Genomic DNA, 56,358 nt, shown 5'->3' with positions numbered 1-56,358 from the left:
GCCAGCGAACCCTGCTTCACGCTGCCGTCGTCGTTGCGCACCATCTCGTTGAACAGCTTCGGGTTGGCGAAGGTGGCGCGCTGCGCGGTCAGGTGGTCACCGCGGTGGGTGGCGTAGGAATTGAAGTCCTCTTCCGGCAGGCCCATCTTCGCCAGGTACTCACCGGCGGCACTGGACGCCAGGATCGCGTTGGACGGCGACAGGTGGTCGGTGGTGATGTTGTCCGGCAGCACCGCCAGCGCGCGCATGCCAGACAGCGTGCGCTCACCGGCCAGTGCGCCCTCCCAGTACGGCGGACGGCGGATGTAGGTGCTCTGCGGGCGCCAGTCGTACAGCGGGCTGACCGCCGCACCGTGCTCCACGCGCACGTTGAACATCGGGTTGTAGACGCGGCGGAACTGCTCCGGCTTCACCGAGGCCTTCACCACCGCGTCGATCTCGGCATCACTCGGCCAGATGTCCTTCAGGCGCACCTCACTGCCATCGGCATCCACGCCCAGCACGTCCTTCTCGATATCGAAGCGCACGGTGCCGGCGATGGCATAGGCGATCACCAGCGGCGGCGAGGCCAGGAAGGCCTGCTTCGCATACGGGTGGATGCGGCCATCGAAGTTGCGGTTGCCCGACAACACGGCGGTGGAATACAGGTCGCGATCGATGATTTCCTGCTGGATCTTCGGGTCCAGCGCACCGCTCATGCCGTTGCAGGTGGTGCAGGCGAAGGCAACGATGCCGAAGCCCAGCTTCTCCAGGTCCGGCAGCAGGCCGGATTCTTCCAGGTACAGCTGCACCGCTTTCGAGCCCGGCGCCAGCGAGGACTTCACCCACGGCTTGCGCAGCAGGCCACGCTCGTTGGCCTTGCGCGCCAGCAGTGCGGCGGCGATCACGTTGCGCGGATTGGACGTATTGGTGCAGCTGGTGATGGCGGCGATGATCACCGCGCCATCCGGCATCAGGCCCTGCGCCTGTTCGGCTTTGCCCGCTTCCAGCTTGGCCGCATCAGCAATGCCGCGCTCGACCAGTTCGGCCACCGGCAGGCGACGGTGCGGATTGCTCGGGCCGGCCACGTTGCGCACCACGCTGGACAGATCGAAGCGCAGCACGCGCTCGTACTGCGCGGTGGCCAGATCATCGGCCCACAGGCCGGTGGTGCGGGCATAGTTCTCCACCAGCGCCACCTGCGATTCCTCGCGGCCAGTCAGGCGCAGGTAATCGATGGTCTGCCCGTCGATGTAGAACATCGCGGCGGTCGCGCCGTATTCGGGGCACATGTTGGAGATGGTGGCGCGGTCACCGATGGTCAGTGCCGCGGCACCCTCGCCGAAGAATTCAAGCCACGCACCGACCACGCGCTCCTTGCGCAGGAACTCGGTCAGCGCCAGCACCACGTCGGTGGCAGTGATGCCCGGCTGCGGCCTGCCGGTCAGCTCGACACCGATGATGTCCGGCAGACGCATCCACGAGGCGCGGCCCAGCATCACGTTCTCGGCTTCCAGGCCGCCAACACCAATCGCGATCACGCCCAGTGCATCCACGTGCGGGGTATGGCTGTCGGTACCCACGCAGGTATCCGGGAAGGCCACGCCGTCCTGCACGTAGACCACCGGCGACATCTTCTCCAGGTTGATCTGGTGCATGATGCCGTTGCCCGGCGGAATCACGTCCACGTTCTCGAAGGCCAGCTTGGTCCAGTCGATGAAGTGGAAACGATCTTCGTTGCGGCGATCTTCGATGGCGCGGTTCTTCTCGAACGCCTGCGGATCGAAACCACCACATTCCACTGCCAGCGAGTGATCGACGATCAACTGCACCGGCACCACCGGATTCACCTTGGCCGGGTCACCGCCCTTGTCGGCGATCGCATCGCGCAGACCGGCCAGGTCGACCAGTGCGGTCTGGCCGAGGATGTCGTGGCACACAACGCGCGCCGGGAACCACGGGAAATCGAGGTCGCGGCGGCGCTCGATCAGCTGCTTCAGCGAATCGCCGAGCGTGGCCGGATCGCAGCGGCGCACCAGGTTCTCGGCCAGCACGCGCGAGGTGTACGGCAGGGTGGCATAGGCGCCAGGCTGGATCGCATCGACAGCGGCGCGCGCGTCGAAATAGTCCAGCGTGCTGCCGGGGAGGTTCTTGCGGTAATCGGTATTCATGGGCTGGCGGAGTGCTTGAGGCGGGCCGGGTGCCGGCGGTGCGGCGGCGAAAGCATCCGGCCGGCACGGGGCCGGCCGGATGGGTACAGCAGGGGGATCAGACGCGCTTGTCGATGGCGACGAAGTCGCGGTCTTCCGGACCGATGTAGTTGGCGCTCGGGCGGATGATCTTGCCGTCGATGCGCTGCTCGACGATGTGCGCGCTCCAGCCGGCGGTGCGGGCGATCACGAACAGCGGGGTGAACATCGCGGTCGGCACGCCCATCATGTGGTAGCTGACGGCACTGAACCAGTCCAGGTTCGGGAACATCTTCTTGATGTCCCACATCACCGATTCCAGGCGCTCGGCGATGTCGTACATCTTCATGCTGGACTGTTCTTCGGACAGCTCGCGGGCCACGTCCTTGATCACCTTGTTGCGCGGATCGGAGACGGTGTAGACCGGGTGGCCGAAACCGATCACCACTTCCTTGCGCTCGACGCGGGCCTTGATGTCTTCCTCGGCTTCATCCGGGTTGTCGTAGCGCTTCTGCACTTCGAACGCCACTTCGTTGGCGCCGCCATGCTTCGGGCCACGCAGCGCGCCGATGCCACCGCAGATCGCGCTGTACATGTCGCTGCCGGTACCGGCGATGACGCGGCAGGTGAAGGTCGAGGCGTTGAACTCGTGCTCGGCGTACAGGATCAGCGAGGTGTGCATCGCCTTCACCCACGATTCCTGCGGCTTCTCGCCGTGCAGCAGGTGCAGGAAGTGGCCACCGATCGAGTCATCGTCGGTTTCCACGTCGATGGCGCGGCCGTTGTGGCTCCAGTGGTACCAGTACAGCAGCATCGAACCGAGGCAGGCCATCAGCTTGTCGGCGATGTCACGCGCGCCCGGATGGTTGTGATCGTCCTTCTCCGGCGCCACGCAGCCGAGCACGGACACGCCGGTGCGCATCACGTCCATCGGGTGTGCCGACGGCGGCAGTTCTTCCAGCGCCGCCTTCACCGCGGCCGGGATGCCGCGCAGCGACTTCAGCTTGGCCTTGTACGAAACCAGCTCGGCGCGGGTCGGCAGCTTGCCGTGCACCAGCAGGTAGGCGATTTCCTCGAACTCGCTGGTGTTGGCCAGGTCCAGGATGTCGTAGCCACGGTAGTGCAGATCGTTGCCACTACGGCCCACGCTGCACAGCGCGGTGTTGCCGGCGGCGGTGCCGGACAGGGCGACGGACTTCTTCGGCTTGAAGGTCGGGGTTGCGGTCGTATCGTTCATGTTTCCCTCCGAAAACTTGATGGTGCAGGGTACTGCTTATTTCTTGGCGGCGAACAGTGCATCGAGCTGCTGCTCGAAGGCGTGGTAGCCGATGCGGTCGTAGAGTTCTTCGCGGGTCTGCATGGTCTCGACCACGTTGCGCTGGTGGCCATCGTGGCGCACCGCCTGGTAGACGTTCTCGGCGGCCTTGTTGGCCGCACGGAAGGCCGACAGCGGGAACAGCTGGATGGCGACGCCAGCCGATGCCAGTTCATCGCGGCTGAACAGCGGGGTGGCACCGAATTCGGTGATGTTGGCCAGCACCGGCACCTTCACCGCGTCGACGAAGCGGCGGTAGGTGTCCAGGTCGTAGGCGGCCTCGGCGAAGATGCCGTCGGCACCCGCCTCGACACAGGCGATGGCGCGCTCGATAGCCTTGTCCACGCCGTCCACCTGGATGGCGTCGGTGCGCGCGATCAGGAAGAAGTCCGGATCGGTCTTGGCATCGGCGGCCGCCTTCACGCGGTCGACCATTTCACCCTGCGAGACGATCTCCTTGCCCGGACGGTGGCCGCAGCGCTTGGCGCCGACCTGGTCCTCGATATGGCAGGCCGCGGCGCCGGCCTTGATCAGCGACTTCACGGTGCGCGCGATGTTGAACGCGCTCGGGCCAAAGCCGGTGTCGATGTCGACCATCAGCGGCAGGTCGCAGACATCGGTGATGCGGCGCACGTCCACCAGCACGTCTTCCAGGGTATTGATGCCCAGGTCCGGCAGGCCCAGCGAGCCTGCGGCAACGCCGCCGCCGGACAGGTAGATGGCACGGAAGCCGGCGCGCTTGGCCAGCAGGGCGTGGTTGGCGTTGATCGCGCCGATCACCTGCAGCGGCGATTCGGCAGCCAGCGCCTCACGGAAGCGGGCACCGGCAGAGAAAGGGGCGGAAGCAGTCATGCGGCAATCCAGGTTGAAGAACGGATGGGTAGGCGCAAGCACCATGCCAAGCTGCAAGCGGTTGATTTCACGGGGATGACCGACACGCAACCGCGAAACAAATGAAACATTGAAACAGATGTATCATGAAACACCCCGTCTGAACCCATCGCCATGTACCTGCCCCGCTCGCCCCTGCGCCATGCCGATGCCGACCCCGGCCGACCGGTGATCTGGACGGTCAGCGTCTCGCGGCTGACCGGCCTGCTCGGTGACGTCATTCCCGAGTTCGACCGTCGCGCGCGCATCGAACAGATCAACCTCGGCTTCGAGGAAGCGGTGGATGTGATCGGCCAGCGCCTGCGCCGCGAGCATTGCGATGTGGTGATTGCCGGCGGCTCCAACGCCGCCTGGCTGCGCGGCCGGCTGGAGCTGCCACTGGTGCCGATCCAGGCCAACGGCTTCGACCTGATGGAAGCACTGGCCCGTGCCCGCCGCATCGCCAGCCGCATCGGCCTGGTCACCCACGCCAGCGACGTGCCGGTGTTCAGCAACTTCCAGCAGAGTTTCGGCCTGGATATCGAGCATCGCCGTTTCGTAACCCGCGAGGACGCACGCGACTGCATCGCCGATCTGCGCGCCAACGGCATCGAAGTGATCGTCGGCACCGGCATGGCCATCGACCACGCCGAACAGGCCGGCCTGCCCGGGGTGCTGCTGTATTCGGCCGACTCGGTGCGGCAGGCGTTCGAACATGCGCTGGAACTGACCCAGACCCTGGCACGTTCCGGCAGCAACCGCCCTGCCCCACGCCGGCGCCCGGCAGCGCGTGCCGATGCGCATGAACTGCTCGGCGACAGCGATGCGATGGCGCAGGTGCGCGCACAGATCGCGCTGTATGCCCCGCATGACAGCACCGTGCTGGTCACCGGCGAAACCGGCACCGGCAAGGAACTGGTTGCGCGCCAGCTGCACGCGGCCAGCGGCCGTCGAGGCCGCTTCGTCGCGTTGAACTGCGGCGCGATCAGCGAATCGCTGCTGGAAGCGGAGCTGTTCGGCTACAGCGATGGGGCCTTCACCGGCGCACGCCGTGGCGGCCGTGTCGGCCTGGTCGAAGCCGCAGACGGCGGGACGCTGTTCCTGGACGAAATCGGCGAACTGCCGCTACCGCTGCAGACCCGCCTACTGCGCGTACTGGAAGAACGCGAGGTACTGCGCGTGGGCGCCACCGAACCGACCCCGGTGGACCTGCGCGTGGTGGCCGCCACCCTGCAGTCGCTGGAACAGCGCGCGGCAGCCGGCAGCTTCCGGCGCGACCTGTACTACCGCCTGGCCGCGCTGCGTATCGCCCTGCCCTCGCTGCGTGCGCGGCGCGCGGATATCCCCTTGCTGGCACAGCACTTCTTCCGCCAGCTGCGCGGCATCGATGCGCCACTGGATGAGCATGCACTGGCGGTACTGACCACCGCGGAGTGGCCCGGTAACGTGCGCGAACTGCGCAATCTGGTCGATCGCCTGCGCATCCACTGGCAGCCCGGTGAAGGGCTGATTGATGCGGCGCGACTACTGCAGCTGGCGCCCGAACTTGTGAATGAGGGCGTTGCAGCATTGCCGGTGGAAAGCAACGGCAAGCGCCCACCGCGCGCGCAGCTGGAAACGCTGTTGCAGGAACACCGCAATGATCGCGAGGGGATGGCGCAGGCGCTGGGCGTGTCACGCACCACGCTATGGCGCTGGCTGCGCGCGGAGGGGTTGTAACCACTCGTTGCCTGGTGGGTGCGAACCTTGGTTCGCACCGCTCTTCCGTCAAGCATCTCATCCACGCATGGCGTGGATCTACCTGGCCAGCAGCAGCTCGATTTCCTCCACCTGCACCACCGGCACCTGCCACGGGTGATGCGGCACGATGCCCTGTTCGAAGATACGCTGCAGCCGCTGCAGATTCCGAGGCAGGCAGAACTCCAGACGCACGCTGTCGACCACCTCGGTGCGACCGGCCTCCCCCTGCACGGGTGACGCACCCACGCGCGGACGGAACTGTTCGAACCCCGGCGCCGACCACCACATCCCGTGCTCGTAGTCGCCGGCCGACAGCGCGTCCACCGCGAGGATGCCCTGCTTCACTGCATCCAGTGCTGCCGACGGCACGAACACCACCACACGGTACAGCGGCAGGCGTTGCATCAGGTTGCCTTACGGATACAGCAGGCGCTTGCTCCAGCGCCCTTCGGCACCAGCTTCATAGCACCAGCGTTCGTGCAGGCGGAACTGCGCGCCATACCAGAACTCGATGCGGTCAGGCACCACGCGCAGGCCGCTCCAGCCCTCCGGGCGCGGCACGTCCTTGCCCTCGAAGCGGGCTTCGACCTCGGCCACGCGCGCATCGAATTCCTCGCGCGTCGCCAGCGTCTTCGACTGCTGCGAGGCCCAGGCGCCGATCTGGCTCATGCGCGGGCGGCTGGCGAAATAGGCATCGGCTTCAGCATCGGCGACCTGCTCGACACGGCCTTCGATGCGCACCTGGATACCCGCCTCGCGCAGGCTGCGCCACAGGAACAACAGCGCGGCCTGCGGATTGGCCTGCAGCTCCTGGCCCTTGTGGCTGTCCAGGTGGGTATAGAAGACGAAGCCACGCTCGTCGAAGGCCTTCAGCAGCACGGTACGCGCCGAGGGACGGCCCTGCGTATCGGCGGTGGCCACGGTCATCGCATTCGGCTCGACCTCGCGGCTCTGCTTGGCCTCGTCGAACAGGCCGGCAAACGTGGACAGGGCTTCGGCGTACAGGTCGCTCATGATTGCGTTCTTCTCACACGGATTGGGCTATTGTGGCTGCATGGCCGCTGCTGCGTATATGCCCCAGGTGAAAGGATTCCCCGAAACATTGGCCGAACAGGCGCTGGATGATGCGCTGGGCAGCGGTGCAGCGATTCCAGTATTGGCGATCAGCGGCCTGCAGGGGAGCGGCAAATCGACGCTGGCCGCGCAGGTGGTGGCGCGCGCCCAGGCACGCGGCCTGAACGCGGCCACGCTGTCGATCGATGATGTCTACCTCACCCGTGCGCAGCGCCAGCGACTGGCCCGCCAGGTGCATCCGCTGCTGATCACCCGCGGCCCGCCCGGCACCCACGACCTGCCGTTGGCCCATGCCGTGCTGGACGCGGTGGCCGCACGCCAGCCCTTCGCCATGCCGCGCTTCGACAAGCTGGCCGACGAACGCCTGCCCGAAGCGCAATGGCCGCAGCTGCAACAAACGCTGGACCTGCTGGTATTCGAAGGCTGGTTCCTCGGCACACCGGCGCAGGATGACAACGCACTGGACAGCCCGCTGAACGCACTGGAGCGCGAGGCCGACGCCGATGGCCGTTGGCGCCGCTGGTGCAACCAGGCGCTGGCCCGCGACTACCCGGCGTTGTGGCAGCGCTGCGACCGCCTGTGGTTCCTGCAGCCGCCGGATTTCTCGGTGGTACCACGCTGGCGCTGGCAGCAGGAGCAGAACCTGCAGGCCGCGCAGCCGGGCCGGCACGGCATGAGCCGGCCTCAGCTGGAACGCTTCGTGCAGTACTACGAGCGGGTCAGCCGGCAGGCACTGCGCGCCCTGCCCGCCCTGGCCGACCACGTGGTGGTGCTGGACGGCCAGCGCCAGGTGCAGGACGTACGCTGAGCGCGCCTATTCCACCAGGAAGGTCACCCGCAGGTTGACCCGCCATTCGGTGATTTCGCCGCTGCCATTGGTGACCACCTTGGTCTCGTTCACCCAGGCGCCCTGGATGCCCTTGACCGTCTCGGAAACCTTCTTCAGCCCGCTGCGCACGGCGTCTTCCACGCTTTTGGGCGAGGAGGCGGTGATTTCGATGACCTTGGCGACCGTCATGGCCTGTACTCCGGCTGGCGCGGGAGACCCCGCAGGAACGCCTACCCTGACGTGAAGAACGTAAAGGCAAGGGCACGGAGGTGTTAGCATCAGAGGGCATGAATCCTGCTCCGAACCTGATCCTGATCGGCCCGATGGGCGCCGGCAAAACCTGCATCGGCCGCCGCCTGGCCGAGCGCTTCACGCTGGACTTCGTCGATGTCGACCAGGCCATCGTCGATGCCGCCGGCGCCAGCATCCCGACCATCTTCGAGCACTCGGGTGAAACCGGCTTCCGCAGCCATGAGCGCGAAGCCTTGGCCCGTGTGCTGGAAGGCCGCGGCCAGCTGGTTTCCACTGGTGGAGGCGCCGTACTCGATCCGGATAACCGCGCCCTGATTGCCCAGCGCGGCTTCGTGGTCTACCTGCGGGTCAGCGTGGCCGCGCAGCTGGAACGCCTGGCCCGCGACAAAGGCAGGCCACTGCTGCAGCGCCCGGACCGCGAGCAGGTGCTGCACGATCTGGCTGCTCACCGCGACCCGCTGTACCGCGAACTGGCCGACCTCACCCTCGATACCGACCCGTACACCGCTGCCGACGCGACCGCCCACCTGGTGGTCAAGCTGGCCACGCAATGGCAGCGCCAGGACCTGACCGCATGACTTCCCCCGCCCTGCTGCAGGTCGCCGTTGGCGGCGACCGCCCCTACTCCATCACCATCGGCGCTGGTGCCCAGACCGACGGCACCGCGCTGGCCTCGCATGTGCGCGGCCGCCACGTGCTGCTGCTCAGCGACAGCGAAGTGGCTCCGCGCTACCTGGCAGCCGTGAAGCAGACGCTGCTGGCCGCACGCCCCGACCTGATCGTCGGCGAGCACGTGCTGGCCGCCGGCGAAGCCTCCAAGACCCTGGCCGAATTCGGCCGCGCGATCGAAGCGCTGGCCGCGCTCGGCGCCACCCGGGATGCCTGCGTGTTCGCCCTCGGTGGCGGCGTGGTCGGTGATCTCGCCGGTTTTGCCGCGGCCTGCTGGATGCGCGGCGTGGACTGCGTGCAGCTTCCGACCACCCTGTTGGCGATGGTCGATTCGTCGGTGGGCGGCAAGACCGCGGTCGACATTCCGGCCGGCAAGAACCTGGTCGGCGCATTCCATCCGCCGCGCGCGGTCATTGCCGATACCCGCGTGCTGGCCACCCTGCCGCCGCGCGAGCTGCGCGCCGGCCTGGCCGAAGTGGTGAAGTACGGCGCGCTGGGCGATGCAGTGTTCTTCGAATGGCTGCAGCAGCATGCCGATGCGCTGCTGGCCGGCGAAGACAACGTGCTTTCTGAAGCCATCGCGCGCAGTTGCCGGCACAAGGCCGCCATCGTCGAGCGCGATCCGTTCGAGAAGGGGGAACGTGCCCTGCTCAACCTGGGACACACCTTCGGCCACGCCATCGAGACCGAACAGGGCTACTCCGCCCCCGGCCGCGATGCGCTGAACCATGGCGAGGCGGTGGCGGTGGGCATGGTGCTGGCGGCGAAGCTGTCCACCGACCTGGGCCTGGCCGACGATGCCGACCGTGCGCGCCTGCAGGCCCTGCTGGAACGCCTCGGCCTGCCGGTGGCGATCCCGGCGGGGCTGGACCCGCAGGCCCTGCTCGGCCGCATGCGGCTGGACAAGAAGAACGTGGCCGGCCGCCTGCGCCTGGTGCTGTGGCGTGGCATGGGCCGCGCCGAAGTGGTGCCGGACGTGGATGAGGCAGCGGTGCTGAAGGTGCTGTCGGTCCGGTAGTGCCGGCCAACGGCCGGTACGACCGCGTTGCGGCCGGGGTCACCCTGGCCCCGCTACAATCGGCGCCATGCACGTCTACCTGCAACATCCCGACGCCGGTGCGCAGGCACCGCGCTTCCTGCGCCTGAGCCTGCAGCCGGATCTGTTCGGCGGCTGGGAACTGCTGCGCGAGAGCGGCCGCGTCGGCAGCCGCTCGCAGCTGCGGCGCGAGCTGTTCCTGCAGGCCGACGAAGCCCGCCATGCCTTCGAGAAGGCCCGCGATGCCGAACTGCATCTCGGTTTCCAGATCCTCTCGCACGGCGACTGACGCCGCTGCCAACTTTCGTCCAAGGAATGCCCATCGTGACCAGCCCTCTCCGCAACGATCGCCTGCTGCGCGCCCTGCGCCGCGAACCGGTGGACTGCACCCCCGTCTGGCTGATGCGCCAGGCCGGCCGCTACCTGCCGGAGTACCGCGCGACCCGGGCCAAGGCCGGCAGCTTCCTGGCCATGGCCAAGAATCCGGAGATTGCCTGCGAGGTTACCCTGCAGCCGCTGCGCCGCTTCCCGCTGGATGCGGCCATCCTGTTCTCGGACATCCTCACCATTCCCGATGCGATGGGCCTGGAGCTGTACTTCGTCGAAGGCGAAGGCCCGAAGTTCCGCCACCCGGTGCGTGATGAAGCGGCCATCGCCAAGCTGGCGGTGCCGGACATGGAACAGGACCTGGGCTACGTGATGGACGCGGTGCGCCTGATCCGCCATGAGCTGGACGGCCAGGTGCCGCTGATCGGTTTCTCCGGCAGCCCCTGGACGCTGGCCTGTTACATGGTGGAGGGCGGCGGCAGCAAGGACTTCGCGCGCATCAAGGCGATGGCACTGAACCATCCGCAGGCCCTGCACCGCCTGCTGGAGGTCACCACCGAGGCGGTGATCGCCTATCTCGGCGCGCAGCGCGCGGCCGGTGCACAGGCGCTGCAGGTATTCGATACCTGGGGTGGCGTGCTGTCGCCGTCGATGTACCGCGAGTTCTCGCTGCGCTACCTGCAGCGGATTGCCGAGGGCCTGGAGCGCGGCGAAGGCAACGAGCGCACCCCGCTGATCCTGTTCGGCAAGGGCACCGGCCTGCATCTGGAAGCGCTGTCGCAGACCGGTGCCGATGCGCTGGGCCTGGACTGGACGCTGGATCTGGACGAGGCGATGCGCCGCACCGGCGGCCGCGTCGCCCTGCAGGGCAACCTCGACCCGACCACCCTGTACGCCTCGCCGGATGCGATCGCCGCCGCAGCAGCACGCGTGCTCGACACCTATGCCGCCGGCAACGGCGGTTCGCGCGAGGGCCATGTGTTCAACCTCGGTCACGGCATGTCGCCGGACATGGACCCGGCGCACGTGCAGGTGCTGGTCGACGCAGTGCACGCGCACAGCCAGCGCTGAGCATTGCGCATGCGGTTGCGGCGCGATGTTGATCGCGCCGTGACCCGCAGTGCGCGATCATGGCGTCCCCCACGCTGCACCGGCCACACCCCATGTCTACATCGCCATCGACCTACAACCGCCAGCGCCCCCTGCTGTGGCTGGTTTCGTTGGCGATCTTCATGCAGATGCTGGACTCGACCATCGTCAACACGGCCTTGCCGGCGATGGCGGCCAGCCTGGGCGAAAGCCCGCTGCAGATGCAGTCGGTGGTGTTCAGCTACGCATTGGCGGTAGCCACCTTCATTCCCGCCTCAGGATGGATCGCCGACCGCTACGGCACGCGTCGTACCTTCCTGGTAGCGATCATCCTGTTCACCCTCGGCTCGCTGGCCTGCGCGCTGGCCCAGCACCTGCACCAGCTGGTTGGGGCACGTGTGCTGCAGGGTATCGGCGGTGCGATGCTGCTGCCGGTCGGCCGCCTGGCAGTGATGCGTTCGGTGCCACGCGAGGACTTCCTGCGCGCGATGAGCTTCATCGCCATCCCCGCGCTGGTCGGCCCGTTGATCGGCCCGACGTTGGGTGGCTGGCTGGTCGAGATCGCGTCGTGGCACTGGGTGTTCCTGATCAACCTGCCGATCGGCGTGATCGGTTTCATCGCCGCGATGAAGATCATGCCCGACCACTACGCCAGCCATCGCACCCGTTTCGACCTGCGCGGCTACATCATGCTGGCCTTTGCGATGGTGGTGCTGTCGCTGGCGCTGGACGGCATCTCCGGGCTCGGAACGCCACATGCGCTGGTGATGCTGATGACCGTGGCCGGCCTGGCCGCACTGGTCGGTTACTGGCTGCATGCCGCCAACTCCACCGCGCCGTTGTTCTCGCTGGCCCTGTTCCGCGTGCCCAGCTACCGCATCGGCATCCTTGGCAACCTGTTCTCGCGCATCGGCAGCAGCGCCATGCCGATGCTGATCCCGTTGCTGCTGCAGGTCGGCCTGGGCCTTGGCCCGATGAACGCCGGCCTGATGATGGTGCCGGTGGCGGCGGCCGGCATGGTGTCGAAGAAGCTGGCGGTGAAGCTGGTCGAGCGCTACGGCTACCGCCGCGTGCTGATGGTCAACACCGTGCTGGTGGGCCTGGCGATGGCCAGCTTCATCCTGATGACACCCGGCCAGCACCTGGCCTGGCGCCTGCTGCAGCTGGCGTTCTTCGGCGCGGTCAATTCACTGCAGTTCACCGTGATGAACACCGTGACGCTGCGGGATCTGGACCGCGAGTTCGCCAGTTCCGGCAACAGCCTGCTGTCGATGGTGATGATGCTCGCCGCCGGTTTCGGTGCCGCGGCGGCCGGCAGCCTGCTGGCCGCGTTCGGCAATCACCTGGACAGCAACAGCGCCACCGCGGCACTGCATGCGACGTTCCTGTGCGTGGGCGCGATCACCCTGACCTCGACGATGATCTTCTGGCAGCTGCCGGACACCAAGCCGGAGCCACGGCAGGTCGAGCACGTCGCGGAGTGAGGGGGTTCGGCAGGGTTGCACCCTGCACCCGCCGAATCAACGTCAGCGTCAAAAGCGGGCATTCCGTGGAATGGCGGGGCGGTGTCGGATTGCGGGGACGCCGCAAGTACGTCCCTGTAGGCTTGGCAGCCGCATCCATGCGGCTGACACCCCGCAATCCGACACCGCCCCACCTCTGACAGATGGGCGCTGCTGTTGGTGGGTGTCGACCTTGGTCGACACATCGGTCAGATATCGAAATGTACATGGGGTCAGATCCATTTTGATATCTGACAGAGATTCGTCCACGCATGGCGTGGATCTACTGGAGACCACGACGGGTCTGGAGGAGAGCCCCCTGAGTCGGGGGGCGGCCGCGAAGCGGCGGGGGTATGGGCGCTGGTAAGAGGGGCCCGCGTTTCGCGCAGCGAAGCGTGGGAGCGACAGCGCGCATGCGATGGCGTGTACCAGGGCCGCAGGCCCTGCCGAACCTACCTTCCCATCACCCGGGCGATCGCTTCCACCAGCAGTTCCCCGGTCACCGGCTTGCGCAGGAAGCCGCCGATGCCGGCCGCCTCCACCTGCTGCTGCAGGTCCGGGTCAGTACGCGCGGTCACCGCCAGCAGTGGCAGCATGTAGCCCTGGTTGCGCAGATGCTGGGCCAGCTCGAAGCCGCTCAGGCCCGGCAGGTCGAGATCCAGCAGGCCGACGTCGAAATCACCGGCACTGATCTCACGCAGTGCCGCCAGCGCATGGCCCGCATGTACCACCTCGTGCCCGCGCGCACTCAGCAGCCCGCGCACCACATCGGCCACAGTCGCGTCGTCCTCCACCAGCAGTACCCGCAATGGCGGCATGTTGGCCGCGTCCTCGCGGTGCGTTTCACCATCTGCTTCGGCATCGGCATCGACCACCATCGGCAACGGCAACGTCACTCCGAAGCAGGTGCCGCGACCGAGCTGGCTCTCCACCTGGATCCGCCCCTGCATCGCATGCGCCAGTTCGCGGCAGATCGCCAGGCCCAGGCCACTGCCGCCGTACTGCGCCGCGGTACGTGCACCATCGGCCTGCTCGAAGCGGCGGAACAGGCGTTGCTGTTGCTCCTGGCTGATGCCGGGGCCGGTGTCGCGCACTTCGAAATGCAGAGATCGCAGCTCGGCGTCGCTGCGCGCGTGCAGGGTGATGGTGCCGCGGCTGGTGAACTTGACCGCATTCGAGAGCAGGTTCAGCAGGATCTGCCGTACCCGCATCGCGTCGCCGGTGGCCTGCAGGCCGGGCGGCAACTGGTTGTCGAGGGTGAAGCGCAGGCCCTTCTGTGCAGCCAACGGGCCCATCAGCGCCGCCAGGTCCTGCAGCAGGCAGCTCAGCGCGAACGGCTTGGACTGCAACTCCAGACGGCCCGATTCGATCCGCGCCAGGTCCAGCGCATCGTTGACCAGATGCAGCAGGTGCTCGCCGGCGTGGCGGATTGATTGTGTATAGCCGCGCTGCTGCGGATCCAGCGGTGAGGACAGCAGCAGCTCGCTCATGCCGAGCACACCGGTCATCGGCGTGCGGATCTCATGACCAAGGTTGGCCAGGAAGCGGGTCTTGGCCGCCGATGCCTGCTCGGCCAGCTCCTGCTTGTGCAGCGCCAGCTGATAGGCGTGGCGACGCTGCAGGCGGCGACGGTACAGCCAGGCGAACCAGCTGGTCAGCAGCAGCGCGAACGAGGCCAGCACCAGCAGGCCGGACAGGCTGCGCCACCACGGTGGCTGCACGCGGAATTCCAGGCTCTGCACCCGTGACCAGACATGGTCGGCCGACCGCGCCTGCACTTCCAGCCGATAGCTGCCCGGTGCCAGCCGCGAGAACAAGCGCTCACCGGCCGGTCCCACTTCCACCCAGTCCGGGTCATAGCCGGCCAACCGGTAACGATAGGTATTGGACGCCGAATCGGCGAACGACAACAGGCGCGCGACGATGCGCAGATCGCGGTCGCCATCGGCGATCTGCAACGGCGTGTCGTGGGTGAGGTCCAGCACCTGCTCGTTGCGGCGCACCTCCACCCGCTCGATCACCAGCGGCGCACGCCGCATCGAGGGCCGCACCTGCTCCGGATCGAACACCACCACACCGGCCGGCGTACCCGCCACCAGATGGCCGTCTCCCGACATCACCAGCGTGTGCTCGCGGAATTCCTGGCTCGGCAGGCCGTCATGCACGCCATACAGGCGCACGCTCTGGCCATCGGCGCCGATACGCACCAGGCCACGCGCGCTGGTTGCCCACGCCACCCCCTGTGCATCGACCACCAGCCCCGAAGCGGAGATCGCCGGGTAGCCCTGCTCGGCACCGATCACGGCCTGCCGCTCCAGCCGGCCCTGGCTCCAGCGGTAGCGCGACAGGCGGCCATCCTCGGACAGCCAGACCTGGCCATCGCTGCCCACGTGCAGTGCATGAATCGCGGTCGCCGGTGCGCCCGGCACCGGCTGGAAGCGCTCGCTTTCCGGCAGCCACTGCAGCAGGCCTCGGCTGCTGGCCAGCCAGATATGGTCCTGCGGCCCGCATTCCACATCGAGATTGAGCTGGCCCTGCTGCAATCCGCGCTGGCCATTGTCCAGCTGGCGCCGCAGGCGCCCATCCAGATCGCGCTGCTGAAGACCCGACGGCAGCATCAGCCAGAGGCTGTCACCATCACAGGTCATCATCGATTCGATGACCCCTTCCATGGTCGCGTCGGCGCCGGCATCCCGGCCCCAGCGGCGCAGATCACGCCGCTTCGGGTCGTAGCGCAGCAGCGCGTCGTTGGAGCCGATCCAGACCTGGCCGCGACGATCCTCGCGCACCGAGGTCAGCCAGTGCATGCCGTTGACCCAGGTGCGGTGCTGTTCGATGCGGCCGCTCTTCGGATCGAAGCGGTCCAGCGCGCCGTGGCTGCCGACCGTCCAGATGCCGCCGTTGCTGGACGGGCTGGTACCCAGCACGAAGGCATTGCGCAGCGAGCGCGGGTCGTCCTCCAGCCGCGACAGCACCGAGAACTGCCACCAGCGCGGCAGCAGGTGCCACAGGCCGGCGTTGGTGCTGGCCAGCCAGATGCCCCCCTCGCGATCCTCGTAGGCGCCGGTCCAGTTCGGGCGTACCGGGCCACGCGCCACCGCGCTGTACAGCGGCACGGCCTGGTACTGGCCATCGACCGCGCGGCCAAGGCCGGTGCGGGTGTCCAGCCAGTGCCCGCCCTGCTCGTCGCGCAGCATCATGCCCAGCACCTGTTCGCCTTCGGGCAGCTTCCAGGACGGTGCCTCAAAACGACCATCGGGACGACGCACGATGGCACCGGCCATCGTGCTGATCCAGAGGCTGCCATCGGGCTCGGCCGTCAGGCCATTGATCAGCAGGCTGGGAACGATGCCGGCACCAACCCGTTCAAAGTCCGTGCCGGTCCAGCGCGCGACACCATGCTTGGTGCCGATCCACAGGCTGCCATCGGCCAGGGTTGCCAGATAAGGCACCGATGCGGCCGGCAGGCTGCGTGGGTTGTTCGCTTCGGGCAGGAAGCGCTGCAGCCGGTCCTGGTTGTCCAGGCGGTACAGACCACCTTCGTGGGTGCCGAACCAGACTGAACCATCCGGCGTGGTGGCCAGGCTCCAGACCGTGTTGGTGCCCATCAACGGCTGGCTGCTGCGGTCGTAGAAATGCAGCTGGCGGCGATCGGCCGACATCCGTACCAGACCGGCGTTCTCGGTGCCGATCCAGAGCTGGTTGCGGGCATCGACCAGCACCGTCCAGATGCGGTTGTCGCGCAGGCCGTCTTCCGAGCGCCAGATCCGGTAGTTGCGCCCGTCGTAGCGGGCCAGACCGTCGTTGGTGGCGATCCAGAGGTAACCGTAACGGTCCTCGGCCATGCGGTTCACGGTATTGGACGGCAAGCCGTCGAACACCGTCACCTGGCGCGGGCTCGGTGGCACCGGCTGCGCCGCAGCGGGCGACAGGCAGCACAGGAGGACCAGCAGCAGCATCGCCGCCCGCAGATACACCACCGATTGCCTCCTCACGCTGCTTCTGATGATTCCCGCACTACGGGCGTCGGCATGGTAAACCGAAAGTCGCGCCGTTCACGCCCGGCGCTGGCGCATTCAAAGGGCGGCTTGTCGTTTTGCGCGCGCCTGGGCAATGGCAGTCACCAGCATGTCACCGGTCACCGGCTTGCGCAGGAAGCCATCGAACCCGGCCGCCAGGACCTGGGTCTCGGCGTAGGCATCGGAGCGCGCGGTGACCGCCACCAAGGGGAGTTCATAGCCCATGGTACGCAGCTGGCGAGCGATGGCGGTGCCGTCCAGCGCGGGCAGATCGAGATCGAGCAGGCCCACGTCAAAACCATCGGTGGCAATCTCCGAAAGCGCGCCCAGGCCATGCAGCACATGCACCACGTCGTGGCCACGGCCACGCAGCAGGCCGGCGATGACCTCGGCCACGGTCGAGTCATCTTCCACCAGCAGGATGCGCAGCGGCGGCAGCACCGGCAGCACCGGCGACTCGCCCGGCGCATTGGCGGCCTGCCGGATCCAGGGCAGCGGCAACCACACCCGGAATCGCGCGCCCTTGCCCGGCTGGCTGTCCACTTCGATGCGTCCGTTCATGGCCACGGCCAGCTCCTGGCAGATCGCCAGGCCCAACCCGCTGCCGCCATAGCGCGACGCGGTGCGCGGGCCGTCCGCCTGTTCGAAGCGATGGAACAGGCGGTCCTGCTGTTCGGCGTTGATGCCTGGGCCGGTGTCATGCACTTCGAAGCAGAGTCCGCCACCGTTCTCTTCCAGGCGCACGGCCAGGCCGACGTGCCCGCGCTCGGTGAACTTGATTGCATTGCCCAGCAGGTTGAGCAGGATCTGCCGCACGCGCATCTCGTCGCCGCTGACGCTGATCGGCCCCGGCGGATCGCCCCCACGCTGGAACCCCAGGTTGCGCTGCTTCGCCATCGGCTCCATCAACGCCTGCACCTGGTCGAGCAGGCCAGCCAGATCGAACGGGCGCAGGTCGAGCTCCAGCCGGCCTGCCTCGATGCGGGCCAGATCCAGTGCGTCATTGACCAGCCGCAGCAGGTGGCTGCCAGCCTGCTGGATCGAGCCTGCATAGCTGCGCTGCACCGCATCCAGCGGGGTGGCCAGCAACAACTCGCTCATGCCGAGCACACCGGTCATCGGCGTGCGCACCTCATGGCCCAGCGTGGCCAGGAACCGGCTCTTGGCCTGGGAGGCCTGCTCTGCCAGTTGCTGCTTGTGCACGGTCAACTGCCATTGCTGGCGGCGGCGCAGGCGCGCACGGATCGACCACACCAGGATAAGCAGCAGCAGCGAGCCGATCAGCAGGTAGCCGAAGATCGCCATGCCGCTGCGCCACCAGGGCGGCAGCACCTTCACCTGCAACCGCTGTGAAGGCGTCCACGTGCCACTGGCCGTTGCCGCCTGGACTTCAATGACGTAGCTGCCGGTCGGCAGCCGCGACAGCGTGCGCTGGCCGTCACCGCCCTGCTCCACCCAGTTCTGGTCGTAGCCCTGCACCCGGAAGCGGTAACGGTTGCCCTGCGGATTGGCATAGGAAAGCAGTCGCGCATCGATCTGCAGATCACGATCATCCGGCCCCAGCAACAGCGTGCCGGTGGTCGGCAGCGGTTGCCAGCCACGGGCATCATCACGCCGCACGCGGACCTCGGCGATCACCAGCGACGACGGCGGCAGCACCGCATCGGCAGCATTCACATCGAACACGACCAGGCCGGTCTGGGCCACCGCGAGCACGCGACCATCGGCATTCACCGCCGGCGGCCTGCTGGTGAACTCGGCGTCGGGCAGGCCATCGCGTTCGTTGAACTGCTGCAGGCGGCGCGTTTTCGGGTCCCACCGCAGCAGGCCACGTGGCGTGGTCGCCCACAGGCGGCCGTCTTCGGCCAGCGCCAGTCCTCCCATGCTGACCGAGGGCACGCCAGCACTGCCATCGATGCGCTGGATCAGGCGCAGGCTCATGCCATCCCATTGGTAGCGTTCCAGCGCGCCCTGCCGGGCCAGCCACAGCTGCTGTGGATCCACCCACACCAGATCGTAGATCAGCCCGCGCGAAACGCCCGGCACCGCTTCGAAGCGCCCGGCCTGTTCACGCCAGATCCCCATGTCGCCCATCACCCAGGCCTTGCCCTGTGCATCAAAGCGGATCTGCTCAACCGGTGAATCGGCGGTCTTGCGGAGATCCTCCAGCGGGTAACTACGCAGCACGCGGCCATCGGCGCTGCGCTGCTGCAGGCCCAGGTTCATCACCGACAGCCAGACCGTGCCATCGGGGGCCTGCCGCATCAGATCGATGCGCTGGCGCAGATCGGCTCCCCCATCGATATGCCAATCGTGCAGCGCGCGGGTGGCCGGGTCGTACACGCTGATGCGGCCGGCACGCCCCAGCCACAGGCGCCCGTCCGGCCGCGGCAGCACCGACCACACCGCCCCGCTGCCGATCTCGCGATCGCTGGCCAGCAACTTCAGTACTCCCTGCGCGTCCAGCTGGTACACGCCATGCGCTGAGCCGACGTAGTAATTCCGGCCATCACTGGCTGCACTCAGCAGGTACTGGCTGTCCAGCGGCTTGCCGTCAAGCTGGTTCCAGATCGAAAACCGGCGCCAGTCCGGCGGCAGGTAGGCCAGGCCCTGGGTCAGCAGCGCCACCCACAATCCGCCCTCATGGTCCTGCATCAGATCAAGCACACCGCTCTGGGCAGTGAGGAAGCCACTGCCGCGGTCGCCGTCGAGCCGCCGCAGCATGCTGGCATCTCCACGCAACAGGCCATCGGAGGTGCCCGCCCAGTAACCGCCCTGGCGATCGGCCAGCACCAGTGCCGAACGCAGGTGTGCACTGTCGGCCCAGCGCGGACGGCTGACCCGGTCCTGCGCGTCGATACGGTAGAGGCCGTCATTCTGGCTGCCGGCCCAGATCGAGCCATCGGGGTCGCGGCTCAGCCGCAATACACTAAGCGCCCCGAGTTCGCGCGGCGCGACAGCCTCGAATCCAGTCCCGTTCCAGCGCGCAATGCCCGCCTCGGTGCCGATCCACAGTCGCCCCTGCGCGTCGACAAGGCTGCTGTAGATGGTATTGCTGGGCAACCCGCCAGGACGGGCCGGATCATGCTCGAAGAAGCGCAGGCTGCCGTCTTCACCGAAACGGCAGACGCCATGGCCACTGGTGCCGATCCACAGTGCATCCTCGGCGTAGGCCAGCGTCCAGAACTGGCTCATGCAGGGGCCGTTGACCGCATCGAAGGTCTTGAAGCGTTCGCGGTCGGCATCCAGCCGGGCCACGCCCTTGCCATTGATGCCGACCCAGACGCGGTCCAGGGGGTCGACCAGCAGGGTCTCGATCTCGTTGCCGGGCAGCGAGCCCGGCTGCTCCGGATCATGTTCCCAGACCCGCAGGTTGCCGCCGTCATAGCGCACCAGGCCACCATCGGTGGCCGCCCAGATATGACCCTGGCGGTCCTCGGCCAGCGCCAGCACCATGCGCGAGGGCATGCCTTCAGCTGCACCGAAACGGCGCAGGCGCGGTGTTTCCGCCATGTCGAGGGCCGTAGCCGCCGTGGCGAACGCCATCAGCAGCAGCCCCATTCCCGCGATGCCTCGGCACCACAGGCGCCAACCGCTCGTCATCCTGAACCCCCTGTCCTGTCCCGATTGTCACACAGGGCCGGGTTCATGGCTGCAACAGCCTGTTTCCACCGGTGGACCCACCACGAACTGTTGCAGCCATGCACGCAACGTTGGCGGGGGGCTGTGCGTATGATCGCAACGTCCCCCTTCCGGAGCCCGCCATCGATGCGTCCCTGCCTGGCCCTGCTGCCGATGCTGCTCGCCACCGCCCCCGCCTGGGCGGATGCAGATACCTATCGCCTCGATCCGGTGCATACGCGTGTGCTGTTCACCATCGACCACGCGGGTTACTCGCAGGCGATGGGTACGGTCTCCGGCAGTGAGGGCCGCCTGCAGTTCGATCCCGACAACTGGCGCGAGGCCACACTGGATGTCGAGGTCCCCGTGTCGCGATTGGACCTAGGTGATGCCAAATGGAACCAGGCCACGCTGGCCCGCAGCCTTCTGGATGGCGAGCGTTTCCCGAAGGCACATTTCGTCTCCAGCCGGGTCGAACCGATCGATGCCAAGCGTGCGCACGTGATCGGTACCCTGACCCTGCGCGGCGTCAGCCAGGAAGTCACCCTGGACGTGACCCTCAACGCCATCAAGCGCTACCCCCTTCCCCCGTTCCGACGCACCGCCGGTTTTTCCGCCAGCACCACGCTGAGCCGGCGCGCGTTCGGCATCACCGCCTGGCCGGGCGTCATCGGTGATGCAGTACAGCTGAGGATCGAGGCTGAAGCCACCCTCGACCGCAGCGACGCCCCGGGAACTCCCGCTCCCGTTCCGCACTCCGACCCCAAGACGGCCCGCTAGAGGACCTTTCATGACCGCCAAGAACACCCCCGCCGCCTGGGGGAGTGTCAGCCAGATCCTGCATTGGTTGATCGCACTGCTGATCCTCGCCCTGGGCGTGGTCGGCCTGACCATGGGCGAACTGCCCAAGACGCCCAAGTACTTCTGGGTCTACACCGCACACAAGTCGATCGGCATCACCGTACTGGCGCTGGTGCTGTTCCGCCTCGGCTGGCGCCTGTACGCCGGCGCCCCCAAGCCGGTGCCGGGCGTGCCCAGCTGGCAGGAGCGCATCGCAAGCGCCACCCACGTGCTGTTGTATGTGCTGATGTTCGCCATCCCGCTGTCGGGCTGGCTGTACGACTCGGCCAGTGGCCTGCGCCCGTTCCGCTGGTTCGGCCTGGTTGATGTGCCCAAGCTGAGTGGCCCGGATCCGCAGGTCGTCGCGGTGTCCCACGCCATCCACGAATACGGCTTCTGGCTGTTGATCGCGGTGGTGCTGGCCCATGCCGGCGCTGCCTTCTACCACCACCTGTTCCAGCGCGATGCAACGCTGTCCCGCATGTTGCCGCGCGGCTGGCTCGCCTCCCCTCAGAAGGACTGACCGATGAACCTGAAACTGACCACTCCGGCCGCCGTGGCCGCCGCCCTGGCCGGCATGCTGGCCACCGCCCCGGCGCTCGCTGCGGACTACGCCCAGGCCCCCGGCGCCGGCTCGATCCTGGTGTTCGCCACCAAGTACGACGGCGAAGTGTTCACCGGCAGCTTTCCGGGCTTTGCCACCAAGCTCAGCTTCGACCCGGCCAACCCGGCCGCCGGTTCGCTGGACGTGGTGATTCCGCTGGCCGGTGCCAAGAGCGGCAACAGCGACCGCGACTCGACCCTGCAGACCGCCGACTTCTTCAACGTCGGCAAGTTCGCCACTGCGCGTTACACCGCCAAGGGCTTCCGTGCGGTGGGCAACGACCAGTTCGCCGCCGACGGCACGCTGGAGCTGCGCGGCGTCAGCAAGCCGGTCACCCTCACCTTCACCTGGAAGCCGGGCACCCAGCCGGTGTTGACCGGCAAGGCCACCGTCAAGCGCCTGGACTTCGGCGTCGGCAGCGGTGACTGGGCCGACACCAAGACCATCCCGGACGAAACCGCGATCAGCACGATCGTGAAGTTCGACGCGAAATGATCAACGGGCCGGGGCACCGCCCCGGCCATCATCTCCGGTGGTGGCGGGGGGGGGGGGGGCCCCCCCCCCCCCCGCGGGGGGGGGGGGGGGCGGGCCGCTGGCCGGCAACCTCACCGATGCGGGCAGGTGCCGGCCAGCGGCCGGCACTACCGTTCGACGGCCAGCCAGGCTTGAATCGCAGCCGCGTCGAACGGCCAGTCCAGCTCACGGTCGCCGCGCTCGTCGCGCAGCACCGGCACCCGCGCGCCGTAGCGCGATTCCAGCGCTGGCTGGTCATCCAGGAACACCGATTCGAATTCCGGCGCCCGGGCCTTGGCCAGCTCGGCCAGCGCCATGTCGCACAGGTGGCAGTCGTCACGCTGGAACAGAGTCAACACCGGCAGGGTCCCCTTGGTGGAAATGCTGCGCCGCAGCCATTGAAGTGCGGCGTGAACCGCTAGAATAGCGGTCTCTTCCGGTACCCGCAGTACGGCAACCATGGCTGTCAGCACGTTCGACGTTTTCAAGATCGGCATTGGCCCGAGCTCCTCGCACACCGTCGGGCCGATGAAGGCCGCCGAGCGATTCATCCATCGCTGGCTGCTCGATCCGGGCCGCCTGCACGAGGTCGCGCGCATCCGCGCCGATGTCTATGGCTCGCTGGCGCTGACAGGCCGCGGCCATGGCACCGACAAGGCGATCCTGCTCGGCCTGGAAGGCCAGCGGCCGAACCTGATCGACCCGGACATCATCCCGGCCACCCTGGAGCGCATCCGCAGCAGCAAGCGCATCCAGCTGATGGGCCAGCACGAGATCGCCTTCGACGAAAAGCGCGACCTCGGCATGAACAAGCGCCAGAAGCTGCCGTACCACACCAACGGCATGCGCTTCACCGCGTACAACGCCGAGGACGAAGTAATTGCCACCCGCGATTACTACTCGGTCGGTGGCGGCTTCGTGGTCAACCAGGACGACGCGGCCGATGACCGCATCGTGCCCGACGAGACCCCGCTGCCCTACCCGTTCAAGAGCGGCGACGAGCTGCTGGCGCAGACCGCACGCAGCGGCCTGAGCATCGCCCAGCTGATGTTCGAGAACGAGAAGTGCTGGCGCAGCGAAGACGAGATCCGCGCCAACCTGCGCGAGATCTGGAGCGCGATGCAGTCGTGCGTCGCGCGTGGCATCCGCGAGGAAGGCGTGCTGCCGGGTGGCCTGAAGGTCGGCCGTCGCGCACCGGCGCTGTACCGCGAGCTGTCGTCGAAGCCGGAAGCGGCGATGCGCGATCCGCTGACCACGCTGGACTGGGTCAACCTGTACGCACTGGCGGTGAACGAAGAAAACGCCGCCGGTGGTCGCGTGGTGACCGCGCCGACCAACGGTGCAGCCGGCGTGCTGCCGGCGGTGCTGCATTACTTCGACCGTTTCTGCCCGGGCGCCAACGAGCAGCGTGTGTTCGACTTCCTGCTGACCTCGGCGGCGATCGGCATCCTGTACAAGGAAAACGCTTCGATTTCCGGTGCCGAAGTGGGCTGCCAGGGCGAAGTGGGCGTGGCCTGCTCGATGGCGGCCGGCGGCCTGGTCGCGGCGCTGGGCGGCAACCCGAGCCAGATCGAGAATGCTGCGGAAATCGGCATGGAACACAACCTGGGCCTGACCTGCGACCCGATCGGCGGCCTGGTGCAGATCCCGTGCATCGAGCGCAATGCGATGGGTGCGGTGAAGGCAATCAATGCCTCGCGCATGGCGATGCGCGGCGACGGCAAGCACAAGGTGTCGCTGGACAAGGTGATCAAGACCATGCGCGATACCGGCCGCGACATGCAGGACAAGTACAAGGAAACCAGCCGCGGTGGCCTGGCGGTGAACGTCATCGAGTGCTGATGGCCGCAGCCAGGCATGGCCTGGCTCTACCCTGCAGCCGGGCATGAGCCCGGCTCAACATCGGACGACGTCGTCACCGCGTTCCGGTTAGGCTCGGGGCTCCCTCGCCCCGGACTGCCCCATGCGCGTGATCGCTGCCGCCCTGCTTGCCTGCCTGCCACTGCCTGCGCTGGCCGCGCCCACTTACGGGCCGCGGCTGGAGGGTTTCGACTACGGCTATCCGGTGAAGACCTTCGGGCTGGAATCGCAGCGGCAGCCGCTGGAGATGGCCTACCTGGACATCGCGCCGAAGAAGGCGCCCATCGGCGTGGTGGTGCTGCTGCACGGCAAGAACTTCTGTGCCGCCACCTGGAAGGAATCGATCAAGCCACTGGTCGCCGCCGGCTACCGGGTGATCGCCCCGGACCAGGTGGGGTTCTGCAAGTCCAGCAAGCCCGAACGCTACCAGTATTCGTTCGCGCAGCTGGCCGCCAACACCCATGCCCTGCTGCAACAGCTGCAACTGGGGGATGTACCGGTGCACCTGGTCGGTCATTCGATGGGCGGCATGCTGGCGGTGCGCTACGCGCTGATGTTCCCGCAGGACCTGCGCAGCCTGTCACTGGTCAATCCAATCGGGTTGGAAGACTGGAAGGCGCTGGGTGTTCCCTGGCGCAGCGTCGACACGTGGTACGCCGGCGAAATGAACATCAGCTATGACAGCATCCGCCGCTACCAGCTGGACGTGTACTACGACGGCAAGTGGAAGCCGGCGTATGAAACGTGGGCGCGGATGCAGTCGGGCATGTATGAAGGCCCGGGCAAGCAGGTCGTTGCATGGAGCCAGGCACTGGCATCGGACATGGTGTTCAACCAGCCGGTGGTCTACGAACTGAAGAATCTGCAGGTGCCGACCACGTTGTTCATCGGCCAGAAGGACCGCACCGCGATCGGCCGTGACCTGGCGCCGCCTGCGGTGAAGGCGACGCTGGGCAATTATCCGGTGCTGGGCAGAGCAGCGGCGGCGGCCATTCCGGGCGCGACGCTGGTCGAGTTCGCCGAACTGGGCCATTCGCCGCAGGTGCAGGACCCGAAGCAGTTCAATGCGGCATTGTTGAAGGCGTTGAGGTCGCGTTGAGATTGCGGGCCCGCCGGGCATGGCCCGGCGAACGCAGCAGCACGGACATCAACCCACGATCCGCAGCACGTCATCCAGCAACGCGGCCGCAGTGACTTCCGCACCCGCGCCCGGCCCCTGGATCAGCAACGGCTGGCGGCGGTAGCGATCACTGTGGATGGCCACGCGGTTGTCGGTGCCCGCACCCTGCGCCAAGGGGTGATCGGCCGGCAACTCGCGCAGACCTACCTGCGCACCCTCGCCATCAACGCGGCCGACGAAACGCAGCACACGACCATTGTCGCGTGCCTGCTGCCAGCGCGCCTGCAGCGGCGCATCCAGCTGCTCAAGCGCAGCCACCGCATCCTCCAGCGGCAGCGCTGCCAGCGCTTCAGGCACCAGTGAATCCACCTGCACCTGCGAAGCATCCAGCGCCAGCCCGCTGCTGCGCGCCAGGATCAGCAGCTTGCGGCGCACGTCCTCGCCGGACAGATCCAGACGCGGGTCCGGTTCGGTATAACCGGCCGCCAGCGCCTCGCGCACCGCCGCCGAGAACGGCGATTGGCCGTCATAGCGATGGAACAGCCACGCCAGCGAGCCGGACAGCACGCCCTCGATGGCGTGGATGTGGTCGCCACCGGCTACCAGCGCGCGCAGGCTGCTCAGCAACGGCAGGCCGGCACCGACGGTGGCGCTGTCGCCATAGCGTGCGCCACTGTCTGCGCAGCTCTCGGCGATGGCCGTGGCACGTGCCAGCTGCGCACCGCGGCCCAGCTTGTTGGCGGTGACCACGTGCACCCCACGCGCCAGCCACTGCACGTGACGTGCGGCCACATCTTCGCTGGCAGTGGCATCGACCACCACGTCACCCCGTTCCAGCCCTTCGGCGCTCGCCCATGGCGGTGAGCTGAGACCGTCACGCGGTGCGCGTCGTGCCAGCTCCAGCGGCAACGCCAGATCACGGTCGATCGCCAGTGCGGTGCGCGAATTGGCCAGCCACTGCACGCTGGGCAGTTCCAACCCGCGTGCCTGCAACGCCTGGTAGCGCTGCACGAAGGCAGAGCCCACCGTGCCGGTGCCGAGCAGCGCCAGGCGTCCCACGCCCAGCGCAGGAATGTCAGCGGCGAGCGCGCTCATGCATCCACCACCTGTTTGCGGCGCGCAGCCGCATCGATCACGGCTTCGGCGCGCTGCAGCGCTGCGCCGAGATCAGCCAGCAGGTCACGCTCGGCCTCGATGCCGACCGACAGGCGCAGCAGGCCTTCGCTGATGCCGGCGGCCGCGCGCGCTTCAGCGGTCATCGCCGCATGGGTCATGGTGGCCGGGTGCGCGATCAGGCTTTCGACGCCACCCAGCGATTCGGCCAGGGTGAAGCAGCGCAGGCCATCGACGAAGGCACGCACTGCGGCATGCGGATCATCGCCTTCGCAGTCGGCCAGTTCGAACGACAGCATCGCGCCGAAGCCGCTTTGCTGGCGCGCGGCGATGGCGTGGCCCGGGTGATCGGCCAGGCCCGGGTAGTACACCGTGCCGACCGCCGGATGCTGGTCCAGCAGGGCGACGATCGACGCGGTGTTTTCCTGGTGCACGCGCAGGCGCGCATCCAGCGTGCGCAGGCCGCGCAGGGTCAGGAACGCATCGAACGGCGAACCGGTCAGGCCCAGTGCGTTGCCCCACCACACCAGCTGCTCGTGCAGTGCCGGATCGCGCGCGACCACCGCACCACCCACCACATCGCTGTGGCCATTGATGTACTTGGTGGTGGAATGCAGCACCAGGTCCGCACCGAACGACAGCGGCTGCTGCAGCGCCGGCGACAGGAAGGTGTTGTCGACCACCACGAGCGCACCGGCCTTGTGCGCGGCCTCGATGACGAAGCGCAGGTCGGTGATGCGCAGCAGCGGGTTGGACGGGGTTTCCACCAGCACCAGCTTCGGCTGCGTGGCCAGCGCCTGTGCCAGCGCGCGCGGATCGGTCAGGTCGGCGGTGACCAGCTCGAAGTGGCCCTTCTTCGCCAACGCGTTGAACAGGCGCCAGCTGCCGCCGTACGCATCGTGCGGAACCACCAGGGTATCGCCCGGCTGCAGAAGCGCGTTCAACACCAGGTTGATCGCGCCCATGCCGGTGGCAGTGATGACGCCGCCGGCGCCACCTTCCAGTTCGGCCAGCGCTTCACCCAGCAGGTCGCGGGTCGGGTTGCCACTGCGCGTGTAGTCGTATTGGCGCTTGTTGCCGAAACCTTCAAAGCTGAAGTTCGACGACAGCACGATCGGCGGCGTGACCGCGCCGTGTGCGGTGTCCCGATCGATGCCGGCACGGACGGCGGCAGTGGTGCGACTACAGGACGGCTCATTGGCGTGCAGGCTCATGCGGACTCTCCAGAAGTGCGGAAGGCGGTGGCGAGGATCGCGTCGATGCGATCGGTTTCTTTGAGGAAGGCGTCGTGGCCATAGGGCGAGCGCAGCACGCGCAGGCTGCCGCGCGGGCCCAGCCCTTCGACCAGACCGACCAGGTCGGCCAGCGGCACCAGGCGGTCACCCTCCACCGCGACAACTACGGTGGGCGGCAGGATCGCGGTGGGGTCGACGCGGTGCAGGTCGATCGATTCGGACAGGCGCAGGTAAGCAGTCACCGGCGTGCGCGCGACGTACTGCGCACCGGCCGCATCGAGATAGTCTTCGGCGGCCACGCGCACGCGGCCATTGATCACTTCCGGCGCGGCATCGAAGCGCTCGCCGAACTCTTCCGGGGTGCGGTAGCTGAGCATGGCGAACTGCCGGGCCAACGCCAGACCGTGGTCTTCGCCGCACTGCAGCTGGCCCAACGCGACCGAGCGGCGCTGCAATGCGCGCCAGGCGGCGGCATACGGATGCGGGCGATGCGCGCCACTGGCCAGCACCAGCTGGCGCACGCGTGCACGGTGGCGGATCGCGAACTGCTGGCCGACCAGCGCCCCGTAGGAGTAGCCCACGAACGCCTTCAGCGTGCGGATGCCGAGATGGTCCAGCAGCAGCGCCAGTGCATCGGCCTGGTCGGCGGTATCGATCGGCACATCCAGTGCACCGTCGGCGCCGATGAAGTCGAAGGCCAGTACACGCAGCTGCTGCGGATCCAGCGCGCGCCCGCTGCCGACCAGGTCTTCGGCCCAGCCCTTCTCGCTGAACTGTGCATTGGACGCCACGTGGCGATGGGCGGAAATGCCACCGGCCAGCACCACCACCGGCGCATTGGCCGGGCCGACCCACTCATAGCGCAGGCGCACCGGGCTGGGGCCGGCGTGACGCATCGACAGCACCGCGGCGAACTCACCGCGCTCGGCATGCACGCGGTCTTCGACCGGCACGCTGACGGGGACAAAGGGTTCGGGGCGAAGCGCGGTACTGGCGGCGAAGCTCATGGCGGGATCCGGTTGGGGAATCGGCCATCGAGCCTTCGCGGGGCCCGCGTTCGAGATGCACGTGGGGTGCATGGTTCGAACCATCTTTCGGTGGACGCCACGGTCCCCGCAGGATTTGGCACCTACGCAGACGCTTTCGCATCCGCGGGCTGCCCCGGCTTCAAAGGGCCTGTCCCTCTGCCGGTCTCGATGGTGGAGCCACGATGCCAGCCCTTTCCGGCACTGTCAATCCCTTCATGCGGATAAAGCGATGAATATTTTCAACGCGACTGTGCGAAGGCGGTCGCGGTCGTCCTGTTCAGGATCGGCTACAGTCCCGGCGGTCCCTACCCTCTGGAACCACTGATGCTGCGCCTGCCCCTGACCTGCCTGCTGATGTCCCTGCTGGCGAGCACGACGGCCAGCGCCGGTGACTGGCGCCAGGGCTGGGGACTGGTTTCCCCCGCCACCTCAACCACCCACGCTGGCAGTGCCGAGGGCGCCGCCCCCATGGCCCGGCTGCGCCTGCAGCCGGTCGGCACGCAATGGCAGGCCCGGATCGACAATGGGCTGGCAGGACCGCTGCAGATCGAACTGCGCGCTGCACCCGGACGCCCGGTCGAAGGGCTGCCGCTGCAATCGCTGATCCAGGGCGACAGCAGCCTGGTGGTCGGCCACCTGCCCGCCCCGCTCGATGGCCGCACGCTGGATCTGCGCCTGCAGTCGGTGCCGGGCAACCCGGCCGCACAGGCCGAAGATGTCGCCTATCGCCTGCCGTTCGATGCGGCCCGTCCGCGCGTGGACCAGGCGCCGCAGGGCCGGTTCAGCCACGATGACGAGGAGAACCGCGACGCGGTGGACTTCGCACTGGCGGAAGGCACGCTGGTGCTGGCCGCGCGCGAGGGCACGGTGATGCAGATCCAGGATGGCTTCCGTGGCAACGGCCAGGACCGCGAACGTGATGGTGCCCGCGCCAACTTCATCCGTGTGCTGCACAGCGACGGCAGCATGGCGCTGTACGGCCACCTGCAGGCCGGCGGCATGCGCGTGCGTCGCGGCCAGGCGGTGGGGGCCGGGCAGCCGCTCGGCCTGTCCGGCAACAGCGGCTTCAGCAGCGCGCCGCACCTGCACTTCGTGGTGCAGGTCAACCGCGGCATGGGCCTGCGCTCGGTGCCGGCACGCATCTTCGCCGAACAGGGCCAACTGCAGTTCGCCCGCCAGGGCGAGGCCGAAGGCGGCACCGGGCGCTGACCGCCCCCGGCCGGTATAATCGGGCGCTTATCTCTTTGAAAAGCGCCCCGGGCGGGCGCCACTGCCATGTCCGAAGTCGCCAACGAAGCGTCGCGTCGCCGCACCTTCGCCATCATTTCCCATCCTGACGCCGGCAAGACCACGCTGACCGAAAAGCTGCTGCTGTTCGGAGGCGCGATCCAGATGGCCGGTTCGGTCAAGGGCCGCAAGGCCGCCCGCCACGCCACCTCCGACTGGATGGCGCTGGAAAAAGAGCGCGGCATCTCCGTCACCTCCTCGGTGATGCAGTTCCCGTACGAAGGCAAGATCGTCAACCTGCTCGACACCCCCGGCCACGCCGACTTCGGCGAGGACACCTACCGCGTGCTGACCGCGGTGGACTCGGCGCTGATGGTGATCGACGTGGCCAAGGGCGTGGAAGAGCGCACCATCAAGCTGATGGAAGTGTGCCGCCTGCGCGACACCCCGATCATGACCTTCATCAACAAGCTCGACCGCGAGGGCAAGGACCCGATCGAGCTGCTGGATGAAGTGGAAACCGTGCTGGGCATCCAGTGCGCGCCGGTGACCTGGCCGATCGGCATGGGCCAGCGCCTGAAGGGCGTGGTCCACCTGCTGACCGGCGAAGTGCACCTGTACGAACCGGGCCGCAACTTCACCCGCCAGGACTCGACCATCTTCCCGTCCATCGATGCGCCCGGCCTGGCCGAGAAGATCGGTGCACAGATGCTGGCCGACCTGCGCGACGAACTGGAACTGGTGCAGGGCGCCAGCCATCCGTTCGACCTGGACGCCTACCGCGCCGGCAAGCAGACCCCGGTGTTCTTCGGTTCCGGCGTGAACAATTTCGGCGTGCAGCCGCTGCTGGACTTCTTCGTCGAACATGCCCCGTCGCCGCAGGCGCGTTCCACCACCGGCCGCGAGATCGCCCCGGAAGAGAACAAGCTGACCGGCTTCGTGTTCAAGATCCAGGCCAACATGGACCCGCAGCACCGTGACCGCGTGGCGTTCATGCGGGTCTGCTCGGGCCGCTTCAGCGCCGGCATGAAGACCTTCCACGTGCGCACCGGCAAGGAAATGAAGCTGGCCAACGCGCTGACCTTCATGGCCAGCGACCGCGAGATCGCCGCCGAGGCGTGGCCGGGCGATGTGATCGGCATCCACAACCACGGCACCATTTCCATCGGCGATACCTTCACCGAAGGCGAAGCGGTCACCTTCACCGGCATCCCCAACTTCGCCCCGGAACTGTTCCGCCGCGCACGCCTGCGCGATCCGCTCAAGCTCAAGCAGCTGCAGAAGGGCCTAGCCCAGCTGTCCGAAGAAGGTGCGACCCAGTTCTTCCGCCCGCTGACCAGCAACGACCTGATCCTGGGTGCGGTCGGCGTGCTGCAGTTCGACGTGGCCGCCTACCGCCTGAAGGACGAGTACGGCGTGGAAGCCACTTTCGAGCCGGTCAGCGTGACCACTGCGCGCTGGGTCCACTGCAGCAACGAGAAGAAGCTGGAAGAGTTCCGCGAGAAAAATGCGCTGAACCTGGCGCTGGATGCAGCCGGCCACCTGGTCTACCTGGCACCGACCCGGGTCAACCTGCAGCTGGCGCAGGAACGCTCGCCGGACGTGCGCTTCTCGGCCACCCGCGAAGCGGCGCATACGGTTTCGGTGGGCTGATGCCAGCGGGCCGGATCCCTTTCCGCAGGGAAAGGGCTCTGCCCCCGGCCGTCGCGGGTGGTTCATCCACGCATGGCGTGGATCTACCGCTCACGGATTCATCGGCGCAACGCAGGGATTCACCCACCATACGGTGACGGGCGTGCACACGGCGGCCATCGCGGCGATGATAGGGGGACGCGGGTCCCCCTCCCCGTGAACGATGCCCATGCCCATGTCCACGACGTCCATTGCTTCGATCCGTGAAGAAATCGCCAGCGCCCTGACCCATGGCCTGGGCGCGGTGTTCGCCCTGGCCGCCAGCGCGGTGCTGATCACCCTGGCTGCGATCTACGGCGACGGCTGGCAGCTGGCCAGCGCGATCGTATTCGGTATCGCGCTGTTGCTGCTGTACACCGCCTCCACCCTGTATCACGCCATCCAGCATCCGGTCGCCAAGGGCCGCTTGAAGGTGTTCGACCACTGCGCGATCTACGTGCTGATCGCGGGCACCTATACCCCGTTCACCCTGATCGGCCTGCGTGGTCCGTGGGGCTGGGGCCTGTTCACCGCGATCTGGGCGCTGGCGCTGGGCGGCGTGGTGTTCAAGCTGTTCTACACCGGCCGCTTCAAGGTGCTCTCAACGGTGATCTACATCGCCATGGGCTGGCTGGTGGTCGTGGCGATCAAGCCGATGTGGGCTTCGATCGACGGCGGCACCCTCACCTGGCTGTTCGCCGGTGGCCTGTCGTACACGCTGGGGACCTACTTCTACCACCGTGAATCGATCCCGTATTCGCATGCGATCTGGCACCTGTTCGTGATCGGTGGCAGCGTCTGCCACTTCGTCGCGGTCACCATGCAGGTGCTGTAAACCAGCGTTCGAACGCGGCGTGTGCACACCACGCACATGGACGCTTCGCGCCCTGTCCACGAAGAGGGGGCAACCATGGCGGCGTGAATGCTGCCGCCTCCCCTGCCGCAAAGCGCACGACCCGCTGGCGCCTCCGCCGCCCCGGCCCACGAGGCCGGCGCTGGCTCACGATCCTGATCTTCCTGCTGGCGGCACTCCTGCTGCTGATCGCGCTGTGGGACTGGAACTGGCTCAAGGGGCCGGTTGAGCGCGCGGTGCAGGCACGCACCGGCCGTGCACTGCACATCGGGAACCTTGATGTCGACCTCGGCCGCACCAGTACGATCCGCGCCGATGCGATCACCTTCGCCAATGCAAGCTGGGCGAAGCAACCCGATATGGCCACCGCAGACCGCGTCGAGATCGACGTGCGGGTGTGGCCCCTGCTGCGCGGCAGCGTGCAGCTGCCCGAAGTACGCCTGACCCGGCCGGACGTGCTGCTGGAAACCGCCCCGCGCAAGGGCGAACCGGGCAATTGGGATTTCCTCGGTGACAGCGCCGGCGGGACCAGCCCCCAGCTCAAACGGCTGCGCATCGATGACGGTCGCCTGCAGTTCCTCGACGCGCTCGGCCGTACCGATATCCGCGTGGACGTGCGCAGCGGCCAGCCGAAACAGGCCGATGCGGCGCCACCGCTGCTGGTACAGGGCAAGGGACACTGGCAGGGCAATCCGTTCACCCTGCGTGGCGGCACGGAATCACCGCTGGAGCTGACCGACAGCGACCATCCGTTCCGCATCCATCTCGATGGCCGAGCAGGCGCCACCCACGCGGTAGCCAGTGGCACGCTGACCAATCCCTTCCAGCTGCGCGTGTTCGATCTGCAGTTTGCGCTCAGCGGCCAGGACCTCGCCGACCTCTATCCGCTGCTCGGCATTGCCATTCCGCCGTCGCCACCCTATGCGTTGAACGGCCGGCTCAAGCGTGACCACAACGTCTGGCGCTACGACGCCTTCACCGGCAAGGTCGGCGACAGCGACCTCGGTGGCAATCTGCAGTTCGAAGTGGGCGGTGCGCGGCCGCGGCTGACCGCCACGCTGGAATCCAAGCGCCTGGACTTCGATGACCTTGCCGGCTTCGTCGGTGCCCCACCGAAAACCGGCGGCGGCGAAACCGCCAACGCCGAACAGAAGGCCGAGGCCGCACGGGTTGCCGCCCGCGCACGCGTGCTGCCCGACACGCCCTACAACCTCGGCAAGCTGCGCGCGATGGATGCCGACGTGCGCTGGAAAGCCCACCGCATCAACGCGCCATCGCTGCCGCTAGACGACATGAACGCGCACCTGTTGCTGGATGACGGCGTACTGCGGCTGGACCCGCTGAACTTCGGCGTGGCCGGAGGCGATATCCGCAGCACGATCCGCATGGACGCGCGCCGTCCGCAGATCAGCACCGCCCTGAAGGCCAGCGTGCGCGGCGTGCAGCTCGGCCAGCTGTTTCCGGACGCGAAACTTGCCGAGCAGGCCAAGGGCGGCATCGGCGGCGAGGTGGACCTGAGCGGCCGCGGCAACTCGATCGCCGCGATGCTCGGCAGCAGCAGTGGCAAGGTCGGCCTGGCGATGGGCCGCGGCCATGTCGGCAACCTGGTGATGGAACTGGCAGGGCTGGACATCACCGAATCACTGAAATTCCTGGTGACCGGCGACAAACAGATTCCCCTGCGCTGCGCCTTCGCCGACTTCGGCGTGCGCGACGGCCTGATGACCAGCCAGGCGCTGGCGGTGGACACCACCGATACGATCCTCATCGGCGAAGGCACGGTCAGCCTGCGCGACGAGACCCTGGACCTGCTGCTGAAACCACGCCCGAAGGACAAGAGCATTCTGGTGCTGCGCTCTCCACTGCACATCAGTGGCACGTTCAAGGACCCGTCATTCCGACCGGACTTCAAGGCGTTGGGCATCCGGGGAGCCGTGGCCCTGGCACTGGGCAGCATCGCCCCACCGGCGGCGTTGCTGGCGACCATCGAACCGGGGCCGGGGAAGGATGCCGACTGCGGGGGGCAGTATGCGAAGTAGAGTTACAGCGTTGTTCGCGGCGCCTCTTTTCCCGCGCGTAGAGCCGGAGCAAGGCGACAGGCAGGACACGCCGTAAATACGTCCCTGTAGGCTCGGTCGGCGCATCCATGCGCCTCACGGTCCTGCCTGCCGCCTTGCTTCGGCTCCGGACAGGTTCCTGCGCGCGGAACGAGAGCGGAAATTCAAAGTCAGAAGAAAAAAGCAAATTCAAAAGCTGTTGCCAACCAAGGTTGGCAGCTACCCAAAGCAGATCGTCTGCGGCGAATCTCACCGCGCTCGCGGCAATGTATCCAGAGGCAGAGGGCATGGGCGTGCAGGACCGTTGGCGCCATGGATGGCGCCATCGAGCCTACAGGGACGTACTTGCGGCGTGTCCTGCACGCCCATGCCCTCAGCCTCCCGGCGTACCAGGAAGGCGCTGCCCTCAGCTCTGGCTCTGGCTTCGAAAAGCGGGCCGGCGGGCCGCAGGCCCGCCAGCGAACAACTCACCCTGCCACGATGTACTGCTGCAGCTGATCCAGCTCGCGCCGCTGCGCATCGATCACCGACTTCACCAGGTCGCCGATGGAAATCACCCCCAGCACCTGTGCTCCCTCCACCACCGGCAGGTGGCGGATGCGGTAGTCGGTCACCAGCTGCAGGCAGTGCTCCACCTGCTCGCCTGGCGAGACCGTCACCACCTTCGCCGTCATGATCTCGGCCACCGCCGTATCCCGCGACGAACGATCACGCAGCACGATCTTGCGCGCGTAATCGCGCTCCGAAAGGATCCCGACCAGCCGCGGACCGTCCATCACCAGCACCGCGCCAATGCCCTTTTCCGCCATCAACCGGATCGCATCGATCACCGCCGCATCCGGCGCGACCGCATGCACTTCAGGAGACTTGCCGTCCAACAGTTGCCGTACCGTGGTCATCTGCCTGCCCTCCGAGGGTGGGTTGCAGGGCCGAGTCTGCCACGGCGGATGCTAGCCACGCGTCAACCAGGTACAACGGGCGCTGCTTGGATTCCTCGTACAGCCGTCCCAGGTACTCGCCGATCAGGCCCAGCGCGATCAACTGCACCCCGCCCAGGAACAGGATCACCGCCATCATCGTCGGCCAACCCGCCACGCGGTCACCGTACAGGGCCGCCTTGGCAATCACCCACACGCCGAATACGAAGGCCACCGCCGCCGTTGCCAGGCCCATGTAGGTCGCCGCCCGCAGGGGAACGGTCGAGAACCCGGTGATGCCCTCCAGCGCGAAGTTCCACAGCCGCCACAGGCTGAACTTGCTGGAGCCGGCCACCCGCGCGTGACGGTGGTAGGGCACAGCAATACGCTTGAATCCGACCCAGCTGAAAAGGCCCTTCATGAAGCGATGGCGTTCACGCATCTCGCGCAGCGCACTCAGCGCGCGTGGCGACAACAGACGGAAATCACCGGTGTCGGCAGGGATCGGCGTGCGTGACAGGCGACCGATCACCCGATAGAACGCCGCCGCCGTGGCGCGCTTGATCCAGGCTTCGCCATCGCGGGCCATGCGCGTGCCATAGACGTTGTCATGGCCCTCGCGCCAGCGCGCAACGAACTGCGGCACCAGTTCCGGCGGGTCCTGGCCATCGGCATCCAGGATCATCGCCGCGCCGTCGCGCACCAGATCCAGGCCGGCAGTCAGCGCGGCCTCCTTGCCGAAATTGCGCGACAGCTTCAACGCCGATACGCGCGCGTCGTCCTGCGCCAATCCTGCGATCACCTGCCAGGTACCGTCGTGGCTGCCATCGTCCACATACAGGATGTGGCCATCGATGTCGGGCATTCCGTCCAACACCGCACACAGGCGGGGATGCAGGCACGGCAGCGCCTGCTCCTCGTTGTAGGCGGCGATGACGACAGTAAGGCGTTCGCGGTTCATGCCCGGATTGTACGTCGCCTGCAGGTGCACGGCCTGCCGCCCCGATGACAGGTGTCCTCAGTCTTCCGACAGGTACGCCGCGCCGCCCAGCTGCCGTGCCTGGCGCTGGATCCATGCCGCGCGCCGCTGCACGTACGGCCCTGGCTTTGCCGCGTTGTAGCGCCGCGGTGCCGGCAACACCGCCGCCAGCCGTGCACTCTCGGCCGGACTCAACCGGGACGCATCCTTGCCCCAGAACGTCTGCGCCGCCGCCTGCGCGCCATAGACGCCGTCGCCGAACTCGGCGATGTTGGCGTACATCTCCAGGATCCGTTCCTTCGGCCACAGTGCTTCGATCAGCACCGTGTACCAGACTTCCAAGCCTTTGCGGATCCAGCTGCGGCCCTGCCAGAGGAACAGATTCTTGGCGACCTGCTGGCTGATCGTGCTGGCCCCCCGCAGGCGTCCGCCCTTGGCGTTGTGGTCGCGGGCCTTCTCGATGGCCTGCAGGTCGAAGCCATTGTGGTCGGGGAAGCGCTGGTCCTCCGCGGCCACCAGCGAGATCGGCAGGCTCGCTGCCATCTGGTCCAGGTCGCGCCACTGGTAATGCAGGCGATAGGACCAGTCGGCCTCCCCCAATGCCTCGCCATAGCGCCACAGCATGACCGTGGATACCGGCGGGTCGATGAACCGCAGCACCAGTACCTGCAGGCAGCTGAAAGCGGCCAGCAGCAGCGGCAGCCAGAGCAGCCGTTTCCAGCGCCAGCGCCTGCGGCGCGGGACTTCCGCGATGGCCTCCACCTTGTGCTGCTCTCCCCCTGCCCCCATTACTGGTGCATCCTTCTTCTATCCGGTTGTCGGCGCATTATCCGGCAACCGCCCTCGTTTACGCGCGATGTGAGCCGATGACCGCCAACCCCGATTCCCTGATCCGCTTCCTGCTTCCCGACGCTGGCGTCCGTGGCGTCCACGTGCGCCTGCAGGCGACCTGGCAGGAGATCCTGTCCCACGCCGAGTACCCGGATACCGCCGCCGAACTGCTCGGCGAGGCCTGCGTGGCCTCGGCGCTGTTCACCGGCCACACCAAGATCGATGGCCGCCTCTCGATCCAGCTGCGCAGCAGCACCGCGCTGCGCACCCTGTTTGCCGAGTGCACCGCCGCCGGTACCCTGCGCGGCATCGCCCAGCTCAGCGACGGCGCCGATGCGCCGCGCGACCTGTCCAGCCTGGGTGATGACGCCCTGCTCGCGATCACCATCGAGAATCCGGGCCTGGACCCGCGCGAGCCGCAGCGCTACCAGAGCCTGGTCGCGCTGACCGCACCGGAGCTGGACGAGGCCTTCGAGGACTACTTCCGCCAGTCCGAACAGCTGCCGACCCGCCTGCTGCTGGCCGCCGACCGCAACGGCGCCGCCGGCCTGCTGCTGCAGAAGCTGCCGGGCGACGAGGGTGACGAGGACGGCTGGGCGCGTGCCAGCGCCCTGTTCGAGACCCTGGGCAAAGCCGAGCTGCTGGCCACCCCGGCCGAGCAGCTGCTGCACCGCCTGTTCCACGAAGAGAAGCCGGAACTGATGGGCGGCAAGCCGCTGTCCTTCGCCTGCTCCTGTTCCCGCGAGCGGGTCGCGTCGATGCTGCAGTCGCTCGGCGAGGACGAGGCCCGTGCCGCAGCCGCGGACACCGGCGCCGTCGAGGTCCGTTGCGAATTCTGCGGGCGGGAGTATCACTTTCCTTTGACGGAGTTCGGCATACTGTTCCACGGTGCCGAGGGGACTGTACCGGCGCCTGAACGGCTTCAGTAAACAGCTTGTCTTGCATCTGGGGGGATCAAGGCTTGTTAAGAATTCATAAACACCCTAGGATCAAGTTCCCGTCTCCGCGGGAACTTCCGTTGTCCGTCCCTGTCTGAACTGGTCCGATGCGTACCTTCCTGCGTCTACCGCTGGCCCTGCTGATCGCCCTTGGCGCGATCACGGGCGTGCACGCGCAGAGCAAGGACACCCGGACCGTGCTGCCGGTATGGAACAAGGGCAGCGGCAAGGTCGAGGCCCTGCTGTACCTGGAGCCCACCGGTGAACAGGCCGCCGGCGCCCGCTGGCACTTCGGCCGCAACTCGCTGGATGCAGCCTTCGGCCTGTCCTCCGGCGATTCGCTGGGCCTGCTCTGCAACAGCAGCAGCGGGACCAGCATGAGCGGCCTGGCCAGTCACTGCATGCTGGCCAGCCTGGGTGACGACGACGACCTCAACAGCCGCCGCTTCACCGGTACCGCCGCGCTGAACCGCGGCAGCAGCCGTCTCGGCATCACCGCCGGCACCGGTCGTGAAACACTTCCGGCGTGGCTGTCCGGCCCGAACAAGACACCCTCGCTGCGTGCCGAGCAGAACGATCTGACCGTATTCGCGCAGAAGAACATCGGCCGCGAGGGTTTTGTCTCGATCGCCGGTACCTACGCCAAGGCCCGCCTGGTACCGCTGGCCGATGCCGCACCGTCCATCGTCGACCGCTGGGACAGCAAGAGCCTGAGCATCGGCGCCGGCTACGGCAACTTCACCGGCAGCATCATCGGCCGCGTGATCGACGTGCCGGGCAAGCCCGGCAAGTGGGAGGGCCTGGGCATCGGCCTGACCTGGCGTACCCCGTGGTCTGGCCAACTTACCGTTGGCGCCGAGAACGTGATCAGCCGCGGCAAGAATCCGTTCTCCCCGCGCAATGAAAGCAATGACGACGGCACCGTGCCGTACGTGCGTTACGAACAGGATCTCTGACCCCACCTCCTGGGTCTTCCTGCAGTGACTTCTCCCGGGCGCCGAAAGGCGCCCGTTGCGTATGCGCGTTCGTGATACACGCAGAGCGCTTTTCGACGAATTGGATACCGCGCAATTCACGTCGACACACTGCGATACACATCAACGGAAACTTTTTTCATCACTTTGCGCTAACAAACGAGACAGAGTGATGTCACCTGCGATTCAACCCCTTGATTTCGTGCATCAATTTTCATTTTTACCAAAATCATAGACTTGATTAACGCAGCTTTAATTCTTGGCGAACGCCCGCTACTATCGGCTCAGCCTCGCGATTTGGGAGCGCTTTTCGCTCCCCCGCCGGGCATTAACCCAGCCAAGATTTCTTGGAGAGAGAGAGCCAATGAATTTCCAGTCCAACAAGCTGCGCGATGCCGTTCTGATCGCGCTCGTTGCCGGTGTGGCGTCCACTGCCACCGCCCAGGCCCAGGAAGCGACCAACCTTGACCGCATCTCGGTCACCGGTTCGCGCATCAAGAGCACCGACATCGAAACCTCGCAGCCGGTCCTGAGCCTGACCCGCGCCGACATCGAAAAGCAGGGCGTGACTTCGGTCGCCGACATCCTGCAGCGCGTTGCCGCCAACGGTGCCGCCCTGAACCGTACCTACAACAACGGCGGTGACGGTTCTGCCGGCGTCAGCCTGCGCAACCTGGGTTCCGAGCGCACTCTGGTGCTGGTCAATGGCCGCCGCTGGACCACCGGCCTGGATGGCAGCGTCGACCTGAACACCATCCCGACCGCGATGATCGAGCGCATCGACATCCTGAAGGACGGCGCATCGACCATCTACGGTTCGGACGCGATCGCCGGCGTGGTGAACATCATCACCAAGCAGAACTTCGATGGCGCGGAAGCCAACTTCTACAAGGGCCAGTACAGCGCCGGTGACGGCGACCGCGAAGCGGCCGACTTCACTCTGGGCACCACCACTGACCGCGCTTCGCTGGTGCTGGGCGTCTCCTACGTCAACGAAAAGGCCGTGATGGCCGGCGATCGCAAGATCTCCGCCGGTGGCCCGCCGTTCTTCAGCGGCCAGAGCAGCACCGGTATTCCGGGTTCGTATCTGCGTAACGACGAGCGTTACATCATCCTCAACGGCGTTGAAACGCCGTTCGATCCCAATGTTCACGGCTACAACACCGCGCCGGACAACTACCTGCTGACCCCCAACGAGCGCACCTCGCTGTTCGCGGTGGGTTCTTACAACGTTACCGACAACATCACCTTCCGCACCGAGGCGATGTACAACGAACGCAAGTCCGAACAGCTGCTGGCTGCCATGCCGGTCACCGGCCAGCGCCTCAGCGCGGGCAGCATGTACAATCCGTACGGCGTTGATCTGACTGGCGTCGCGCGCCGCTTCAACGAAACCGGTGGACGTTCGTTCAACCAGAACGTCAAGAACTGGCACTTCTACGGTGGTTTCGAGGGCTTCTTCGAATTCGCCGACCGCAATTTCGACTGGGATGTCGGCTACCGCTACGACAAGACCGACCAGAACGATCTGACCTACGGCCTGTTCAACAAGCAGCGTCTGGCCGAGGCATATGGTCCCTCGGCGATCCGCGATGGCAAGGCTGTGTGCCTCAACTCCGCTGGCGCAATCATTCCGGGCTGCGCCCCGATCAATCCGCTGGGTGGGATGGGTTCGATCTCGCAGGAGGCACTGGATTACACCTCGTTCACCGCGCATGACTCCGCCAGCCTGGTGTCCAAGGGTTATTACGCCAACATCTCCGGCGAAATCGTGCAGCTGCCGGCGGGTGCATTGGGCTTCGCAGCTGGTTACGAATATCGCAAGGAAACCGGTCAGTTCGATCCGGACGCCTTCATCGCCTCTGGCCTGAGCACCGGCAACGGAGCATCCCCCACCAAGGGTAGCTATGACCTGGACGAGTTCTTCCTGGAACTGTCGATCCCGGTGCTGGCTGACCTGCCGGGCGCCAAGCTGCTCGACTTCAGCGCGGCAACCCGCTACTCGAAGTACAGCAACTTCGGCAACACCACCAACAACAAGTTCGGTTTCCGCTGGAAGCCGATCGACGACCTGATGGTGCGTGGTAACTACTCGGAAGGCTTCCGCGCCCCGAGCATCAACAACCTGTATCGCGGTGATGCTGACTCGTTCGAGAGCTACATCGATCCGTGCTCCTCAACGTCTGGTCGCCGTACCGGCGCTATCGCGGCACAATGTGCGGCAGAGGGCGTGCCGATCGGCTTCGTTCAGCCGGGCGCTGGTAGTGGTGCGAAGCAGACTCCTGAGCCGTTCACCTGGCAGGCCAACCCGAACCTGAAGCCGGAAACCTCGACCAGCAAGACGCTGGGCCTGGTGTGGAGCCCGAGCTTCGTGCAGGGTCTGAACGTGACCCTGGACTGGTGGCAGATCAAGATCGAGGACGCCATCACCCGTCCGGCCATCCAGGACATCATGGATCGTTGCTATGGCGGCACCGCGCAGGAGCAGGCAGCCAACTGCGGCCTGATCACGCGTGACCCGAACTACGGCAGCACCAACCAGCGTTACACCATCACCAACGTCAACATGCCGCTGCAGAACCTGGCGTCGTACAAGGTGGAAGGTTGGGATCTGGGCATCCTGTATAAGTTGCCGGAAACTTCGATCGGCCAGTTCACCATCACTCTGGACGGCACCTACCTGTCCAAGTGGGATACCAAGTCGACTCAGGATGCTCCGATCGAGGGTCGCCAGGGACGCTATCTCGACCAGGATCCGTACTGGCGCATCCGTTCCAATCTGTATGTGGACTGGTCCTACGGGGACTTCGGGGTCAACTACGGCATTCGTTACAAGTCCGGCATGACCGAACCGTGCCCGTTTGATCCAGTCAAGGAACCGGAAACCTTCGCATACTGCTCTGATGGCGCGAAGGGAACGAACCACATTGGTGCCACGACCTACCACGACATCCAGTTCCGCTACAACACGCCGTGGAAGGGCACCATCATGGTCGGCCTGAACAACGCGTGGGACAAGAGCCCGCCGGTTTCGTACTACACCTCGTACAACATGTTCGACCCGCAGTACGACCTGCCGGGCCGCTACATGTACATGCAGTACAAGCAGAAGTTCTGATCGATCCACTGATCAGCTGATGCAGCAACGGCCCCGCAAGGGGCCGTTGTTTTTTTGTGCCTGCCAGATCGCGGCAGCACCAACGGAAAAGGCCGCGGCATTGCCGCGGCCTTTCTGCATTCAACGCAGCAACGACGCTCAACCGTTCGGAATCAGCGTCTCGATGAGATGCTCGACATAGGCCTCGAAATCCTCGCGCGCCTGCTTGGGCTGCTGCAGCTGCAGCGACAGCTGGAGGAAGCCGACATAGGCCGCGTAGGCCAGGCGTGCGCGGTGGCGCGCATCGGTCGAGCTGAGCCCTGCCTGGCGGAACGAGGCGATCAGATAGTCGAGGCGGCGCTGCGACACGCGGTCGATCACCGGACGCACCATCGGATGGTCCAGTGCCTTCAGCAGCTCGCTGTAGATGATGTGCGGCTGCACTTCATGCGCCACCATCTGGAACAGCTGGCGCAGGCGCACGCGCGGGTCCGGCACGTCTTCCAGGCTGCCGAACACCTGTTCCTGTTCGAACAGTTCCCAGCGTTCCAGCGCGGCCTGCAGCAAGGCGTCACGCGAGGGGAAATGCCAATAGAAACTGCCCTTGGTCACGCCGAGGCGCCGCGCCAGCGGTTCCACCGCAACGGCGCCTACGCCTTGTTCAGCAATCAGGTCGAGGGCCGCCTGGGCCCAGTCTTCGGCACTCAGGCGGCTGTTGCGGCCGGCGCGCGGTTCGCCGGCGGAAGCGTCAGGTTGATTCATGGGCTGATTTAACCATACGCCGGGGTTCGTTGCAGTACGCCGTTGCGGGCGAAACCGTCAAAGGGCTCTCCCGCAGGGCTGCCGCACCGCACCATACGATGCAGTATTGACTTCCCTCACAAGCGATCCATACTAGCAAGTATGGTTACGTCCCCTACTCCCGCTGCGTTCCATGACCTGCACCTGGAGGCGGCCCATGGTGCCCGCCTCGCCGCCACTGCCAGCGACCACGGTCGTCGTGGCCGGGTGCTGTTCGCGCACGGTTTCGGCCAGACCCGTCACGCCTGGAATGCCACCGCGCGTGCCCTGTCTGCAGCCGGCCTGCAGACGCTGGCTTATGACGCACGTGGTCACGGCGATTCGGACTGGAATGCCGCCGACCTGCCCTACCACGGCGAACAGTTCGCCGATGACCTGATCGTGCTGGCCGGTGAACAGCCGCGCCCGCCGGTGCTGGTTGCGGCCTCGATGGGGGGCCTGTTCGGCCTGCTGGCCGAGTCGCGCTGGCCGGGCCTGTTCTCGGCGATGGTGCTGGTCGACATCACCCCGCGCTGGGATACCGCCGGTGTCGAGCGCATCCTCGCCTTCATGACCGCCCATCCCGACGGCTTCGCCTCGCTGAGCCAGGCCGCCGACGTGATCTCGGCCTACATGCCGCACCGTCCGCGCAAATCCGAGCAGTCGCTGCGCGCGCTGCTGCGCGAAGACGGTCACGGCCGCTGGCGCTGGCACTGGGATCCGCGCCTGGTGGCCGAACTGGCCCGCGACAGCGAACAGCACCAGGACGCACTGGCCGAAGCCGCGCGCCAGGTAAAGTGCCCGCTGCTGCTGGTCAGCGGCGGTCGCAGCGACCTGGTCACGCCGCAGACCGTGGCCGAATTCCTGGCGTTGGCGCCGCACGCGCGTCATGTACAGCTGCCGCAGGCCACGCACATGGTCGCCGGCGATGACAACGACGCCTTTACCGCTACTGTGTTGGACTATCTGGACGTGTTGCCCGCAGCAGACGCTGCGGCTTCGTCCGCCACAAACGAGCACGTCACCGGAGCACGCTCATGAGCATCGTTCTTCCCTTCCTCGCCCTGCTGCTGGCAGGCGCGTTCGTCGCCTACCACCGCATGCGGCTGGTTACCTGGACGCTGATCAGCGTGGCCCTGCTGGCCGCCTGCTGGTTCATTCCCTACGTCAACCAGACCGCCACGATCGTCGCAGCCGCTGTATTGGCCGTCATCGCCGTGCCGCTGCTGCTGCCGTTCATCCGCAAGCCGCTGCTGACCGGCCCGATGATGAAGGTGTTCCGCAAGGTGCTGCCGCCACTGTCGCAGACCGAGCGCATCGCGCTGGAAACCGGCTCGGTCGGTTTCGAGGGTGAACTGTTCACCGGTGATCCGGACTGGAACATCCTGCTCAACTATCCCAAGCCGCAGCTGACCGCCGAAGAACAGGCCTTCCTCGATGGCCCGGTGGAAGAGCTGTGCACCATGGTCAACGACTGGGAAATCACCCACGTCCACGCCGACCTGCCGCCGGAACTGTGGGCCTTCATCAAGAAGAACAAGTTCTTCGGCATGATCATCCCGAAGGAGTACGGCGGCCTGGGCTTCTCTGCGCTGGCCCACCACAAGGTGATCCAGAAGCTGGCGTCGGTGTCTTCGGTGGTCAGCTCCACCGTCGGCGTGCCCAACTCGCTGGGCCCGGGTGAACTACTGGTGCATTACGGCACCCAGGAACAGAAGGACCAGTATCTGCCGCGCCTGGCGGATGGCCGCGAAGTGCCGTGCTTCGGCCTGACCGGTCCGTTCGCCGGCTCCGACGCCACCTCGATTCCGGACTACGGCATCGTCTGCAAGGGCGAGTGGAACGGCGAGCAGGTGCTCGGCGTCAAGCTGACCTTCGACAAGCGCTACATCACCCTGGCCCCGGTCGCTTCGCTGATCGGCCTGGCCTTCCGCATGTACGATCCGGATGGCCTGATCGGCGATACCCGCGACATCGGCATCACCCTGGGCCTGCTGCCGCGCGACACCGCCGGCGTTGAAATCGGCCGTCGCCACTTCCCGCTGAACTCGACGTTCCAGAACGGTCCGATCCGCGGCAAGGACGTGTTCATTCCGCTGACCCAGCTGATCGGTGGCGCTGCCATGGCCGGCAAGGGCTGGAACATGCTCAACGAGTGCCTGGCCGTGGGCCGCTCGATCACCCTGCCGTCCACCGCCAGTGGTGGTGCCAAGGCCGGTGCCGCGGTGACCGGCGCCTATGCGCGCATCCGCAAGCAGTTCGGCCTGTCGGTCGGCCGCTTCGAAGGCGTGGAAGAAGCGCTGGCCCGCATCGGCGGCAAGGCCTACAAGATCAGTGCGCTGTCGCAGGCCACCGCCGCGGCGGTTGACCGTGGTGACGTGCCGTCGGTGCCGTCGGCGATCGCCAAGTACCACTGCACCAACATGAGCCGCGAAGTGATCTCGGACATGATGGACGTGATCGGCGGCAAGGGCATCATCCTGGGGCCGCGCAACTTCGCCGGCCGCAGCTGGCAGGCCGCGCCGATCGCGATCACCGTGGAAGGCGCCAACATCATGACCCGCAGCCTGCTGATCTTCGGCCAGGGTGCGATCCTCTGCCACCCGTGGGTGCTGAAGGAAATGAAGGCCGCGCAGGATCCGGATACCCGTGCCGCTCTGCAGGAGTTCGATCGCAGCCTGTTCGGCCACATCCGCTATGGCCTCTCCAATGCCGTGCGTTCGTTCTGGTTCGGCCTGACCGGTGCACGCTTCGGTGCTGCCCCGGGTGACGCCTACACCCGCCGCTACTTCCGCAAGCTGGACCGTTACTCGGCCAACCTGGCGCTGATGGCCGACATCTCGATGATGACCCTCGGCGGCAAGCTGAAGTTCAAGGAATCGCTGTCCGGCCGCCTGGGCGATGTGCTGAGCCACGTCTACATGACCAGCGCCATGCTCAAGCGCTACCACGACGAAGGCGCACCGCAGGCCGACCAGCCGCTGCTGGCCTGGGCCTTCCATGACAGCGTGCACAAGATCGAAGAATCGCTGTCGGCCGCGCTGCGCAATTTCCCGATCCGTCCGATCGGTTGGCTGATGTGGGCGTTGATCTTCCCGCTGGGCCGTCGTGCCGAGGCCCCCGGCGACCGCCTGAGCCGCCGTGTTGCTGCTCTGCTGATGGCGCCGAACGAAGCCCGCGACCGTCTGGCCAGCGGCGTGTTCCTGACCCCGTGCGAGAACAACCCGGGCGGCCGTATCAACAGCTACCTGAGCAAGGCGATCATGGCCGAGCCGGTGGAGCGCAAGTTCCTGAAGGCGCTGAAGAGCAAGGGCATCGAAGCGCTGGACTTCAAGAGCCAGCTGGACGAGGCCGTGGCCGAAGGCGTCATCACCCAGGACGAGCGCAGCCTGCTGGAAGAACTGCGCACGCTGACCCTGGACACCATCACCGTGGACGATTTCGACACCCACGAACTGCGCGCGGCCAGCTACTACGACCGCCAGCACAAGGACCCGCATTCGCAGGCGGCCTGATCGCCCGCGACACGCGTTGCCACGACGGCGGGCCTCGGCCCGCCGTCGCTTTATCCGCCGACCGGAACATCAACCATGTCCACGCCCCTGCTCTCGCTTTACCACCGCCTGCAGCGCTGGCCTGCCGGCAACTGGCTGTTCTCGCGCGCGGTGTGCTTCAAGGCGCCCTACTTCGCCAGCATCGCACCCACCATCACCGCACTGGAGCCTGGCCGCTGCGAAGGCGTGATCCGCCAGCACCGCCGCATCAACAACCACATCGGCACGGTACATGCGATCGCGATGTGCAACCTGGCCGAGCTGGTCGGCGGGGTGATGGTGGACGCCAGCCTGCCGGCAGACATGCGCTGGATCCCCAAGGGCATGGAAGTGAAATACCAGGCCAAGGCCTTGGGCACGTTGAAGGCCGTGGCGACGCCCATGTTGTCCATCGTCAGTGCTGCGGACGGCTACGACCTGCCCGTGAAGGTCAGCGTGACCGATGCGGCAGGGACCGAGGTGTTCCATGCGACCATCGCGATGTGGGTATCGCCGCGCCCTCCGCGTATAGGCTGATCAACCATGACGACCGCTGAACTGCTTGTGCGCCTGGCAGGCATTCACAGCCTGGGGTTTGCCGCCTTCCATCTGGCGTTCTGGCGGCTGTTCGGCTGGAAACGCGAGCTCGCCCAGCTCGGCACAGTCAACCGCGCGATCATGCAGATCCTCAATCTGCGCGTGATCTATGTGTTCCTGGGAATGGGGCTGATCGCGCTGATCTTTGCCCCGGACCTGGTCGGCACTCGTCTGGGGTTGGTCCTGCTGGGTTTCATGGCGGTGTTCTGGGTGGGCCGCGCGCTTGAACAATTCGTCTTCCTGCGCATCAACGACTGGCGCGTACACCTGCTGACGGGCCTGTTCGTGCTGGGTGCGGCGCTGCATGCCGTGCCAATGTGGCTGGGCTTCATGCGCGCCATCAGCCGCTGAGCGGCGGCGCCTGCCAGCACGCGCCCACGTCAGAGCGCTCGCGACACCAGCGCCAGAATGGCCGGTACGGCCTGGATCATGAAAATGCGCCGGCTCACGCTGTACGCGCCATAGCACCCGGCCACCACCACGCAGGCCAGCGAGAACGTCACCAGCACCGGCTGATCGATCACCAGCCCCACCACGATGCCCGCCGCCAGAAAGCCGTTGTACAGGCCCTGGTTGGCCGCCAGCACGCGCGTGGTCTCTGCCTTCTCTGGCGTGTTGCGGAAGGTCTTCAGGCCCAGCGGGCGCGTCCACAGGAACATTTCCAGCACCAGGAAATAGACGTGCAGCAGGGCGACCAGCAGGGTCAGGGCGAGGGCGATCCAGTACATGGGCGGTTCCTTGGATAGATGGATGGGGTGATGGGGTCAGAGCCTCTCCGTGGGAGAGGGAGCCGACCCCGCGCGGCTCAGCGGTCGCGCGGCAGCTTCTTTTCTTCGCGCAGCACACCGAATGCGGCGGCGGTCATGCACGCGGCAACCACCACGCCGCCGATGAACACCACGTGTGAACCAAACAACGACAAGCCCTTGTGCACCCACGCAAAGCTCAGGTCCGCGCCGCGGTACACCACGGTATCGATGGCCGCACCGGCCTTGTAGCGCCACTGCCGGTCCACGCGGGTATAGATGGTTTCGCGTGCCGGCTTGGCCAATGCGAACTCGCTGGCGCGGGTCATCACCTGCACCACCGCCACCATCATCGGCAGCGGCGATGCGGCCAGCACCGAGAAGCCGATCAGGATCGCAAAACCAGGGATCAACAGGGCCGGCGCGATACCGTGGCGCGACAGCAGCCAGCGGGTCAGGCCGAGCTGCATCAGCAGCGCCAGTGCGTTCACCGCCAGGTCGATACGCGAAAAGAAGGCCGTGGCAGCGCCTGCATCGTTGAACGCCGCACGCACGATGCTGGCCTGCTGGTTGTACAGCAGGGTGCCCACGCCCACACCGAACACCACCATGATCGCCAGCCAGCGCAGCAACGGCTCACGCACGATCAGTTTCAGACCGTCCAGCACGCTGCCACCCATCGGCTGCTCGCCGGATACCAGCTGCTGCTCCTGCTCACGCAGCACCGCCCAGTGCCGTAGTCGCCAGATGCTCAACAGGCAGATGGCGAGGAATCCGGCCGAGACCAGCATCAGGTTGGCGATGCCCACACGCTGCACCAGTGCACCGGTGATGATCGGCCCGAGAAAGGCACCGATGGTGCCGGCCGCGCCGATGTAACCGTAGAAGGCACGTGCCTGCGCGTTGGAAAACACATCGGCCATGAAGCTCCAGAACACCGCCACCGCGAACAGGTTGAAGACGGTGATCCAGAAAAAGAACGCCATGCCGCGGCCTGGCACACCGCTGTCGAACAGTACGTAGAAACCCAGCAAGGTGACGATGAAGAACCCATACACCGCCGGCAGGAACACCCGCCGTGGGAAGCGGCTGACCAGCCAGCCGTACACCGGCTGCAGCACCAGCATGATCACGAACACGCAGGAGAACAGGAACTGCAGGACGAAATCCTTCAGCGCGATGCCGTGGCTGGCGAACCAGGCGATCAGCATCGGCGGAAACACGGTCTCCAGGTCGGCCGAGGCGGCCATCGCCTCCCGCACCGGGCGCAGCACGTAGTAGCCGCTGAGCAGGCAGAAGAAGTACAGGAACGACCACCACAGCGCCGGCGACTCACGCAGTGCCGCCGTCAGCCCACGCAACGGCCCCTTGCCCTTCACCGCGCTCACGCGGTGTCCCTCGCCAGAAGACGGCGGTTGGACAGCGGCATGGCAGGCTCCGGGGCGGTGAAGCGCGTACGTTAGCCAATGCACTGCAACATCGCCAGCAGCAGCCTCGCAGAAGGCCGCAACGCAGTGTCACGGCCCCGCCCGGACGGCACGTTCCGACACATGCTTTCGGGGCGTCAAAATTCCAACTTTTTCAACGAGATGCGCATTCATCTTCGCTTTGTTTGTGCACAAGGGAAAAGCGGCGCTAGAATCGCCATCAGCAGTCGCGCACGGGTCTCCACGATGAAAAAGAACAGCCTGCGTCGTCCGATCCGTTCGGCGGCCACCGGTTTGCTGGGCATGTTGATGCCCGTTGCCTTGTCCACCACCGCGCAGACCCCGCCGCCATTGCCGCCGATGCCGGCCAACATCGAATCCGCCGCCACCGCCGTCGCCCACACCCAGCCCGCCGCTTACCGCACCGGCCTGGTGCCGCAGGTGCAGCTGCCGGCGGCCGGCTTCAACGTGGCCAACATCGAATCGATGGCGCAGCAACTCACCTATGGCGAGCGTGTGCCCGGCATGGCCGTGGCCATCGTGCAGGGTGGCCGCGTACTCAGCGCGCGTGGTTATGGCGTTACCGATGTCAACAACCCGCTGCCGGTCGACGCCCACACCGTGTTCCGCCTGGCATCGCTGTCCAAGGCCTTCGCCGGCACCATGGCCGGACTGCTGGTCAACGATGGCACGCTGCGCTGGGACAGCAAGGTCACCGACTATGTGCCGGGCTTCCGCCTGAACTCTCCGGAAGCGACCGATCGCCTGACCGTGGCCGACGTGCTCAGCCACCGCGTCGGCCTGCCGTACAACGCCTACGACCGCGACATCGAAGGCAACGCCGAGTACTACGCACTCACCCAGAAGCTGGCCAATACCAGCCTGAAGTGCCTGCCGGGCGACTGCTACGCCTACCAGAACGTGGCCTTCAGCCTGATCGGCGACGTGGTCTATGCCGCCTCGGGGAGCTTCTACGAGCAGTCGGTCGAGCGCCGCATCTTCAAGCCGCTGGGCATGAACGATGCCAGCCTCGGCCTGGCCGGCATCCAGGCCAGCTCGCGCTGGGCGCGTCCGCACGTGCGCAGCCGCAATGGCTGGGTGTCGCTGACACCGAAGCCGACCTACTACCGCGTCGCCCCGGCCGCCGGCGTCAACGCCAGCGCCAGCGACATGGCGCAGTGGCTGCTGGCCCACACCGGCCATCGCCCGGACGTGCTGCCGGCACCGCTGCTGGCCACCCTGCATTCGAGCCTGATCAACACCCCGGGCGAAATGCGTTCGGGCTGGCGCCGCGAGCGCCTGCATTCGGCCGGCTACGCACTGGGCTGGCGCACCTTCGACTACGCCGGCCACGATGTGGTGTTCCATGCCGGTGCCGTGCAGGGCTATCGCGGCCTGGTCGCGCTGGTGCCGGAACGCGATCTCGGCATCGCCATCATGTGGAACGGCGAAAGCGGCCTGCCCAGCGGCCTGCTGCCGACGGTGCTCGATTCCGCGCTCGGCCTGCCGACGCAGCGCTGGCTGGACGTGGACACCGACTTCGGCAGTGACAACCTGATGGCCGAAGGCGCGAGCCCGGCGCAGCAGGACAAGCGCAAGGGCAAGGGTGCTTCGAGCAACCGTGCGGTGGCCTCGCCGCGCTGAGTTGGCGGGCTTCACCGTGTGTGCGAAGGGCGGCCTGCGGGTCGCCCTTTTTGTTGGCAGTTGTAGAGCAAAGCAGTCGAGCACCGCTCGACTCTACAAACGGAAGGCTAATGCGCGAAGTAGTGCATGCCGCCATCCACCGGAATCACCGCGCCGGTGATGTAGCCGGCCAAGGGCGAGGCCAGAAAGGCCACCAGCGGCGCCACCTCCTCCGGATCACCAAAACGCCCGATCGGAATGTTGCGTTCGATGAACTCACGCCGGCTTTCCTCGGTGGGATGCAGGCGGTCCCGGATCTGAGCACTGTTGATGCGTCCCGGCGCGATTGCATTGACCGTGATGCCCTGTGAGGCCAGCGCCGACGACAGCCCTTTGCTCCACAGATGCAACGCCGCCTTCGCCGCCGTGGCAGCATTCACCGCGCGCGGTTCCATTGAACCGCTGAGGTTGATCACCCGCCCCCAGCCCTGCGCCTGCATCGCCGGCAGCAGTGCCTGGGTCAGGCGTCGTGCCGAAGAGAAGTTCAAGGCCATGGCTTCCTCCCAGACATCGTCCCCCGCATCCACCGTGGTCGGCCGGCCTCCTCCAGCCGCATTGACGAGGATGTCGACACGCGTCAGTGCCGCCGAGGCTGCATCCGCAATGTGGCGTACCTGCTCCGCATCGGTGAGGTCGCCCAGCAGGACGATCGGTGCCGGCGCGCCTGCAGATTCGATCTCTGCCGCCAGTGCATGCAGCGGCTCGGCACGCCGTGCACTGATCGCAATGCGTACTCCCTGGGCCGCCAGCAGCCTGGCCACACCGGCACCGATGCCACTGCCCGCCCCGGTGATCAGCGCGGTACGCCCTTCAAGCCCCAGATCCATGATGTTCTCCCAATCCGCCAGCCGGTACATCCGGCCCGTGCAGTACATGCTGTTTGATCACCCCTGATTGATAAACTCCGCGCAGGTTTCAGCATTCAACACCCGGGGTGTCAGATGAATCTGCTGGAGAGCATGCAGGTCTACGTGCTGATCGTGGACAAGGGCAGCCTCAGCGCTGCGGCGGCGGCGATGGATATCTCGGCGACGATGGCCGGCAAGCACCTGCGTGCGCTGGAAGCACGGCTGGGGATGCAGCTGTTGAGCCGTACCACCCGGCGCCAGCACATGACGCCCTTCGGCGAGGACTACTACACGCGCTGCCGGGAGATCCTGCGGCTGGTGGAAGAAACGGACGCACAGGCGCAGCACCAGCAGCTGGCACCGGCGGGCACGTTGCGCATCAGTGCACCGGTGATCTTCGGCACGCACGCACTGGTACCGGCACTGGCCGAATACATGGCGCGCCATCCGGATGTCCGGGTCGAAGTCACGCTGAGCGACCGCGTGGTCGACCTCCCCGAGGAGGGTTTCGAAGCGGCGCTGCGCATCGGCACGCTGGCCGACAGCAGCATGCTGGTGGCGCGTGCGCTGGCACCGTATCGCTTGATGATGTGCGCATCGCCGGCGTACCTGGCCAGGCATGGCACGCCTCGCAGCCTGCAGGACCTCGCCCTGCATCAGTGCCTGTCCTTCGAACCGAGCGCACTCGCACAGTGGCTGCAGGCCGATGCTGGCGAACTCGAGCGTGTGCCCGGCGGCCGGCTGCAGATCAACAACGGCGAAGCGCTGCGCACGGCAGCGCTGCATGGGCTGGGCATCGTGCTGCAGTCGGCACTGCTGCTGGCTGCCGACATCGACACCGGACGCCTGGTGCAGCTGTTCCCTGAGTTCGGCCAGACCGGTCGGCCGATGCACGTGGTCTACGCCCACGATCGCTACCACTCGACCCGCCTGCGCAGCTTCCTGGACTTCCTGGTGGAGCGCTTTCCACCGGCGCCGCACCGCTAGCGTCGCCCGTCGGAAAAGCAGTCGAGCACGGCTCGACCCTGCAAACGGCCCATAAAAAAACCCCCTCCCCGCTGGGCAGTCAGGGAAGGGGGTTTCAGGATGCGGCTATCGGGAAGTACTTAGATCAGCGGCGCCGGGGTTGCCGGCAGAGCGACCGGAGCAGCCTTCTTCTTGCGGGCGGCCGGCTTGCGCTTGGCAACCTTCTTCGCTGCCTTCTTCGGGGCAGCCTTCTTGGTCGCCTTCTTCGCGGTCTTCTTTACTGCCTTCTTGGCGGTCTTCTTGACAGCCTTCTTGGCAGTGGCCTTCTTCGCGACCTTCTTGGCCGGCTTGCGGGCCGTTGCCTTCTTGGCAGTCTTCTTGGTGGCCTTCTTGGCTACCTTCTTGACGGCCTTCTTCGCGGTCTTCTTGACGGCCTTCTTGGCAGTGGACTTCTTGGCTACCTTCTTCGCCGCCTTCTTCACTGCCTTCTTCGCAGTGGTCTTCTTGGCGACCTTCTTCGCAGCCTTCTTCACTGCCTTCTTGGCGGTCGCCTTCTTCGCGACCTTCTTCACTGCCTTCTTGGCAGCGGCCTTCTTCGCGACCTTCTTCACCGCTTTCTTGGCGGCGGGCTTCTTCTTCGCAGCTTTCTTGGTTGCCATGGGATGGCTCCTCGTCAGTGATAGGGAGTTGAAACGCCCAGGTGGATCAAACCCGCGGATGCTGCGTGCGGGGACCGCCGGCGCGTCAGGCGCGCCGTTACGGATGCGGCAATGCCCGCCTCGATCGGCGGAGCGGACATCGGAACGGGAGTTGCCTTGCATTTCTCCGGGGGAAGCGGGGCCATGTCCACCGTCATCAGGGTCGCGGTGGTCTTGAAGGGGCTGCTTCGCATCGGACGATTGATTCTGCGCACTCGGTTGGGCAGGCAAGGTCTGCTGAGGCGAAACCTAATCACGGTTTTTTTTACTGTCAACAACCCCCGCGAAAAATTTTCACATCCGCGCCATCCCGGACGCCGCCCTCGCCACCGCCGTGCGCGCCCTGCAACGACCATTGAAGCGGCGCGCACGCGCGCCGCATACGACGAAGTCGATGCGCTCTCTGAACAAAAAACACTTGAAATAAGCACTCTGCGCAGATAGGCACATGTTCCGGACAACAGCGCACGTGCATCGCCGATGGTCACCCGCACCGTCGCCAACGCCAGCACAACGGGGCCGCAACGGGGGGCGAAAAGTTTTCACATTCGATCGCTTCGGCGCGGGGCGGAAACGCGGATTTGCGCAAAACTGCGCACGCTGATCGGCACCGTTCGTCTGTCGGCTGATGCCACGCCAAGGGTGCAGAGCGAACCCGCCGTCATGAGTCCGACGCACTCGCCAAAACAAAAACGGCCACCCGAAGGTGGCCGTTCCAGAACCCGGAAGTGACGACTCAGTGGTCGTCGTTTTCCAGGGCTTCGGCATACGCGTCCGGATCCAGCAGTTCGTTGACCTCTTCAGCGTTGGTCAGTTCGACCACGAACATCCAGCCTTCGCCGTAGGCATCTTCATTGATGGTTTCCGGCTTGTCGGACAGCGCCGAGTTGACCTCGACGACCTTGCCGCTGATCGGGCTGTAGACGTCCGAGGCGGCCTTCACCGACTCGACAACGGCGATCTGCTCGCCAGCCTTTGCGTCGGCGCCGACTTCCGGCAGTTCGACGTAGACCAGGTCACCCAGCAGGCCCTGGGCGTGGTCGGAAATACCGACGGTGACACGGCCATTGCCTTCGACACGGGCCCACTCATGGGACTTGAGGAACTTGAGGTCGCCGGGGATCTCGCTCATGGGACTGCTCCAGAGATATGCAGGGGTGGAAAAAACGGGGCTAGTGTAACCAACCGGCCGCCACTGCTGTCAGTGACGATCGGCAGTTTCGGATCAGGCGTCGGCGAGCACGCCGGGCTGGGCCTGGCCTTCGCGCACGAACGGGAACTTGACCACGCGCACCGGCACCTGCCGGCCACGGATGTCGACGGTGACCTCACCGAGTTCACCGGCCGGTACACGGGCGAAGGCGATGCCCTTGGCCAGGGTCGGCGAGAAGGTGCCGGACAGGATCTCGCCCTGGCCGCCGGCGGTGGTCACCGCCTGACCATGGCGCAGCACGCCCTTCTCGTCCATCACCAGACCGATCATCTGGCGGGCGGTGCCGGCAGCCTTCTGCGCTTCCAGCACCTCGCGGCCGATGAAGTCGCGGCCTTCGTCCAGCGACACGGTCCAGGCCAGCGCCGCTTCGTACGGGCTGATCTCTTCGTCCATGTCCTGGCCGTACAGGTTCATGCCGGCTTCCAGGCGCAGCGTGTCGCGTGCGCCGAGGCCCGCCGGCTTCACGCCCGCCGCCAGCAGGCGGTTCCAGAACGCGACCACGGCATCCTGCGGCAGCAGGATTTCGAAGCCGTCTTCGCCGGTGTAACCGGTACGGGCGACAAACAGTTCGACGCCGTCATCGGACTGCACCTGCAGGGCGGCGAAACGGCCCAGCTTGGCCAGCGCTGCGCGATCGCTTTCGCGGGCCAGGCCGATGACGATGTCGCGCGCCTGCGGGCCCTGCACGGCGAGGATGGCCAGGTCCGGGCGCTGCTCGACGGTGACGCCGAACGGTGCAGCCTGCTCGCGCAGCCAGGCCAGGTCCTTCTCGCGGGTGGAGGCATTGACCACCATGCGGAAGAAATCGTCGCCCAGGTAGTAGACGATCAGGTCGTCGATGACGCCGCCGCGCGGATTCAGCATGCACGAGTACAGCGCCTTGCCGGTCACCTTCAGCTTGTCGACCGAGTTGGCCAGCAGGCGGCGCAGGAACGGCTTGACCTGGTCACCGCGCAGGTCGACCACGGTCATGTGGCTGACGTCGAACACACCCGACTCGCGACGAACGAGGTGGTGCTCGTCGAGCTGCGAGCCGTAGTGGATGGGCATGTCCCAACCCCCGAAATCGACCATCTTGGCGCCAAGGGCGCGGTGGGTATCGTTGAGCAGCGTCTTCTGGGTCATGACCGGGTCCGGCAGCAGAGGAAACAAGAATCCCCATTATCCCAGATCGGTCGTCCGCAGGTCGCGCCGCAGCGCAGCGGGGTGTTTGGCCGGCCTGCGGCCGGCGCCGCTTTCTACAGCTGGAGCGCAAAGCCTGAGTTCATCGGCTCTGGATTGACTCGGCCTGGGCGGGTCGGAGCGAGTGCTTTTGCTCTTTGCTCTTTGCTCTTTGCTCTTTGCTCTTTGCTCTTTTTCTTTTTCCGTGGGCTGGACGCGCACGGAAACTGTCGGGGGGGGGGGGGGGGGGGGGGGGGGGGGGGGGGGGGGGGGGGGGGGGGGGGGGGGGGCGGCCGGGGGGGGGGGGGGGGCGGGGCGCGGGGGGGGGGGGGCGGGGG

48 protein-coding genes and 1 riboswitch (1 of these 49 running past the window's edge) are annotated in these 56,358 nt (G+C 66.5%); of the genes, 26 read left to right on the top strand and 22 right to left on the bottom strand.

Going from position 1 to position 56,358, the window contains the following annotated elements:
- The 3 genes from acnD to prpB form a co-directional block, all read right to left on the bottom strand.
- Positions 1 to 2,150, bottom strand: partial view of a Fe/S-dependent 2-methylisocitrate dehydratase AcnD gene (acnD, locus tag V3B48_RS04730; RefSeq protein ID WP_329893297.1) — the 5' portion only. 469 nt of this gene lie to the left of the window's left edge; only the first 2,150 of its 2,619 coding nucleotides appear in the window; its start codon is at positions 2,148 to 2,150; the stop codon falls past the left edge of the window.
- Between the two features lie 97 nt (positions 2,151 to 2,247).
- On the bottom strand, positions 2,248 to 3,405 hold the full coding sequence (prpC, locus tag V3B48_RS04725; protein WP_014038133.1) for a 2-methylcitrate synthase: 1,158 nt from the start codon (positions 3,403 to 3,405) through the stop codon (positions 2,248 to 2,250).
- A gap of 36 nt (positions 3,406 to 3,441) precedes the next feature.
- On the bottom strand, positions 3,442 to 4,335 hold the full coding sequence (prpB, locus tag V3B48_RS04720) for a methylisocitrate lyase (RefSeq protein WP_329893296.1): 894 nt from the start codon (positions 4,333 to 4,335) through the stop codon (positions 3,442 to 3,444).
- 153 nt (positions 4,336 to 4,488) lie between these two features.
- On the opposite strand from prpB, the gene prpR reads away from it, so the two are divergent.
- Positions 4,489 to 6,072 carry a propionate catabolism operon regulatory protein PrpR gene (gene prpR, locus V3B48_RS04715; protein WP_329893295.1) on the top strand — a complete coding sequence of 528 codons (1,584 nt, stop codon included), beginning with the start codon at positions 4,489 to 4,491 and terminating at the stop codon, positions 6,070 to 6,072.
- 78 nt (positions 6,073 to 6,150) lie between these two features.
- Here prpR and V3B48_RS04710 read toward each other — a convergent pair whose 3' ends face one another.
- Positions 6,151 to 6,498 carry a hypothetical protein gene (locus V3B48_RS04710; protein WP_329893294.1) on the bottom strand — a complete coding sequence of 116 codons (348 nt, stop codon included), beginning with the start codon at positions 6,496 to 6,498 and terminating at the stop codon, positions 6,151 to 6,153.
- 9 nt (positions 6,499 to 6,507) lie between these two features.
- Positions 6,508 to 7,107 carry a pyridoxamine 5'-phosphate oxidase gene (gene pdxH / locus V3B48_RS04705; RefSeq protein WP_049401396.1) on the bottom strand — a complete coding sequence of 200 codons (600 nt, stop codon included), beginning with the start codon at positions 7,105 to 7,107 and terminating at the stop codon, positions 6,508 to 6,510.
- Positions 7,108 to 7,147: 40 nt separating this feature from the next.
- Here pdxH and V3B48_RS04700 point away from each other — a divergent pair, with 40 nt between their 5' ends.
- Positions 7,148 to 7,975, top strand: a complete 828-nt coding sequence (locus V3B48_RS04700) for a kinase (RefSeq protein WP_329893293.1) — start codon at positions 7,148 to 7,150, stop codon at positions 7,973 to 7,975.
- A 6-nt stretch (positions 7,976 to 7,981) separates the two neighbouring features.
- Here the strand turns inward: V3B48_RS04700 and V3B48_RS04695 are convergent, their stop codons facing one another.
- Positions 7,982 to 8,185 (bottom strand): dodecin family protein, encoded by a 204-nt coding sequence (locus V3B48_RS04695; RefSeq protein ID WP_005410663.1) that lies wholly within the window; start codon positions 8,183 to 8,185, stop codon positions 7,982 to 7,984.
- A 98-nt stretch (positions 8,186 to 8,283) separates the two neighbouring features.
- Here V3B48_RS04695 and V3B48_RS04690 point away from each other — a divergent pair, with 98 nt between their 5' ends.
- The 5 genes from V3B48_RS04690 (at position 8,284) to mdtD (ending at position 12,853) form a co-directional block, all read left to right on the top strand.
- On the top strand, positions 8,284 to 8,826 hold the full coding sequence (locus V3B48_RS04690) for a shikimate kinase (RefSeq protein ID WP_032127802.1): 543 nt from the start codon (positions 8,284 to 8,286) through the stop codon (positions 8,824 to 8,826).
- On the top strand, positions 8,823 to 9,935 hold the full coding sequence (gene aroB / locus V3B48_RS04685; protein WP_032127801.1) for a 3-dehydroquinate synthase: 1,113 nt from the start codon (positions 8,823 to 8,825) through the stop codon (positions 9,933 to 9,935). Before V3B48_RS04690 ends, aroB begins: the two co-directional genes overlap by 4 nt.
- 67 nt (positions 9,936 to 10,002) lie before the next feature.
- The gene (locus V3B48_RS04680) at positions 10,003 to 10,242 is read left to right on the top strand and encodes a WGR domain-containing protein (protein WP_329893292.1); all 240 of its coding nucleotides are present in this window, start codon (positions 10,003 to 10,005) and stop codon (positions 10,240 to 10,242) included.
- A 26-nt stretch (positions 10,243 to 10,268) separates the two neighbouring features.
- Positions 10,269 to 11,351: a uroporphyrinogen decarboxylase gene (gene hemE, locus V3B48_RS04675; RefSeq protein ID WP_121504643.1), complete on the top strand. Its 1,083-nt coding sequence runs from the start codon at positions 10,269 to 10,271 to the stop codon at positions 11,349 to 11,351.
- A 92-nt stretch (positions 11,352 to 11,443) separates the two neighbouring features.
- Positions 11,444 to 12,853: a multidrug transporter subunit MdtD gene (gene mdtD, locus V3B48_RS04670; RefSeq protein ID WP_010482759.1), complete on the top strand. Its 1,410-nt coding sequence runs from the start codon at positions 11,444 to 11,446 to the stop codon at positions 12,851 to 12,853.
- 470 nt (positions 12,854 to 13,323) lie between these two features.
- Here the strand turns inward: mdtD and V3B48_RS04665 are convergent, their stop codons facing one another.
- Positions 13,324 to 16,851, bottom strand: a complete 3,528-nt coding sequence (locus tag V3B48_RS04665) for an ATP-binding protein (RefSeq protein ID WP_197617343.1) — start codon at positions 16,849 to 16,851, stop codon at positions 13,324 to 13,326.
- Positions 16,852 to 16,947: 96 nt separating this feature from the next.
- Complete coding sequence (locus V3B48_RS04660; protein ID WP_329893291.1) at positions 16,948 to 20,493, bottom strand: ATP-binding protein; 3,546 nt, start codon at positions 20,491 to 20,493, stop codon at positions 16,948 to 16,950.
- Positions 20,494 to 20,658: 165 nt separating this feature from the next.
- On the opposite strand from V3B48_RS04660, the gene V3B48_RS04655 reads away from it, so the two are divergent.
- The 3 genes from V3B48_RS04655 to V3B48_RS04645 are packed head-to-tail and all read left to right on the top strand — an operon-like array spanning position 20,659 to position 22,450.
- On the top strand, positions 20,659 to 21,291 hold the full coding sequence (locus V3B48_RS04655; RefSeq protein ID WP_032127796.1) for a YceI family protein: 633 nt from the start codon (positions 20,659 to 20,661) through the stop codon (positions 21,289 to 21,291).
- A 10-nt stretch (positions 21,292 to 21,301) separates the two neighbouring features.
- Positions 21,302 to 21,874, top strand: coding sequence for a cytochrome b (locus tag V3B48_RS04650; RefSeq protein ID WP_005410672.1), 573 nt, complete (start codon positions 21,302 to 21,304; stop codon positions 21,872 to 21,874).
- Positions 21,875 to 21,877: 3 nt separating this feature from the next.
- On the top strand, positions 21,878 to 22,450 hold the full coding sequence (locus V3B48_RS04645) for a YceI family protein (protein WP_010482754.1): 573 nt from the start codon (positions 21,878 to 21,880) through the stop codon (positions 22,448 to 22,450).
- A gap of 146 nt (positions 22,451 to 22,596) precedes the next feature.
- Here the strand turns inward: V3B48_RS04645 and V3B48_RS04640 are convergent, their stop codons facing one another.
- A complete protein-coding gene (locus tag V3B48_RS04640) occupies positions 22,597 to 22,827 on the bottom strand; it encodes a glutaredoxin family protein (protein ID WP_329893314.1) in 231 nt (76 codons plus the stop codon).
- Between the two features lie 100 nt (positions 22,828 to 22,927).
- Here V3B48_RS04640 and V3B48_RS04635 point away from each other — a divergent pair, with 100 nt between their 5' ends.
- A complete protein-coding gene (locus V3B48_RS04635) occupies positions 22,928 to 24,310 on the top strand; it encodes an L-serine ammonia-lyase (protein WP_024956918.1) in 1,383 nt (460 codons plus the stop codon).
- A 121-nt stretch (positions 24,311 to 24,431) separates the two neighbouring features.
- The gene (locus V3B48_RS04630; protein ID WP_329893290.1) at positions 24,432 to 25,427 is read left to right on the top strand and encodes an alpha/beta hydrolase; all 996 of its coding nucleotides are present in this window, start codon (positions 24,432 to 24,434) and stop codon (positions 25,425 to 25,427) included.
- A gap of 48 nt (positions 25,428 to 25,475) precedes the next feature.
- On the opposite strand, the gene V3B48_RS04625 is transcribed toward V3B48_RS04630, so the two are convergent.
- From V3B48_RS04625 to V3B48_RS04615, 3 genes are read right to left on the bottom strand one after another with little or no spacing between them, the layout of a single operon-like run.
- Complete coding sequence (locus V3B48_RS04625; RefSeq protein WP_032127793.1) at positions 25,476 to 26,543, bottom strand: homoserine dehydrogenase; 1,068 nt, start codon at positions 26,541 to 26,543, stop codon at positions 25,476 to 25,478.
- Positions 26,540 to 27,775: an O-succinylhomoserine (thiol)-lyase gene (locus V3B48_RS04620; protein WP_049401406.1), complete on the bottom strand. Its 1,236-nt coding sequence runs from the start codon at positions 27,773 to 27,775 to the stop codon at positions 26,540 to 26,542. The genes V3B48_RS04625 and V3B48_RS04620 overlap by 4 nt, the downstream gene beginning before the upstream one ends.
- The gene (locus tag V3B48_RS04615; protein WP_329893289.1) at positions 27,772 to 28,803 is read right to left on the bottom strand and encodes a homoserine O-succinyltransferase; all 1,032 of its coding nucleotides are present in this window, start codon (positions 28,801 to 28,803) and stop codon (positions 27,772 to 27,774) included. Before V3B48_RS04615 ends, V3B48_RS04620 begins: the two co-directional genes overlap by 4 nt.
- Before the next feature lie 77 nt (positions 28,804 to 28,880).
- Positions 28,881 to 28,999, bottom strand: a riboswitch (SAM riboswitch).
- Positions 29,000 to 29,148: 149 nt separating this feature from the next.
- Between V3B48_RS04615 and V3B48_RS04610 the strand changes: the two genes are divergently transcribed.
- From V3B48_RS04610 to V3B48_RS04595, 4 genes are all read left to right on the top strand, one after another.
- Positions 29,149 to 30,033, top strand: a complete 885-nt coding sequence (locus tag V3B48_RS04610) for a M23 family metallopeptidase (protein ID WP_329893288.1) — start codon at positions 29,149 to 29,151, stop codon at positions 30,031 to 30,033.
- 66 nt (positions 30,034 to 30,099) lie between these two features.
- On the top strand, positions 30,100 to 31,704 hold the full coding sequence (locus tag V3B48_RS04605) for a peptide chain release factor 3 (RefSeq protein ID WP_014038155.1): 1,605 nt from the start codon (positions 30,100 to 30,102) through the stop codon (positions 31,702 to 31,704).
- Positions 31,705 to 31,918: 214 nt separating this feature from the next.
- Positions 31,919 to 32,557 carry a hemolysin III family protein gene (locus tag V3B48_RS04600; protein WP_005410682.1) on the top strand — a complete coding sequence of 213 codons (639 nt, stop codon included), beginning with the start codon at positions 31,919 to 31,921 and terminating at the stop codon, positions 32,555 to 32,557.
- A gap of 83 nt (positions 32,558 to 32,640) precedes the next feature.
- On the top strand, positions 32,641 to 34,614 hold the full coding sequence (locus V3B48_RS04595) for an AsmA family protein (RefSeq protein WP_329893287.1): 1,974 nt from the start codon (positions 32,641 to 32,643) through the stop codon (positions 34,612 to 34,614).
- Positions 34,615 to 35,099: 485 nt separating this feature from the next.
- Here the strand turns inward: V3B48_RS04595 and V3B48_RS04590 are convergent, their stop codons facing one another.
- The 3 genes from V3B48_RS04590 to mtgA are packed head-to-tail and all read right to left on the bottom strand — an operon-like array spanning position 35,100 to position 37,317.
- Positions 35,100 to 35,531: a CBS domain-containing protein gene (locus V3B48_RS04590; protein WP_019336409.1), complete on the bottom strand. Its 432-nt coding sequence runs from the start codon at positions 35,529 to 35,531 to the stop codon at positions 35,100 to 35,102.
- Complete coding sequence (locus tag V3B48_RS04585) at positions 35,491 to 36,510, bottom strand: glycosyltransferase family 2 protein (protein ID WP_032130071.1); 1,020 nt, start codon at positions 36,508 to 36,510, stop codon at positions 35,491 to 35,493. Before V3B48_RS04585 ends, V3B48_RS04590 begins: the two co-directional genes overlap by 41 nt.
- Positions 36,511 to 36,567: 57 nt before the next feature.
- Positions 36,568 to 37,317, bottom strand: coding sequence for a monofunctional biosynthetic peptidoglycan transglycosylase (gene mtgA / locus V3B48_RS04580; protein WP_032130069.1), 750 nt, complete (start codon positions 37,315 to 37,317; stop codon positions 36,568 to 36,570).
- Between the two features lie 77 nt (positions 37,318 to 37,394).
- Here mtgA and V3B48_RS04575 point away from each other — a divergent pair, with 77 nt between their 5' ends.
- The 3 genes from V3B48_RS04575 to V3B48_RS04565 all read left to right on the top strand — a co-directional run bounded on the left by V3B48_RS04575 (position 37,395) and on the right by V3B48_RS04565 (position 42,389).
- Positions 37,395 to 38,288 (top strand): Hsp33 family molecular chaperone HslO, encoded by an 894-nt coding sequence (locus V3B48_RS04575; protein ID WP_032130068.1) that lies wholly within the window; start codon positions 37,395 to 37,397, stop codon positions 38,286 to 38,288.
- Between the two features lie 116 nt (positions 38,289 to 38,404).
- Positions 38,405 to 39,253: a hypothetical protein gene (locus tag V3B48_RS04570; protein WP_049420960.1), complete on the top strand. Its 849-nt coding sequence runs from the start codon at positions 38,405 to 38,407 to the stop codon at positions 39,251 to 39,253.
- Positions 39,254 to 39,635: 382 nt separating this feature from the next.
- Positions 39,636 to 42,389: a TonB-dependent receptor gene (locus V3B48_RS04565; RefSeq protein WP_329893286.1), complete on the top strand. Its 2,754-nt coding sequence runs from the start codon at positions 39,636 to 39,638 to the stop codon at positions 42,387 to 42,389.
- 138 nt (positions 42,390 to 42,527) lie between these two features.
- Here V3B48_RS04565 and V3B48_RS04560 read toward each other — a convergent pair whose 3' ends face one another.
- Positions 42,528 to 43,130: a TetR/AcrR family transcriptional regulator gene (locus V3B48_RS04560; protein WP_006464233.1), complete on the bottom strand. Its 603-nt coding sequence runs from the start codon at positions 43,128 to 43,130 to the stop codon at positions 42,528 to 42,530.
- Between the two features lie 141 nt (positions 43,131 to 43,271).
- On the opposite strand from V3B48_RS04560, the gene V3B48_RS04555 reads away from it, so the two are divergent.
- The 4 genes from V3B48_RS04555 to V3B48_RS04540 all read left to right on the top strand — a co-directional run bounded on the left by V3B48_RS04555 (position 43,272) and on the right by V3B48_RS04540 (position 47,629).
- Positions 43,272 to 44,189 carry an alpha/beta hydrolase gene (locus V3B48_RS04555; protein WP_032130065.1) on the top strand — a complete coding sequence of 306 codons (918 nt, stop codon included), beginning with the start codon at positions 43,272 to 43,274 and terminating at the stop codon, positions 44,187 to 44,189.
- Positions 44,186 to 46,663 (top strand): acyl-CoA dehydrogenase, encoded by a 2,478-nt coding sequence (locus tag V3B48_RS04550; protein ID WP_329893285.1) that lies wholly within the window; start codon positions 44,186 to 44,188, stop codon positions 46,661 to 46,663. The genes V3B48_RS04555 and V3B48_RS04550 overlap by 4 nt, the downstream gene beginning before the upstream one ends.
- A gap of 75 nt (positions 46,664 to 46,738) precedes the next feature.
- Positions 46,739 to 47,218 carry a hotdog fold domain-containing protein gene (locus V3B48_RS04545; RefSeq protein WP_049420962.1) on the top strand — a complete coding sequence of 160 codons (480 nt, stop codon included), beginning with the start codon at positions 46,739 to 46,741 and terminating at the stop codon, positions 47,216 to 47,218.
- A gap of 6 nt (positions 47,219 to 47,224) precedes the next feature.
- On the top strand, positions 47,225 to 47,629 hold the full coding sequence (locus V3B48_RS04540) for a hypothetical protein (RefSeq protein WP_032130062.1): 405 nt from the start codon (positions 47,225 to 47,227) through the stop codon (positions 47,627 to 47,629).
- A 29-nt stretch (positions 47,630 to 47,658) separates the two neighbouring features.
- Here the strand turns inward: V3B48_RS04540 and V3B48_RS04535 are convergent, their stop codons facing one another.
- Positions 47,659 to 48,006 carry a DUF1304 domain-containing protein gene (locus tag V3B48_RS04535; RefSeq protein ID WP_049463540.1) on the bottom strand — a complete coding sequence of 116 codons (348 nt, stop codon included), beginning with the start codon at positions 48,004 to 48,006 and terminating at the stop codon, positions 47,659 to 47,661.
- 77 nt (positions 48,007 to 48,083) lie between these two features.
- Positions 48,084 to 49,412, bottom strand: a complete 1,329-nt coding sequence (locus V3B48_RS04530; protein ID WP_329893284.1) for an MFS transporter — start codon at positions 49,410 to 49,412, stop codon at positions 48,084 to 48,086.
- A gap of 285 nt (positions 49,413 to 49,697) precedes the next feature.
- Between V3B48_RS04530 and V3B48_RS04525 the strand changes: the two genes are divergently transcribed.
- Positions 49,698 to 51,095: a serine hydrolase domain-containing protein gene (locus tag V3B48_RS04525; protein ID WP_032130059.1), complete on the top strand. Its 1,398-nt coding sequence runs from the start codon at positions 49,698 to 49,700 to the stop codon at positions 51,093 to 51,095.
- Between the two features lie 107 nt (positions 51,096 to 51,202).
- On the opposite strand, the gene V3B48_RS04520 is transcribed toward V3B48_RS04525, so the two are convergent.
- A complete protein-coding gene (locus V3B48_RS04520; RefSeq protein ID WP_032130070.1) occupies positions 51,203 to 51,961 on the bottom strand; it encodes an SDR family oxidoreductase in 759 nt (252 codons plus the stop codon).
- Between the two features lie 114 nt (positions 51,962 to 52,075).
- Here V3B48_RS04520 and V3B48_RS04515 point away from each other — a divergent pair, with 114 nt between their 5' ends.
- Positions 52,076 to 52,969: a LysR family transcriptional regulator gene (locus tag V3B48_RS04515; protein ID WP_329893282.1), complete on the top strand. Its 894-nt coding sequence runs from the start codon at positions 52,076 to 52,078 to the stop codon at positions 52,967 to 52,969.
- A gap of 119 nt (positions 52,970 to 53,088) precedes the next feature.
- Here V3B48_RS04515 and V3B48_RS04510 read toward each other — a convergent pair whose 3' ends face one another.
- Positions 53,089 to 53,607 (bottom strand): hypothetical protein, encoded by a 519-nt coding sequence (locus V3B48_RS04510; RefSeq protein WP_032130057.1) that lies wholly within the window; start codon positions 53,605 to 53,607, stop codon positions 53,089 to 53,091.
- 183 nt (positions 53,608 to 53,790) lie between these two features.
- On the opposite strand from V3B48_RS04510, the gene V3B48_RS04505 reads away from it, so the two are divergent.
- Positions 53,791 to 54,090: a hypothetical protein gene (locus V3B48_RS04505; protein ID WP_125895567.1), complete on the top strand. Its 300-nt coding sequence runs from the start codon at positions 53,791 to 53,793 to the stop codon at positions 54,088 to 54,090.
- A gap of 292 nt (positions 54,091 to 54,382) precedes the next feature.
- Here the strand turns inward: V3B48_RS04505 and gcvH are convergent, their stop codons facing one another.
- Positions 54,383 to 54,778 carry a glycine cleavage system protein GcvH gene (gcvH, locus tag V3B48_RS04500; RefSeq protein ID WP_005410701.1) on the bottom strand — a complete coding sequence of 132 codons (396 nt, stop codon included), beginning with the start codon at positions 54,776 to 54,778 and terminating at the stop codon, positions 54,383 to 54,385.
- Positions 54,779 to 54,871: 93 nt separating this feature from the next.
- Positions 54,872 to 55,984 carry a glycine cleavage system aminomethyltransferase GcvT gene (gene gcvT / locus V3B48_RS04495; RefSeq protein ID WP_125895566.1) on the bottom strand — a complete coding sequence of 371 codons (1,113 nt, stop codon included), beginning with the start codon at positions 55,982 to 55,984 and terminating at the stop codon, positions 54,872 to 54,874.
- Positions 55,985 to 56,358: the final 374 nt, after the last annotated feature.

Origin of the sequence: Stenotrophomonas sp. SMYL20, assembly GCF_036320045.1 — a bacterium.
GTDB classification, from domain to species: domain Bacteria; phylum Pseudomonadota; class Gammaproteobacteria; order Xanthomonadales; family Xanthomonadaceae; genus Stenotrophomonas; species Stenotrophomonas maltophilia_A.
The sequence above is the reverse complement of the archived record's forward strand: the minus strand, read 5'-3'. Positions and strand labels throughout refer to the sequence as shown.

Bases quoted from the DNA above. Each gene is read 5' to 3' on its own strand.
- prpC (WP_014038133.1), bottom strand. From the start codon at position 3,405: ATGAACGATACGACCGCAACCCCGACCTTCAAGCCGAAGAAGTCCGTC.
- prpB (WP_329893296.1), bottom strand. From the start codon at position 4,335: ATGACTGCTTCCGCCCCTTTCTCTGCCGGTGCCCGCTTCCGTGAGGCG.
- prpR (WP_329893295.1), top strand. From the start codon at position 4,489: ATGTACCTGCCCCGCTCGCCCCTGCGCCATGCCGATGCCGACCCCGGC.
- V3B48_RS04710 (WP_329893294.1), bottom strand. From the start codon at position 6,498: ATGCAACGCCTGCCGCTGTACCGTGTGGTGGTGTTCGTGCCGTCGGCA.
- pdxH (WP_049401396.1), bottom strand. From the start codon at position 7,107: ATGAGCGACCTGTACGCCGAAGCCCTGTCCACGTTTGCCGGCCTGTTC.
- V3B48_RS04700 (WP_329893293.1), top strand. From the start codon at position 7,148: ATGGCCGCTGCTGCGTATATGCCCCAGGTGAAAGGATTCCCCGAAACA.
- V3B48_RS04695 (WP_005410663.1), bottom strand. From the start codon at position 8,185: ATGACGGTCGCCAAGGTCATCGAAATCACCGCCTCCTCGCCCAAAAGC.
- V3B48_RS04690 (WP_032127802.1), top strand. From the start codon at position 8,284: ATGAATCCTGCTCCGAACCTGATCCTGATCGGCCCGATGGGCGCCGGC.
- aroB (WP_032127801.1), top strand. From the start codon at position 8,823: ATGACTTCCCCCGCCCTGCTGCAGGTCGCCGTTGGCGGCGACCGCCCC.
- V3B48_RS04680 (WP_329893292.1), top strand. From the start codon at position 10,003: ATGCACGTCTACCTGCAACATCCCGACGCCGGTGCGCAGGCACCGCGC.
- hemE (WP_121504643.1), top strand. From the start codon at position 10,269: ATGCCCATCGTGACCAGCCCTCTCCGCAACGATCGCCTGCTGCGCGCC.
- mdtD (WP_010482759.1), top strand. From the start codon at position 11,444: ATGTCTACATCGCCATCGACCTACAACCGCCAGCGCCCCCTGCTGTGG.
- V3B48_RS04660 (WP_329893291.1), bottom strand. From the start codon at position 20,493: ATGACGAGCGGTTGGCGCCTGTGGTGCCGAGGCATCGCGGGAATGGGG.
- V3B48_RS04655 (WP_032127796.1), top strand. From the start codon at position 20,659: ATGCGTCCCTGCCTGGCCCTGCTGCCGATGCTGCTCGCCACCGCCCCC.
- V3B48_RS04650 (WP_005410672.1), top strand. From the start codon at position 21,302: ATGACCGCCAAGAACACCCCCGCCGCCTGGGGGAGTGTCAGCCAGATC.
- V3B48_RS04645 (WP_010482754.1), top strand. From the start codon at position 21,878: ATGAACCTGAAACTGACCACTCCGGCCGCCGTGGCCGCCGCCCTGGCC.
- V3B48_RS04635 (WP_024956918.1), top strand. From the start codon at position 22,928: ATGGCTGTCAGCACGTTCGACGTTTTCAAGATCGGCATTGGCCCGAGC.
- V3B48_RS04630 (WP_329893290.1), top strand. From the start codon at position 24,432: ATGCGCGTGATCGCTGCCGCCCTGCTTGCCTGCCTGCCACTGCCTGCG.
- V3B48_RS04625 (WP_032127793.1), bottom strand. From the start codon at position 26,543: ATGAGCGCGCTCGCCGCTGACATTCCTGCGCTGGGCGTGGGACGCCTG.
- V3B48_RS04620 (WP_049401406.1), bottom strand. From the start codon at position 27,775: ATGAGCCTGCACGCCAATGAGCCGTCCTGTAGTCGCACCACTGCCGCC.
- V3B48_RS04615 (WP_329893289.1), bottom strand. From the start codon at position 28,803: ATGAGCTTCGCCGCCAGTACCGCGCTTCGCCCCGAACCCTTTGTCCCC.
- V3B48_RS04610 (WP_329893288.1), top strand. From the start codon at position 29,149: ATGCTGCGCCTGCCCCTGACCTGCCTGCTGATGTCCCTGCTGGCGAGC.
- V3B48_RS04605 (WP_014038155.1), top strand. From the start codon at position 30,100: ATGTCCGAAGTCGCCAACGAAGCGTCGCGTCGCCGCACCTTCGCCATC.
- V3B48_RS04600 (WP_005410682.1), top strand. From the start codon at position 31,919: ATGTCCACGACGTCCATTGCTTCGATCCGTGAAGAAATCGCCAGCGCC.
- V3B48_RS04590 (WP_019336409.1), bottom strand. From the start codon at position 35,531: ATGACCACGGTACGGCAACTGTTGGACGGCAAGTCTCCTGAAGTGCAT.
- V3B48_RS04585 (WP_032130071.1), bottom strand. From the start codon at position 36,510: ATGAACCGCGAACGCCTTACTGTCGTCATCGCCGCCTACAACGAGGAG.
- mtgA (WP_032130069.1), bottom strand. From the start codon at position 37,317: ATGGGGGCAGGGGGAGAGCAGCACAAGGTGGAGGCCATCGCGGAAGTC.
- V3B48_RS04575 (WP_032130068.1), top strand. From the start codon at position 37,395: ATGACCGCCAACCCCGATTCCCTGATCCGCTTCCTGCTTCCCGACGCT.
- V3B48_RS04570 (WP_049420960.1), top strand. From the start codon at position 38,405: ATGCGTACCTTCCTGCGTCTACCGCTGGCCCTGCTGATCGCCCTTGGC.
- V3B48_RS04565 (WP_329893286.1), top strand. From the start codon at position 39,636: ATGAATTTCCAGTCCAACAAGCTGCGCGATGCCGTTCTGATCGCGCTC.
- V3B48_RS04560 (WP_006464233.1), bottom strand. From the start codon at position 43,130: ATGAATCAACCTGACGCTTCCGCCGGCGAACCGCGCGCCGGCCGCAAC.
- V3B48_RS04555 (WP_032130065.1), top strand. From the start codon at position 43,272: ATGGTTACGTCCCCTACTCCCGCTGCGTTCCATGACCTGCACCTGGAG.
- V3B48_RS04550 (WP_329893285.1), top strand. From the start codon at position 44,186: ATGAGCATCGTTCTTCCCTTCCTCGCCCTGCTGCTGGCAGGCGCGTTC.
- V3B48_RS04545 (WP_049420962.1), top strand. From the start codon at position 46,739: ATGTCCACGCCCCTGCTCTCGCTTTACCACCGCCTGCAGCGCTGGCCT.
- V3B48_RS04540 (WP_032130062.1), top strand. From the start codon at position 47,225: ATGACGACCGCTGAACTGCTTGTGCGCCTGGCAGGCATTCACAGCCTG.
- V3B48_RS04535 (WP_049463540.1), bottom strand. From the start codon at position 48,006: ATGTACTGGATCGCCCTCGCCCTGACCCTGCTGGTCGCCCTGCTGCAC.
- V3B48_RS04525 (WP_032130059.1), top strand. From the start codon at position 49,698: ATGAAAAAGAACAGCCTGCGTCGTCCGATCCGTTCGGCGGCCACCGGT.
- V3B48_RS04520 (WP_032130070.1), bottom strand. From the start codon at position 51,961: ATGGATCTGGGGCTTGAAGGGCGTACCGCGCTGATCACCGGGGCGGGC.
- V3B48_RS04515 (WP_329893282.1), top strand. From the start codon at position 52,076: ATGAATCTGCTGGAGAGCATGCAGGTCTACGTGCTGATCGTGGACAAG.
- V3B48_RS04510 (WP_032130057.1), bottom strand. From the start codon at position 53,607: ATGGCAACCAAGAAAGCTGCGAAGAAGAAGCCCGCCGCCAAGAAAGCG.
- V3B48_RS04505 (WP_125895567.1), top strand. From the start codon at position 53,791: ATGTCCACCGTCATCAGGGTCGCGGTGGTCTTGAAGGGGCTGCTTCGC.
- gcvH (WP_005410701.1), bottom strand. From the start codon at position 54,778: ATGAGCGAGATCCCCGGCGACCTCAAGTTCCTCAAGTCCCATGAGTGG.
- gcvT (WP_125895566.1), bottom strand. From the start codon at position 55,984: ATGACCCAGAAGACGCTGCTCAACGATACCCACCGCGCCCTTGGCGCC.